At 51.6% G+C, this 57,671-nt stretch carries 52 protein-coding genes and 1 riboswitch (1 of these 53 running past the window's edge); of the genes, 18 read left to right on the top strand and 34 right to left on the bottom strand.

From position 1 onward, the window contains the following. Positions 1-648: 648 nt before the first annotated feature. Positions 649-2,781, top strand: coding sequence for a hypothetical protein (locus tag IAG03_RS07135; RefSeq protein ID WP_249319434.1), 2,133 nt, complete (start codon positions 649-651; stop codon positions 2,779-2,781). Positions 2,782-2,797: 16 nt separating this feature from the next. On the opposite strand, the gene IAG03_RS07140 is transcribed toward IAG03_RS07135, so the two are convergent. The 15 genes from IAG03_RS07140 to IAG03_RS07210 all read right to left on the bottom strand — a co-directional run bounded on the left by IAG03_RS07140 (position 2,798) and on the right by IAG03_RS07210 (position 17,565). After that, entirely contained in the window at positions 2,798-3,766 is a 969-nt protein-coding gene (locus IAG03_RS07140) for a D-2-hydroxyacid dehydrogenase (RefSeq protein ID WP_249319435.1), read from the bottom strand. Between the two features lie 174 nt (positions 3,767-3,940). Next, positions 3,941-4,948, bottom strand: a complete 1,008-nt coding sequence (locus tag IAG03_RS07145; RefSeq protein WP_249319436.1) for a GGGtGRT protein — start codon at positions 4,946-4,948, stop codon at positions 3,941-3,943. Between the two features lie 30 nt (positions 4,949-4,978). Beyond that, positions 4,979-5,671, bottom strand: a complete 693-nt coding sequence (locus IAG03_RS07150) for an iron-sulfur cluster assembly scaffold protein (protein WP_249319437.1) — start codon at positions 5,669-5,671, stop codon at positions 4,979-4,981. A 155-nt stretch (positions 5,672-5,826) separates the two neighbouring features. Beyond that, positions 5,827-6,690, bottom strand: coding sequence for an energy-coupled thiamine transporter ThiT (thiT, locus tag IAG03_RS07155; protein WP_249319438.1), 864 nt, complete (start codon positions 6,688-6,690; stop codon positions 5,827-5,829). A 115-nt stretch (positions 6,691-6,805) separates the two neighbouring features. Then, positions 6,806-6,913: riboswitch (TPP riboswitch) on the bottom strand. A gap of 27 nt (positions 6,914-6,940) precedes the next feature. Then, entirely contained in the window at positions 6,941-7,549 is a 609-nt protein-coding gene (locus IAG03_RS07160) for a TetR/AcrR family transcriptional regulator (protein WP_249319439.1), read from the bottom strand. Between the two features lie 138 nt (positions 7,550-7,687). Next, a complete protein-coding gene (locus IAG03_RS07165) occupies positions 7,688-8,233 on the bottom strand; it encodes a hypothetical protein (protein ID WP_249319440.1) in 546 nt (181 codons plus the stop codon). Between the two features lie 140 nt (positions 8,234-8,373). Beyond that, positions 8,374-9,495: a DHHW family protein gene (locus tag IAG03_RS07170; RefSeq protein WP_249319441.1), complete on the bottom strand. Its 1,122-nt coding sequence runs from the start codon at positions 9,493-9,495 to the stop codon at positions 8,374-8,376. Positions 9,496-9,510: 15 nt separating this feature from the next. Continuing rightward, positions 9,511-10,908, bottom strand: coding sequence for an MBOAT family O-acyltransferase (locus IAG03_RS07175; protein ID WP_249319442.1), 1,398 nt, complete (start codon positions 10,906-10,908; stop codon positions 9,511-9,513). An 80-nt stretch (positions 10,909-10,988) separates the two neighbouring features. Further along, complete coding sequence (locus tag IAG03_RS07180; protein WP_249319443.1) at positions 10,989-11,468, bottom strand: DUF4358 domain-containing protein; 480 nt, start codon at positions 11,466-11,468, stop codon at positions 10,989-10,991. A 5-nt stretch (positions 11,469-11,473) separates the two neighbouring features. After that, a complete protein-coding gene (locus IAG03_RS07185) occupies positions 11,474-12,400 on the bottom strand; it encodes a GDSL-type esterase/lipase family protein (RefSeq protein WP_249319444.1) in 927 nt (308 codons plus the stop codon). Positions 12,401-12,515: 115 nt separating this feature from the next. Next, positions 12,516-13,439, bottom strand: a complete 924-nt coding sequence (locus IAG03_RS07190; protein ID WP_249319445.1) for a DMT family transporter — start codon at positions 13,437-13,439, stop codon at positions 12,516-12,518. A gap of 44 nt (positions 13,440-13,483) precedes the next feature. Beyond that, a complete protein-coding gene (locus IAG03_RS07195; RefSeq protein ID WP_249319446.1) occupies positions 13,484-14,392 on the bottom strand; it encodes a radical SAM protein in 909 nt (302 codons plus the stop codon). 10 nt (positions 14,393-14,402) lie between these two features. Beyond that, positions 14,403-15,752, bottom strand: a complete 1,350-nt coding sequence (locus IAG03_RS07200) for an MATE family efflux transporter (RefSeq protein WP_249319447.1) — start codon at positions 15,750-15,752, stop codon at positions 14,403-14,405. A 17-nt stretch (positions 15,753-15,769) separates the two neighbouring features. Then, positions 15,770-16,714, bottom strand: coding sequence for a M28 family peptidase (locus tag IAG03_RS07205; RefSeq protein WP_249319448.1), 945 nt, complete (start codon positions 16,712-16,714; stop codon positions 15,770-15,772). Further along, positions 16,711-17,565 (bottom strand): AraC family transcriptional regulator, encoded by an 855-nt coding sequence (locus IAG03_RS07210; protein ID WP_249319449.1) that lies wholly within the window; start codon positions 17,563-17,565, stop codon positions 16,711-16,713. Before IAG03_RS07210 ends, IAG03_RS07205 begins: the two co-directional genes overlap by 4 nt. Before the next feature lie 137 nt (positions 17,566-17,702). On the opposite strand from IAG03_RS07210, the gene IAG03_RS07215 reads away from it, so the two are divergent. From IAG03_RS07215 to nrdR, 10 genes are all read left to right on the top strand, one after another. Further along, positions 17,703-19,604, top strand: a complete 1,902-nt coding sequence (locus IAG03_RS07215) for a glycoside hydrolase family 3 C-terminal domain-containing protein (RefSeq protein ID WP_249319450.1) — start codon at positions 17,703-17,705, stop codon at positions 19,602-19,604. A gap of 82 nt (positions 19,605-19,686) precedes the next feature. Beyond that, positions 19,687-20,727: a Gfo/Idh/MocA family protein gene (locus IAG03_RS07220; RefSeq protein WP_249319451.1), complete on the top strand. Its 1,041-nt coding sequence runs from the start codon at positions 19,687-19,689 to the stop codon at positions 20,725-20,727. A 125-nt stretch (positions 20,728-20,852) separates the two neighbouring features. Then, on the top strand, positions 20,853-21,494 hold the full coding sequence (locus IAG03_RS07225) for an HAD family hydrolase (RefSeq protein WP_249319452.1): 642 nt from the start codon (positions 20,853-20,855) through the stop codon (positions 21,492-21,494). Positions 21,495-21,567: 73 nt separating this feature from the next. After that, positions 21,568-22,440 (top strand): NAD(P)-dependent oxidoreductase, encoded by an 873-nt coding sequence (locus tag IAG03_RS07230; protein ID WP_249319453.1) that lies wholly within the window; start codon positions 21,568-21,570, stop codon positions 22,438-22,440. Positions 22,441-22,588: 148 nt separating this feature from the next. After that, on the top strand, positions 22,589-22,978 hold the full coding sequence (locus tag IAG03_RS07235; RefSeq protein WP_249319454.1) for a spore cortex-lytic protein: 390 nt from the start codon (positions 22,589-22,591) through the stop codon (positions 22,976-22,978). Between the two features lie 12 nt (positions 22,979-22,990). Then, complete coding sequence (locus IAG03_RS07240) at positions 22,991-24,379, top strand: peptidoglycan-binding protein (RefSeq protein ID WP_249319455.1); 1,389 nt, start codon at positions 22,991-22,993, stop codon at positions 24,377-24,379. Between the two features lie 11 nt (positions 24,380-24,390). Then, complete coding sequence (locus IAG03_RS07245; RefSeq protein ID WP_249319456.1) at positions 24,391-24,927, top strand: peptidoglycan-binding domain-containing protein; 537 nt, start codon at positions 24,391-24,393, stop codon at positions 24,925-24,927. Between the two features lie 215 nt (positions 24,928-25,142). Then, positions 25,143-28,439, top strand: a complete 3,297-nt coding sequence (locus IAG03_RS07250; protein ID WP_249319457.1) for a Cna B-type domain-containing protein — start codon at positions 25,143-25,145, stop codon at positions 28,437-28,439. Between the two features lie 799 nt (positions 28,440-29,238). After that, the gene (locus IAG03_RS07255; protein WP_249319458.1) at positions 29,239-30,015 is read left to right on the top strand and encodes a sugar phosphate isomerase/epimerase family protein; all 777 of its coding nucleotides are present in this window, start codon (positions 29,239-29,241) and stop codon (positions 30,013-30,015) included. Positions 30,016-30,091: 76 nt separating this feature from the next. Beyond that, positions 30,092-30,547, top strand: a complete 456-nt coding sequence (nrdR, locus tag IAG03_RS07260; RefSeq protein ID WP_249319459.1) for a transcriptional regulator NrdR — start codon at positions 30,092-30,094, stop codon at positions 30,545-30,547. A 279-nt stretch (positions 30,548-30,826) separates the two neighbouring features. Here nrdR and IAG03_RS07265 read toward each other — a convergent pair whose 3' ends face one another. Together IAG03_RS07265 and IAG03_RS07270 are read right to left on the bottom strand one after the other, a co-directional pair. Next, on the bottom strand, positions 30,827-31,207 hold the full coding sequence (locus IAG03_RS07265; protein WP_249319460.1) for a DUF4363 family protein: 381 nt from the start codon (positions 31,205-31,207) through the stop codon (positions 30,827-30,829). Beyond that, positions 31,204-31,881, bottom strand: coding sequence for a DUF421 domain-containing protein (locus IAG03_RS07270; RefSeq protein WP_249319461.1), 678 nt, complete (start codon positions 31,879-31,881; stop codon positions 31,204-31,206). The genes IAG03_RS07265 and IAG03_RS07270 overlap by 4 nt, the downstream gene beginning before the upstream one ends. Positions 31,882-32,048: 167 nt before the next feature. On the opposite strand from IAG03_RS07270, the gene IAG03_RS07275 reads away from it, so the two are divergent. Beyond that, positions 32,049-33,536, top strand: a complete 1,488-nt coding sequence (locus IAG03_RS07275) for a spore germination protein (RefSeq protein ID WP_249319462.1) — start codon at positions 32,049-32,051, stop codon at positions 33,534-33,536. Continuing rightward, positions 33,517-35,709 carry a Ger(x)C family spore germination protein gene (locus IAG03_RS07280; protein WP_249319463.1) on the top strand — a complete coding sequence of 731 codons (2,193 nt, stop codon included), beginning with the start codon at positions 33,517-33,519 and terminating at the stop codon, positions 35,707-35,709. The genes IAG03_RS07275 and IAG03_RS07280 overlap by 20 nt, the downstream gene beginning before the upstream one ends. Here the strand turns inward: IAG03_RS07280 and IAG03_RS07285 are convergent. The 5 genes from IAG03_RS07285 to IAG03_RS07305 all read right to left on the bottom strand — a co-directional run bounded on the left by IAG03_RS07285 (position 35,706) and on the right by IAG03_RS07305 (position 40,836). Then, positions 35,706-36,134 (bottom strand): dUTP diphosphatase, encoded by a 429-nt coding sequence (locus tag IAG03_RS07285; protein WP_249319464.1) that lies wholly within the window; start codon positions 36,132-36,134, stop codon positions 35,706-35,708. The genes IAG03_RS07280 and IAG03_RS07285 overlap by 4 nt on opposite strands. Before the next feature lie 158 nt (positions 36,135-36,292). Continuing rightward, on the bottom strand, positions 36,293-38,806 hold the full coding sequence (locus IAG03_RS07290; protein WP_249319465.1) for an ATP-dependent Clp protease ATP-binding subunit: 2,514 nt from the start codon (positions 38,804-38,806) through the stop codon (positions 36,293-36,295). 13 nt (positions 38,807-38,819) lie between these two features. Next, positions 38,820-39,845, bottom strand: coding sequence for a protein arginine kinase (locus IAG03_RS07295; RefSeq protein ID WP_249319466.1), 1,026 nt, complete (start codon positions 39,843-39,845; stop codon positions 38,820-38,822). Further along, positions 39,838-40,362 carry a UvrB/UvrC motif-containing protein gene (locus IAG03_RS07300; protein WP_249319467.1) on the bottom strand — a complete coding sequence of 175 codons (525 nt, stop codon included), beginning with the start codon at positions 40,360-40,362 and terminating at the stop codon, positions 39,838-39,840. The genes IAG03_RS07295 and IAG03_RS07300 overlap by 8 nt, the downstream gene beginning before the upstream one ends. A gap of 15 nt (positions 40,363-40,377) precedes the next feature. Then, the gene (locus IAG03_RS07305) at positions 40,378-40,836 is read right to left on the bottom strand and encodes a CtsR family transcriptional regulator (protein WP_249319468.1); all 459 of its coding nucleotides are present in this window, start codon (positions 40,834-40,836) and stop codon (positions 40,378-40,380) included. Between the two features lie 288 nt (positions 40,837-41,124). Between IAG03_RS07305 and IAG03_RS07310 the strand changes: the two genes are divergently transcribed. Next, positions 41,125-41,268 carry a hypothetical protein gene (locus IAG03_RS07310; RefSeq protein WP_249319469.1) on the top strand — a complete coding sequence of 48 codons (144 nt, stop codon included), beginning with the start codon at positions 41,125-41,127 and terminating at the stop codon, positions 41,266-41,268. A gap of 69 nt (positions 41,269-41,337) precedes the next feature. Here the strand turns inward: IAG03_RS07310 and IAG03_RS07315 are convergent, their stop codons facing one another. The 7 genes from IAG03_RS07315 to galE form a co-directional block, all read right to left on the bottom strand. Continuing rightward, positions 41,338-42,189 (bottom strand): PHP domain-containing protein, encoded by an 852-nt coding sequence (locus IAG03_RS07315; RefSeq protein ID WP_249319470.1) that lies wholly within the window; start codon positions 42,187-42,189, stop codon positions 41,338-41,340. Between the two features lie 84 nt (positions 42,190-42,273). Continuing rightward, positions 42,274-43,071 (bottom strand): ABC-2 transporter permease, encoded by a 798-nt coding sequence (locus tag IAG03_RS07320; protein WP_249319471.1) that lies wholly within the window; start codon positions 43,069-43,071, stop codon positions 42,274-42,276. Then, positions 43,068-43,970 carry an ABC transporter ATP-binding protein gene (locus IAG03_RS07325; RefSeq protein WP_249319472.1) on the bottom strand — a complete coding sequence of 301 codons (903 nt, stop codon included), beginning with the start codon at positions 43,968-43,970 and terminating at the stop codon, positions 43,068-43,070. The genes IAG03_RS07320 and IAG03_RS07325 overlap by 4 nt, the downstream gene beginning before the upstream one ends. Before the next feature lie 439 nt (positions 43,971-44,409). Further along, a complete protein-coding gene (locus IAG03_RS07330) occupies positions 44,410-44,778 on the bottom strand; it encodes a hypothetical protein (protein WP_249319473.1) in 369 nt (122 codons plus the stop codon). A 169-nt stretch (positions 44,779-44,947) separates the two neighbouring features. Then, on the bottom strand, positions 44,948-45,559 hold the full coding sequence (locus tag IAG03_RS07335; RefSeq protein ID WP_249319474.1) for an HD domain-containing protein: 612 nt from the start codon (positions 45,557-45,559) through the stop codon (positions 44,948-44,950). After that, complete coding sequence (locus IAG03_RS07340) at positions 45,556-46,029, bottom strand: CYTH domain-containing protein (protein WP_249319475.1); 474 nt, start codon at positions 46,027-46,029, stop codon at positions 45,556-45,558. Before IAG03_RS07340 ends, IAG03_RS07335 begins: the two co-directional genes overlap by 4 nt. A gap of 5 nt (positions 46,030-46,034) precedes the next feature. Continuing rightward, a complete protein-coding gene (galE, locus tag IAG03_RS07345; protein ID WP_249319476.1) occupies positions 46,035-47,051 on the bottom strand; it encodes a UDP-glucose 4-epimerase GalE in 1,017 nt (338 codons plus the stop codon). Between the two features lie 104 nt (positions 47,052-47,155). On the opposite strand from galE, the gene IAG03_RS07350 reads away from it, so the two are divergent. After that, a complete protein-coding gene (locus tag IAG03_RS07350) occupies positions 47,156-47,593 on the top strand; it encodes a putative ABC transporter permease (RefSeq protein WP_249319477.1) in 438 nt (145 codons plus the stop codon). Between the two features lie 17 nt (positions 47,594-47,610). Here the strand turns inward: IAG03_RS07350 and IAG03_RS07355 are convergent, their stop codons facing one another. From IAG03_RS07355 to IAG03_RS07375, 5 genes are all read right to left on the bottom strand, one after another. Further along, positions 47,611-48,957 carry an MATE family efflux transporter gene (locus IAG03_RS07355; RefSeq protein ID WP_249319478.1) on the bottom strand — a complete coding sequence of 449 codons (1,347 nt, stop codon included), beginning with the start codon at positions 48,955-48,957 and terminating at the stop codon, positions 47,611-47,613. Between the two features lie 20 nt (positions 48,958-48,977). Beyond that, positions 48,978-49,397, bottom strand: coding sequence for an aspartate carbamoyltransferase regulatory subunit (locus IAG03_RS07360; protein ID WP_249319479.1), 420 nt, complete (start codon positions 49,395-49,397; stop codon positions 48,978-48,980). Continuing rightward, positions 49,391-50,311 carry an aspartate carbamoyltransferase gene (pyrB, locus tag IAG03_RS07365; protein ID WP_249319480.1) on the bottom strand — a complete coding sequence of 307 codons (921 nt, stop codon included), beginning with the start codon at positions 50,309-50,311 and terminating at the stop codon, positions 49,391-49,393. The genes IAG03_RS07360 and pyrB overlap by 7 nt, the downstream gene beginning before the upstream one ends. Before the next feature lie 19 nt (positions 50,312-50,330). Next, positions 50,331-52,712 (bottom strand): ATP-dependent helicase, encoded by a 2,382-nt coding sequence (locus tag IAG03_RS07370; RefSeq protein WP_249319481.1) that lies wholly within the window; start codon positions 52,710-52,712, stop codon positions 50,331-50,333. Positions 52,713-52,850: 138 nt separating this feature from the next. Next, positions 52,851-53,666 (bottom strand): alpha/beta hydrolase, encoded by an 816-nt coding sequence (locus IAG03_RS07375; RefSeq protein WP_249319482.1) that lies wholly within the window; start codon positions 53,664-53,666, stop codon positions 52,851-52,853. Positions 53,667-53,867: 201 nt separating this feature from the next. Between IAG03_RS07375 and IAG03_RS07380 the strand changes: the two genes are divergently transcribed. The 3 genes from IAG03_RS07380 to IAG03_RS07390 form a co-directional block, all read left to right on the top strand. Continuing rightward, complete coding sequence (locus tag IAG03_RS07380; protein ID WP_249319483.1) at positions 53,868-55,562, top strand: asparagine synthetase B family protein; 1,695 nt, start codon at positions 53,868-53,870, stop codon at positions 55,560-55,562. A gap of 131 nt (positions 55,563-55,693) precedes the next feature. Then, positions 55,694-56,914 carry an extracellular solute-binding protein gene (locus IAG03_RS07385; protein ID WP_249319484.1) on the top strand — a complete coding sequence of 407 codons (1,221 nt, stop codon included), beginning with the start codon at positions 55,694-55,696 and terminating at the stop codon, positions 56,912-56,914. A 29-nt stretch (positions 56,915-56,943) separates the two neighbouring features. After that, on the top strand, positions 56,944-57,671 hold the 5' portion of the coding sequence (locus IAG03_RS07390; RefSeq protein ID WP_249319485.1) for a carbohydrate ABC transporter permease. Its footprint extends 580 nt past the window's final position; 728 of the gene's 1,308 nt are visible here — the first part of the coding sequence; its start codon is at positions 56,944-56,946; its stop codon lies beyond the right edge, outside the window.

Below are 57,671 nucleotides of genomic sequence, written 5' to 3' on the forward strand. Positions count from 1 at the left end.
AGGGCCAAAGCCGCCTTGCGACAGCATAGCCGGAAACGGCAGGTGCGAACGCTCTAAGAAGTAGGCGGTGTGCCCAATCCGCAGCCAAGCTCCTAAGTCCCGCAAAAGCGGGATACAAACGTCGTGCGGACGGGGCCGCGCGGGAGAAGGTTCAACGACTTTACGGGGCTTCCGGCGTGCGGCGCCGGTAAGAGAAAGTCTGATCTGCGCTTAATGGCGCAGGCGCCGCGGTCGAGTGTCAAGACACTCTTGGAAGTACCGCGGACTTTGGCATATCAGTTGGCTAATTAAAAACGATAGCCACAATTCAAACAGATAAATGTGTGTTGATTATAAGGATTGCCGCTACCATAATATGGTTTTAAGTAGAAGGAACCGCAAAGCGGGCATTTGGGCAAATGTTGCGGATTTCCTCTTTTCTCTATCCAATCACTATAGTCGATCAGAGGAATATTGCATTTTGGACAAATTTCAATTCTTTTTGGAAAAATATTTCCACATTTTTCACAAGTATTCATTTTTACCTTAATACACTTCACTACAATCACTATCCTTTTATAAAAATTAATGTCAATCCGGTTTTTAACCCCACAAATTTTAAAAACCGGAAAACATATACTGAATGAAGCTCCCGTACAACTGGATAAAATGCGAAACCAGCTTTACTTCAAAGGATTTGAGGTTAGTAATAAGACCGATATCCAAGCAATTAAGGCATACAACAAAGCTCTTTCAGAAGGAATAGATATACAAAGTGCATATGAAGAATGTTTAAATAATACAAGTGATGCAGCACAATACTTTGCCACAAAAAGTGCAGGAAGCGCCGTTAGTCTTGACGGTCTTGGCGCCAAGCTTGTCGGCGCAAAACTCAAAACGGTTGCCATGACCGCGGCGCAATACGCACTCAATGCAGCCATGTCGATGGGGCTTTCCGTTATCGTTGAGCTTGTCGTCAGCGGGCTGACCATGCTGGTCGACAATCTGATCCATGCGGATGAAAAGCTGCTCGAAAGCGCAGAAGCGGGCAACGAAGCGTTTCAGTCCATCAGCGAAACGGCAGGCGGTTACCGCGAGCTCAAGGGTTCCCTTGAGTCCATCGCGCCGCGCTACATCGAGCTCTCCCAAGGCGTCGGGGCGCTCGGCACCAACATCAGCCTAACCGACACGGAATATGCTGAATTTCTTTCTCTCAATAACGAACTGGCCGCGCTGTTTCCGGAACTGGTTACCGGCTACGATTCCAACGGCAACGCCATGCTGAATCTTTCCGGGAACGTGGAAACACTCTCTGCCGCCTTTGATACGCTTTTGGAAAAACAGCGCCAGCTCGCCAACCAGGAAACAGCAGATACTCTGCCCACCGTCTTGGAAGGAGTACAGAGCAATCAGAAACAAAACGATGAAAGGATTAAAGAGCTTGAAGATCAAAAGAAAAGATTAGACTTCTATAATAATTTAGACTATTCAAAAATAAACCAAGACTCGGCTGAAACACTTAACAAATACTTGGCAGATGTAGGAATAACCGTAAACAAGGATAATCTTGAACATCAATTTGACGTGCACTCTGCTACAACCTATTATAACTACACACCTATTTTCAACAGTGAAGAATACAAAACCGCACTTGCCGCAATTGATGCGGAAATTGAAGGAATCAACCAGCAGACCGCCGACCGCTGGAAGCAGATAAACCCTGTTGCAGACGCGATAATGCAGTCCGACTTCCGCTACGGAGAACTCAATGGGGAAATGCAGAAGCTCGCCGCCAACATGGTTTCCGGCCTTGATTTCAGCGCACTCGGCCTCGAAACCGAAGAAGACGTCCAAAACTATATTACCAATCATATTCTGAATCCACTTTATAATGCCGGACCCGAGGTTCAAGAAGCATTTTCAAATCTGACCAATTGGAAAGAACAATTTGCAAAGGGCGAAATGTCCGCAGATGAGTTTAAAGAAAAAGCACAGAAAACATTTAAAAGCCTGTTTGACGGCATGGAACTTGATGATCCATTCCGACAAACCTTTGTAAACGCCTTTCAAAATTTAGGATTTAAAGGCAGAGGTTCTTCTGATATTTTTAATGATATCATAAACGACTGGATTAATGCAAGCGATACGACTGATAATCTTGCATATTCTTATTCCGCTCTCCGCTCGGAACTGGACCTGACACGTCAGGCCATGCAGGAGCAGTCGAAAAATGGGATAATCTCCGAGGAAACCTATCAAAGCCTGATTGCGGCCAACAGCGACTACGCCGCCTTTTTGACGGAAACTGTCGGTGGCTATCAAATGAACACCGAGGCTGTTGAAAAATACAATGATGCACAGCGCGAGCTGCAAAAAATTCAAGCCCAGTATGAACAGGACATGCTGGCTGCGGAATACCAGCGGCTGCAGGAAGAAATCGAACGTACCGGAGACGTGTCGAGCGGCTATGTGCAGTCCTGTATCGAAGAGCAGGAAGCGGTCAGCGAACGAATTGCGGTCTATGACCAGTACATCGAGTCACTTTCCGATGCGGCGCAGGCATATGAGGATTTTCAAAATGCGCAGCAGACGGACGATAACTCCTATCTCAATCCGATACAGAGCGCAGCGGAGAGCATCCGGGAAGGCATCGAAGAAATGCGTACCGGAACAGACGATTACCGGGAAGCGGTCAATTTAATCTTTGGCGAAGACAGCACGCTGGATACCGGCGGAATGCTCGCGGCGCGGAGTTTCCCCGTGTGGAAAACAGCAAAAAAGCCAGCGTTGTTCAGACGCTGACTTTTTTTATACCTTTTTAATACCCGGCCTGCCGGTTGACCACGTGCGACAGGGGGGCGCCGGCGAGATAGCGGCGCAGATTGTCCATGCAAATTTCCCAGATCCAGGCCTGTGTGCCGGTGTTCCGGGCAAAGCTTGGCCCAGCGATGTGCGGTGTCAAAAGGACATTTTTCAGATCCCAAAGCGGAGATGATTCCGGCAAGGGTTCTATCTCTGTGACGTCCAAAATGGCGCCTCGTAAATGGCCGCCTGCCAATACTTCGGCCAGGTCTGCTGTATGGAGAAGACTTCCCCGGCCGACATTGACGAGCAGCGCGTCTGCCTTCATCCGCTGGAGTCTGGCGCGCCCGAGAAGCCCGGCGGTTTCAGGCGTTCCGGGAAGGCATCCGATGAGCAAATCTGCTTCCGGCAGCAGGGAATCCAGTTCGCGGATCGGATGAATCTCGTCAAAAGCATCCGGACATTCCGGCCTTTTTCGGATTCCGACGGTATATGCGCCAAACGCTTTCAGACGCCCGGCGATCGTCCGTCCGAGATCACCGGCCCCCAGAATCAGAGCATTTTTTCCGTAAATGGTCTCGTCTGCATCCTGCTTTTTCCATAAATGCTTTTGCTGGTTTTCCCAGTAAACAGGCAACCCGCGATACAGTGAAAGAATGGCGCCGATGACATATTCGGCGATAATCGTACCGAATGCACCGGAAGCGTTTGTCAGCGTGACACGGTCCGGAAATCCTGTCATTTGCGTGTAGCGGTCTGCACCCGCCCAGGTAAGCTGGAGCCACTGCAGATGTGTGGCATTCGCAAGCTGTGCCTCGTCGGGTTCTCCAATGATAGCGTCTGCCATTTGAAGCTGTTTGATCGTCACGCTGTCAGGCGTTTCCGCGAATTGGAAACAACATTGCTGGCCAAATGCATCCAGCAGTTTTTCTCGGATCTCTGTGCGGCTGTACGCCATTACGAGAATGTTTTTTCTGTTTGTCATGATGGTCCCCTCCGGAAAAGTATGACGGGTTTGTGTGCCATTTCAGCCGATTTCCTCTGACACGAGGCTGTGGCAAAGGCGTTTTTATATCGCGTTTATAGTTGACGGTATTTTTAAAAAATGGCCGCTTCTGTACGAAGCGGCCATAAATGGTTTGCGAAATTTGAAAATCGCTTATTTCAGTGCCTCATAAACTGCAACTGCGCAGGCAACGGTCGCACCAACCATCGGGTTGTTGCCCATGCCGATAAGACCCATCATCTCAACGTGCGCAGGAACAGACGAAGAACCGGCAAACTGTGCGTCGCCGTGCATACGGCCCATAGAGTCGGTCAGACCATAGGAAGCCGGACCAGCCGCCATGTTGTCCGGATGGAGCGTACGGCCTGTGCCGCCGCCGGACGCAACGGAGAAATACTTCTTGCCGTTTTCAAGCGCCCATTTTTTATAGGTGCCTGCAACCAGATGCTGGAAGCGGGTCGGGTTCGTGGAGTTACCCGTGATGGAAACGTCAACGCCCTCATGCTTCATGATGGCAACGCCTTCGAGAACGTCGTTTGCACCATAGCATTTAACCTTTGCGCGCTCACCGTCAGAGAACGGACGCTCCTCGACAACATGGAGTTCATCATTGAAGAAATCGTAATCCGTTTTCACATACGTGAAGCCGTTGATTCTCGAAATGATATAAGCAGCGTCTTTTCCAAGACCGTTGAGGATGATGTGCAGGGGTTCTTTCCGCGCGCGGTTTGCGGTGCGGGCAATTCCGATGGCGCCTTCTGCAGCAGCGAAAGACTCGTGGCCTGCGAGGAATGCAAAGCACTTTGTCTCATCGCGCAGGAGCATCGCGCCGAGATTTCCGTGGCCGAGACCAACTTTACGCTGTTCCGCAACAGAACCGGGAATGCAGAATGCTTCCAGGCCGATACCGATGGCCTCAGCAGCTTCTGCAGCAGACTTTACGCCTTTTTTCATCGCGATTGCGCAGCCGAGGGTATAGGCCCAGCTGGCATTTTCAAATGCGATCGGCTGTACGCCTTTTACGATCTTGTCAACGTCGAAGCCTTTGCTGAGGCAAAGGTCACGCGCTTCTTCCAAACTTGCGATTCCATATTCCGCAAGGCATTTTTCAATTTTGGCAATTCTTCTTTCCTTGCCCTCGAACATTACGTCATTTGCCATTTCGTGTTGCCTCCTTTCGATATCGGTTCCTTATTCTTCACGCGGGTCAATATACTTGGCCGCGCCGTCATAACGGCCGTACTGGCCGATGTTCTTTTTGAACGCTTCGTCCGGGCTTACGCCGTGGCGGATATCTTCGAGCATTTTGCCGAGGCGGACAAACTTGTAGCCGATGACTTCGTCGTTCTCATCCAGTGCAGTGGAGAGGACATAACCTTCTGCCATTTCCATGTAGCGTACGCCCTTTGCAGCGGTGCTGAACATGGTGCCGACCTGAGAACGGAGACCTTTTCCGAGATCCTCAAGGCTTGCGCCGACCGGAAGGCCGCCCTCAGAGAACGCGGTCTGCGTACGGCCATAGGCGAGCTGTTTGAAGATTTCACGCATTGCAACGTTGATGGCGTCGCAGACGAGGTCTGTATTCAGGCACTCGAGCAGCGTCTTGCCGGGCAGGATTTCAGCCGCCATAGCAGCGGAATGCGTCATGCCGGAGCAGCCAATGGTTTCGACCAGTGCCTCCTGGACAATTCCTTCTTTTACGTTGAGCGTCAGCTTACATGCACCCTGCTGCGGTGCGCACCAGCCAATTCCATGGGAAAGACCGCTGATATCTTTGATTTCATAAGATTTTACCCATTTGCCCTCTTCCGGGATCGGAGCGGGTCCATGGTGCGGTCCCTTTTTTACCGTGCACATGTGTTGCACTTCTGCGGAATAGTTCATATCGGTACTCCTTTCGATTTGGTTTTCCGTTTTTTGCTTGTTCTGACTTGTTTCTGTTTGCATCACAACAACACTTCTTATTATAAGCAAAATCAGCCGCTTTCGCAAGAGAAGCGGCTGAAAAATTTTTTGTGGTTCTTAGATCGGTTGTTGTACTATTTGTTGTCTTTTCCTGCGCGAAGGTCGGAAAGAATCTGCACAACCTCGCCAAGGGCGTAAAGCACGATTCCGATAACGGCGGTTACACCGATCACAGCGAGCAGATGGGCGCCTTCCGGCATAGCAATGGTTTCATCGGTGAAGGACGCAAAGAACGTGTAGACAACGCTGGAAATGACATAGAGCAGACCGCCGCAGATGGACAGAATACCTGTAAGTTTTGCCGCAAACGCCGTATTGCTGCGCGGTGTGGCAGAAGAAGCAGCGTCTGTGCTGCGCTGGCGGGTGATATCGCGGCTTCTGAAATCGAGAACGAGCGAAATCAGCGCAGCGCCGACGGCGGTGATAATCGTTTCCGGCACCATGTAGGTCGAATTGTAAGAGAGCGAGTAGAGCCATGCAGGCATGCCTTCCGGAGCCCAGACGCCCCAAATGGTCCAGCCGGTGATGAAGTGGCACAAAAAACGGAGAATGCCGACAACGACAGAGCCCGCAGCCAGCTCGGCCGCCTGATATTTCAGCTTGCCGCGGAAGATGCCGCCAAAGCCCTGGACGCCAAATGCAACCAGATAGTCAAACAGGATAATGCAGACGACAGAAAGGAACGTAGCGCCGTACTTTAAGTTCTGCATGCCGAGCAGCATCTGCAAAAAACCTGCGGTGACGCCCGTCAAAAGGCCCCATTTGGTTCCGTAACGATAGGCGATGATGATAATCGGGAGCATGCTGAATGCGGTAACCGTTCCGCCCATCGGCATTTCCAGCAGCTTGATTTCGCTGAGGACGGTGGCGAAGGCGATCATAATCGCACTTTCCGTCAAACGGAGAATGTTCCCCTGTTTGGTTTTTGAAGCTTCCATGAAAAAATCCCTCCTGAAAATCAGAACGCAAAAGCTGGGGCCAAGACCAATAAAAAAAGCCCCGCAAACTGCGGGGCGCCTTTTCCAATCCTTCCCGACTTTTCCAAAATGAAAAAATCTGAAAGCAAACTGTTTCCCTACGCCGGCATTACCCGGATCAGGTAAAAAAGGTTCGGAGAAATTCTCCATCTCAGCCGATTGCTCAGCACCCTGTTGTTTGATTTTAATTTATCACAGAAGGAAAGCCTTGTCAAGCCTTTGCATGTCCAGAATCTGAAATTGGCCGCAGCGGAGCGCGGATTCCCTGCAAAATCAGGCGTTCCGTCAAGCGCGCAATGGCTTCCGGCGGTTCCTGCATACCGTTTTCCACCCAGACCTGAAACAGGCCGACGCAGCCGGATGCAATGAACTCATAACAATAGGCAAAGTCTTGCGGCTGGATTCCGCTTTCCGCGAGGATCCATTCCCGAAAGCCCGGGCTTTTCACAACATCTTTGAGCTGTTCCAGAAAACGGATATCTCCGTTTTTTCCGATCAGCGCAATGCAAATTTCCGAATTGTCGGCGAAAAAAGAAAAAATTTCGATCAAAAACCGATAGGAATTCCGCTTTTGCGGGTTCTCTGTCCAGGTTCGGACAAGCTGCTGAAATTCTTCCAAAATATCCTGTTCGGTTTGCTCAATGAGATGATAGACGTCCCGATAATGAATATAAAAGGTCCCGCGGTTGATATCCGCCGTATCCGCAAGTTCTTTTACCGTAATTTCCTGGACACTTTTTTGCGCAATCAGTTTGACGAGCGCGGCACGCAGCTGGCGCTTCGTCTTTCGGATTCTCCGGTCAACGGTCTTGGTCTCCATAACAGTTCCTTTCTGCGTGGAATTCTCTTCTGTTATTATACGGGAAAATAAAAAGAAAATCAACACTGCGTTTATTAACGCAAAACTCCCGCCTCCGAAATTCGGAAGCGGGAGAAACAAAGCGGGATACAGATACCATTATTTCTTGTATTCCTGGAACGGTTTGCTGTATTCGTCGTGATGTTCATAATCCTTTTCGCCAATCAAAAGGGCGTTGCCTCTCGTGTAAGCGGTTTTCTTGCCTTCACTGTTGATTTTGTCACATTCTTTCTGGGCTTCTTCGGCTGTGTCGTACGTGACAACCTGGTAGCTGGTCTCATCGTCATATTTTCCATTTTTAACGGTAAATGCTTTTTGACCGTCGCCATAGGTTCCGTCCGTAACGGTAAAGCCTGCATCTTCATAGGCGCCGCGGAGATCGTCCAGTCCAAACACCGTATCGACGATGTCCTCTGCGCCGGATACGACATCGGAGACGACGTCTTCAACACCGGAGACCACATCATCCACACCGGATACGATGTCAGATCCCAGGCTTCCGGAGGACTCCGCCATAGAGGAATCGATTCCGGAACCGCTTTCCATGCCGGAATTCATGCTGGAATTGCCGGCGTTTGAGGAACGGCAGGCGCAGAACGTGACGGCCATCAGAACGGCCAGAAAGAGTACAACTGTTTTTTTCATTTTCAGATAACCTCCAGTTTTGATTTCTGCTACAATACAAATCATTCCCGGAAGCGTTCGGATTATGAATCTGAACTTGCAAATTTGTGTAAAAAACCGGCAGGATGCACACAAAGCGCCATCCTGCCGGTATAGGATGCCTACTGAATCCAGGCGGTATTGGTGTCAGTCGCAAGGTTGTCGACGCCGTAAAGGAAGAGCAGTTCTTCGATGTTGTTTTCCGCTACGAGCGAGGAGAGCGGCTGACGGTAATAGCGCATGTCGACGAGATAAATCTCGCGGTAATGCTGTGCAAGAAAGGTTGTCATACAGTGCGCAAAGGAGTCCTTGACGATCAGGAGACTGCCCTTTGGCGCAGACTGGTTTTCGATTTTGACCAGACCGTGATTCCCATCCAGAAAAACCGGATACTTGTCGTCTTCTTCCAGATGTTCCCGGAAAAAGAGGCTGTCCTGTACAACAGGGTCAACTCCGGCATCCGAGATCGTAACCTGATAAGGGCCGTTTTGGTTGCTCCAAAGTTCGATATCGTCCGGGGCGTTGAACCAGAGACCGCTTCTGGAATAGGTCGTGCCGTAGAATCCGGGGACGATTTCTTTTTCATACTCTGTAACGGGGGCAATTCCCGCTGCCTTGCAAAACTCTGTGTACATGAGATAAGCGCCTTCGGTGGTGAGATGATGATCCGTGCGGTAATAAAGCGGGAGCGTATCCCGGTTTTCCAGAAAAGCCGGACGCAGATCGATCAGAGAGATGGAGCCCAGGTTTTCCTGTGCGGTTTGGAAGATTTCGTCATCATGATAGGGCTCATGTACAGCAGGAAGCTTTTCTTCCAAAATCGATCCGGTCGAGGGAACCAGCAAAAATTTGGCGGGAAGACCGGTATTCTCCGCAAACTGGCGGAACCGCGACACATTGGATGCAACGGTTTCCTCGCTGTACGCGACGGGTGTGCTGATGAGATACCCGTCTTTTCCCTGGTAAATTCCGGAATTTCCGCCTCGGCCGGTATACAGCTCATAATATGCGTTGAGACCGACAAAAAATTTGCGGCCGGGGAAATGATCGGAGAGATACCGCTCAATGCTGCTGCCCAGAGAACCATCCGTCAAGGATGACCAGGAGAATACCGGCGTTTTTTCCAGCACGCGTTTTTCTGCGGAGGAATACGCTTCTTTTGGCAAAACAAAGAAGAGTATCGTCAAAACGCCGACAAACAGCAAAAAGACAAAGGACGGCACGCGTCGTTTTTGATTTTCCATGTTCTTGTGCCCTCCTTAAAAGCGAAAATATAGGAACGGATTGTAGGTTTGCCGGACAAGGGACGCGGTGCAGAGAAATAGAACCGCGGTGCAGACGCCAAGTTCTGCGGCCCAGCACCAGCGCGCATTTTGGATACGGTAGTAAAAACGTTTTCCGAGCGGCAGGCATGCAAAAATTGCGACGGCAAACAGCGGAAGATAAGAAAGAATCAGCGGCAGCGCTTCTGTGCTGATCCAGCCGCTTCGCAGGGAAAACATCCCGTGCAGATAACTGCCCATGGCGGAAAGATCGGTGAAGTCGAACAGAACCCAGCCGAGAACGATGAAGAAGAGCGCGTAAAGGTGCGAGAAAAACGCCGGCAAGCGCTCCAGAACTTTCAGCAGGAAGAATTTTTCGAAAATCAGGAGAAGGCCGAAATATAATCCCCAAAGGACAAAGTTCCAGCTTGCCCCGTGCCAGAGACCGGTTAAAAACCAGACAATCAGCAAATTGAGCAGAAGGCGGGGCTTGCCTTTCCGGTTGCCGCCCAGCGGAATATACACATATTCCCGGAACCAGGTGCCGAGCGAAATATGCCAGCGCCGCCAGAATTCCGTGATGCTTTTGGAAATATAGGGATAGTCAAAGTTCTTCAGGAATTCAAACCCGAACATATTTCCAAGCCCGCGCGCCATGTCGGAATATCCGCTGAAATCGAAATAAATTTGCAGTGCAAACGCAAAAATGCCGACCCAGGAGCCGATGAGTCCGTTTTCTGCACCGGTCGCTTTGAGGGTGCTCCAAAGGCTGCCCATCTGGTTGGCAATCAGAACTTTTTTGGCGAGCCCGACAAGAAAAATCTTGACGCCGCGGTTAAACTGCGCCCAGTTTTCCCGCCGGTTGTCCAGCTGGTCGGCAACATCGACATAGCGGACAATCGGGCCGGCGATCAGCTGCGGAAACAGCGCAACATAGGTGCCGAAAGAGATGAAATTGCGCTGCACCGGAGAGTCGTTGCGGTAAACGTCGATGGTGTACGACATGGTTTGAAAGGTATAAAAGGAGATGCCGATGGGAAGCGGGATCAGCGGCACCGCCAGCGCTGCGGCCGGGAAAATCGCGTTTACCGTTTCCGTGACAAAGCCTGCATATTTAAAGAATCCCAAAAGGCCGAGGTTAATCACAATCGAGGTTACCAGAAGCACTTTGGCAAGGCGCTTCCGATCCCGATAGCGGTTAATCAGCAATCCGTAGCCGTAGTTGACCGCGGTGGAAAAGAGCATGAGCAGAATAAATACCGGTTCTCCATAACCGTAAAACACGAGGTTTGCGACAAATAAAAACGGATTGCGAAACCGTCTCGGCAAAATATAATAAATCAGCAGTACCGCCGCAAGGTACAGAAAAATAAACAACAGACTGGAAAAAACCAAACGGATCTTCCTCCTCTATCTTGATTGTATGAAAAGAAGCGGGCGGACCACTTTGCCCACCCGCTTGGCTCCATTTAATTTTAAGCGAAAAATCCGTCGTAAATGGATTGGATTTCCGCATATTTGGGAGAAAGGAAAAGACAGAGATAGTTGCCGTTTGTTTTCACTTCGCATTTCTGCGCAAGCGCATAATTCTCTGCGTCATAGCTTTGCGACTGATTTTTGACTTCCTTGAGCCGATTTTCCAGCTTTTCCTGAATCCGGCCTGCAGCAGCAGAGTCAACCGCCTCTACCATCAGAACCTCATCGGGGAAGACGCTGCCGAATGTCCCGATAAAGCAGGCCGATTGTTTGACGTCGGCTTCCTGGATGCCGTAAAGATTCAGAAGATCGGAAGTGGCGAGCACAGAAACCAGACCCGGATCGTCTCCGTACAGCTCAGAAGTAATTTTGGTTCGAACTTCTTCCAGATTGACGTCTTTTGCCGATGCGTTGGAAGCACAGGCGGAGAATGAGAACAGCAGCAAAATTGCAAGGAGCAGCGCAGTCAGTTTTTTCATCATAGTCAGATCCTTTCTGTGTCAGGGGATGCAGCGCCGGCTTTTTCAGGCGCTGTGTGGGTATAAAGATAATCCGCCCAGGTCTGGCAGCCGCTATCGGTGAAATGGATGCCCATACCGTCCGGGCCGGGATCGCTGCAATAATCTGCAATCAAAAATCCGTTGTCATCGTGCATGACGGAAGCAACATCCAGATAATACCATCCGTTTTCCTCGCAGACAGCAAGCAGCTTCTCATTGTATTCCGTGATGGTCTGGTTGTTGAGCGTTTCCCACTCGGTTCCTTCTGCCTTCGGCGTAACAGACTGGACATAGATTGTGGCGTCAGGCGTTTTTTCAAGAATTTTTCCAATCAGCGTCTGGAAGGATTCGACCGAAGCGTCCACACCGTAAGCGCCGATGTCGTTCATGCCGAGCATGATATAGACTTTTTTGGCGCCGGTCAGCGGAATGGCGTCCTCAATGCGCATCTTTTCGCCCTGATAGGAAGGATGGACAGATTCCTCACTGACATCCCAGAGCGCATTGTTGCTTCCGAGGCTGCCGGAAGTCAGGAACTTTGCGTTTCCCATCACGCCGGTCGCAACGTTGTAGTATTCCAGTTTTAAGCTGACAGAGTCGCCGACAAAAACCGCGTCGTCGAAATAGCTGGCATCCACACGGGCAGATTCCGCAACCAGCCCCGGTGCAGCATCCGTGCCGGAAGGCGCAGGGTCAGAGGAGCTTTCTGAAGACGGCTCATCCGACGAAACCTCTGAAGAAGCCTCGCTGGAAGACGCGGCAGGATTTTCGGCTTCGCTTGCGGAATCTTCACTGATGGCAGAATAGGCGCTGTCGGAATCAGAATCTTTTCCACAGGCGGAAAAAACAAGCAGAAAGGCACAGAGCAGTGCAAGGGCGGAGAGGACACGGGGGAATTTTTGATGATTCATGCCAATAAACTCCATTCCTTAAAAATTTGGACTTTTTTTGGTCCGTCTTTCCAGCGGACACAACTATATCAAGTATAAATAGAAGAAACAGGGATGTCAAGAAAAACGATCCGATTTAGGAGACTTTTGACGGAACCTGCGGCGTGCGTTTGTCCGGAAGCTGTGCAAGAATAGTTGCGGCAAACATAAGCACACAGCCGATCAGTTCCCGCACGGTAAACGCTTCTTTCAGAATCAGCCAGCTGGAGAGTACCGCAATGACAGATTCCAGGCTCATAATCAGCGCCGCCGTTGTCGCGCTGACATCCTTCTGGCCGATAATCTGCAGCGTATAGGCGACGCCGCTGGAGAGTACGCCGGCATAAAGAATCGGAAGAATTCCGGCTGTAATATCCGGGATGGAAGGCGTTTCGAACAGAAACATGGGAATCGCCGAAAGAATGCCTGCGACAAAGAACTGAATGCAGGACATCCGGACGCCGTCCACCTTGGGCGAAAAATGCTCGACAATCAGAATATGGATTGCAAAGGAAACCGCACAAATCAGCACATACAGGTCGCCGGTTCCGATTTGAAATTCTTCGTTGATGCAGAGCAGATAGAGCCCGCCGACCGCAAGCGCGACGCCGACCCAGACAGACCACGAAACATGCCGCCGGAAAAGAAGACCGAGAATGGGGACGAGGACGATATAAAGCGCGGTAATAAACCCAGCTTTCCCCGCAGTGGTGTAAGAAATACCCAATTGCTGAATGGAACTTGCAATCCCCAGAACAATACCGCAGGCAATTCCGCCGGTCCAAAGCGTTTTTTGCGCTTTGCGGCGCACGGCGGGATCTTCCGCCGGATGCCGGCCGGTCAGTTTGTCAAATAAAAAAATGCAGGGAATCAGAACGATTCCACCGACAATGCTTCGAATTGCATTAAAGGTGAACGGTCCGATGTAGGACATTCCGAGGCTTTGTGCGACAAACGCGGTGCCCCAGATCGTTGCGGTCAAAAGAAGGAGCAGATTGCCCCGCAGTTTTTTGGCAGACATAAGAAAACTCCTTTACCAGTCATCATGAAATATACAACACATCGCTAACGACCCGGTGCGAGAACACCGGTATTGTCAAACGGAGGAATAAAACTTTCTTCTGCGGTGCCGCCCTCCTGAATGAATCCGTTTTCAATTCCGAGGTCGGCGGCATAATCCACAAGCTCGTCATATTCTTCCTGCGAAACAGGCCGGCGCAGTTCGGGCGGAAGATCGGGCCGGGAAACCGGCGTGTACTGGTTCATCAGGCTGTACCAGATCCGGTTGCCGTAAGTTTCAAACAGCGCCTGGATCACCGCTTTGGAATCCGAAAGCTGACCGGGCAGAAGCAGATGGCGGACAATGGTTCCGCGCTGCATGATGCCGTCCTCATCCAGAACAGCGCTGCCGGTTTGGCGCACCATTTCCGCAATGGCCTGTTTTGCGCATTCCGGATAGTCGGCTGCCTGCGAATACCGTGCGGCAAGCGCAGAGGAGGCATATTTAAAGTCCGGCAGATAAATGTCCACCAGACCGTCAAGCAGCTGCAGCGTCTTTGGCAGTTCATAGCCGCCGGTGTTGTAGATAACCGGAATTCCAAGCCCGTTCCGCCGGCTTTCCTGCAGCGCCGCACGGATCTGTGGGACAAAGTGCGTCGGTGTAATGAGATTGATGTTGTGTGCGCCTTGCGCTTTCAGCTCAAAGAAGATTTCGCATAGGCGCTGTGTGGAAATCGGCAATCCCGATTCTCCGCCGGAAATCTGGTCGTTCTGACAGTACACACACCGCAGCGAACAGCCGGAAAAGAAAACGGCGCCGGAGCCGCGCGTGCCGGAAAGACAAGGCTCTTCCCAAAAATGCAGCGCAGCGCGCGCGACCCGCAGCGTATCGTCCATTCCGCAAAATCCGGTTTCTCCGGCAGTGCGGTTGACACGGCAGGCGCGCGGACAAAGGATGCAGCAGGCGATATTCATTCTGATTCTCCTATAGGTCCGAGACGACGTTGTTGATCCACTTTTTCGAATAGACGCGCGGAATTCCGAGAATCGGTTTGGCGATTTTTTCGGTGCTGACACAGAGGAAAACCGCCCAGAGCGGAAAGCCGAGATAGACGCCTAAAAATCCGAGCGGCATGCCGAGCAGCCAGACGGAGAGCGTGTCTAGGAGACAGGCAAACTTGGTGTCGCCGCCGCTTCGGCAGACACCGACAATGACCAGCATATTGATAGAGTCCGGTATGGTGGTCAGACCGTGCAGCAAAAGCAGTTCGTTTGCGAACTGAAGCGTTTCGTCCGAAACGTTATAAATCGAAAGAATGAGCGGACGCAATAAAATGACGGCAACACAGACGACAGAGCCGATCACGAGCATCAGAATCATAAAGCGTTTGCTGTCCGCAAAGGCTTCTTCCTCTTTGCCAGCGCCGATTTTGTTGCCGATCATGATTGCAGCGGCATTTCCGGCTCCGCGGACAAAGACAAGCAGCATCTGTGCAATGGTGTTGGCAATCTGGACGGCGGCGACGGCGTTTGTGCCCAAAAGCCCGAAGGCGACAGAATAAAGCGAGGTGCCGATGGACCAGAGCGTTTCGTTGATGAGAACCGGTGCGGTAGTTTTTACATACCGGCGGACAAACATGCGGTCAAAGCAGAAAAGCTCCCGGAAAGTTGCGGCGCCGGCCATTTTGTGGCGGTAAATGAAGAAAACCAGCACCGCGCACTCGACGGTACGGGCGATAACCGTTGCGATGGCGGCGCCGTTGACGCCGAGCGCCGGCGCACCCAAGAGCCCGAAAATCAGGATGGCGTTTCCCACAATATTGATCATCATGGAGAGCACGCTGGTAAAGGTTGGCAATTTCATGTTTCCGGTAGACCGGCAGACAACGGAAAGCGCAAATCCGATCACGGTCGGAACGTAGCTGATTCCGACGATGGAGAGATAGCCTGCGCCGTAGTCGATGACGGATGCTTCATGGGCATAAAAATTGATGAGCGTTCGGGGCAGAAAAATTGCGCCGACTGTAAAGAGCAGCGCGGCGGTAATGCCCAGAATGTACATCATACCGATGGTTCGCCGTGTGTTCCGGACATCCTTTGCACCCCAAAACTGTGCCAGAAAGACCGATGCGCCGGAAAAAATGCCGAACGAGATGAGGTTGAGAAGAAAGAAAATCTGGTTTGCGGCACCGGCGGCTGCAACCTGTTCGTCGCCAAGCCGGCCGAGCATAATCACGTCGGCAAGATTGACGGCGGAAGCGACCAGAAACTGCATGGAGATCGGAAGCGTCAGCCGCAGCGCTTCGCGCAGGAATGCTTTGTTTTGCTGTTTCATAATAATCCCTCAAACTTTCATGCGCCGGAAGATTCTGAGAGGCGCAAAATAAATCTGCGGAGCAGATCCAGATTGGTTTCGTCAAACACCGTGTCGCGCGGCGTGTGGATCCGGCTCAGATAAAGTCCAAAGAGCCTGGATTTCCGCAATGCGGCGACAACGGCGTACTTTTGAAATCCGATTTGATCGGATGGGTAGAAAATCGAAGCGGACGAACAAACAACCGCTTTTTTTTGCGGATCCGCAGGCAACGCTTCCTGAAATTTCTCAAAGAGCGCCCCGTCTGCTACAAAACGCCGGTTTGCCGCAAACAGCAGCGTATCCCCGTCAGAAACGCAGTCGAAGTTCACGACAGCTGTATTCCGAAGCGTCTTTTTGTGTCGGCGCCGAAAGGCGGAGGAGCCGATCAGGCCGCATTCTTCTCTGTCAAAAAAGACAAAGGCAATTTTTCGGTCGGCCAAAGCTTCCGGAGAGAGACTGAGAATGGCTTCGGTCAGCGCAATGACGCCTGAGGTGTTGTCATTGCTGGTATGGCGGTTGGCCGGACCAAAGAGCAGCAGTGCACAAAAGAGGAGGAGCGCCAGCAGGTAGGCAAAAAAAGAAGCCTCTCCGCTTTTGGTGATCCAAAAGACCATTTGCTGAACGCAGATGCTCAGCGCAACCAGAAGGAGCACCAGAAAAAGCTGGTATAGCACAGAAACGAACAGATTGCGCGGGGCGATGAAATTCGGAAAAGGCAGCACTGCACAGGTGTCATAGTGCGCGGTAAAGAGCAGATCCGCGCGGTCCGCGTCTCCGACGACGACATTGACCGTTCCGCTCGTCAGGCCGTGCCGTTCCTCAAATACCGGGTATCCTGCGGCGGAAAGCTTATCGGTCAGGCGACGGCGAAAAGCGGCCTTTTGCCGGCGGGTTTTGCGTACCTGCCATTTTTCGAGAATTTCCTGAGAAAAGCGGGTCATCGGGACAGGCTCCTTTCTGCTTGTGTGTGGTGAACCTGCGTCCGGTAAGCGCTGGGCGTCAGGTGAAAATATTTCTGAAACAGCCGGTTGAAAGAACGGATGTTGCGAAATCCGGCTTCATAGGCGATATCGATAATCCGGTCAGAGGAGAACGAAAGCGCCGCCGCGGCTTTTTCGAGCCGGTATAGCGCTAAATAATCCATAAAACTCATCGAAGCGGCTTTTTGAAACTGATGTGCGAAATAATATTTGGAGTACCCGCAGCAGGAGGCGATTTGTTCCAGCGTGATTTCCTCGCGGTAATGTGCACTCAGATAGGCGAGAACGGTTTCCAAAAGTGCCGACGCGTTGCGCAGACGGGTGCGCTCCTCCGGCAGAATGGGTGCGCTTTTCAGTTCCCGCAGAAGCAGCAAAAGCAATTTTGCGGTTTCCAGCGCCACTGCGGCCTGATAGCCCGGCTGCCGTTCGGCATCCTCTTTGAGAATTGTGGCGATAATTTCCCGGAGCGCCGGATAAGCGCAGTCTCCGGGAGAAATCCGGCTGCAGCAAAGCCGGCGTTCGGCAAGCGATTTGCAGGACTGCGGAACATAAAGTTTCATGAGCAATTCGCAGTTCTCGGTTTCTGTCCGCATGCTGTGAATTTCGCCGGGCAAAAACAGACAAAAATCACCTTTTTGCAGCAGAAGGGTCTCCGTTTCATTGGAGGCGAGAAGCGAGCCTTCTGTGACAAACAGCAATTCGACTTCCCGGTGGAAATGTGCGGCGTAGGTGATGTTCCGGCTTGCTTTGTTGATAAAGGGATATTCCGCGGTGGCGGGGTTGATATCAGATTCGAAAAGAATCGGCTTCATCGCAGACCACCTCCGATCCCATTCTATCATAAAACCAGGAAAAAGCAACTGAAGTCCATATTTTCGCAAGAAAAGCTTTGACGGAAAGCAATTGCTTTCGTATGATGAAAAAAACAACAGGAGAAAGGAAGAAAACGATGGATTTTAAAGCAGCCGCAAAAGAGCTGGTTTCCAAGATGACCTTTGCAGAAAAAATTGCGCAGATGCAGCACGATGCACCGGCCATCGAGCGCTTGGGCGTTCCCGCATACAGCTGGTGGAACGAATGTCTGCACGGTGTCGCACGCGCCGGCGCTGCAACGGTATTTCCGCAGGCGATCGGAATGGCCGCCAGTTTTAATGTGGATCGGATGTATGAAGTTGCGACGGCAATTTCCGATGAAGCGCGCGGCAAATACAACGAATATAAAAAGCAGTACGGAACGACGCCGATGTATCACGGCTTGAATTTCTGGTCGCCGAACATCAATATTTTCCGGGATCCGCGCTGGGGCCGCGGACATGAGACTTACGGCGAGGATCCGTATCTGACCGGCACCATGGGTACCGCTTTTATTAAGGGCCTTCAGGGCGATGGAAAATACCGCAAGGTGGACGCGACGATCAAGCATTATGCCGTACACAGCGGACCGGAGGCAGACCGCCACAGCTTTAATGCGGCCGTCGGACAGAAGGACCTGTATGAAACCTATCTCTGGGCATTCCGGTACTGCATTGAACACGCGCAGCCTTCTGCGGTTATGGGTGCATACAGCCGGACAAACGGCGAACCTTGCTGTGCAAGCGAGACCCTGCTGAAAAAAATTCTGCGCGGCGAATTTGGGTTTGACGGTTATGTCGTGTCGGACTGCGGCGCAATCTGCGATATCAACCAGTTCCATCATATCACGGCAAACGAGGCAGAAAGCGCGGCGCTTGCGGTGAATAATGGCTGTGATCTCAACTGCGGAACCGCCTACAAGTGGCTCAAAACAGCGGCGGCGCTCGGTCTGGTTACCGAAGAAACCGTAACCGTCTCGGTAGAACGCCTGTTTGAAGCGCGCTTCCGGCTGGGCATGTTCTCCGACGACTGCCCGTATGACGCCATTCCGTATGATGTGGTGGAGTGCAAAGCGCACACGGAGCTGAATCGGAAAATGGCACAGGAAAGCATTGTGCTGCTGAAAAATGATGGACTTCTGCCGCTGCGCGGACAGAAAAAAATTGCCGTAATCGGACCGAATGCAGATAGTAAAGATGTTTTGCTGGGCAATTATAACGGAACACCTTCGTCCTATGTGACGCTGCTGCGCGGTATTCAGGAAGGAACCGACGCACAGGTCCGGTATGCAAGAGGCAGCCATCTGTGGGATCCGATGACCGGCGGCTGGGATCCGCGTGTCGGCGACTGGAATGAGCATCCGCTGCGCGAAGCGGTGCTTGCAGCGCAATGGGCAGATGTCGTCATTCTGTGTATGGGTCTCGACCCGCGGATGGAAGGCGAAGAAGACGCGCACAATCCGAATGCAGCGGACTTGGGAGATAAAGCCAATATCGATCTGCCGGAGGTCCAGCAGGAGCTGTTCCGTGCGATTGCAGCAGTCGGAAAACCGATGGTATTTGTCAATGTCAGCGGAAGCTGTGTTGCGCTTTGTGAGCAGGACGAAAAATGCGGGGCTGTTTTGCAGTGCTTCTATCCCGGCGCGGAGGGCGGCCATGCGCTGGCGGACATTCTGTTCGGAAAAGTAAGCCCGAGCGGACGCCTTCCGGTGACCTTCTACCGCTCCGACGACGACCTGCCGCCGTTCTGTGATTATTCCATGGAAAACCGGACCTATAAGTTCTTTAGGGGCGAGCCGCTCTATCCGTTCGGCCATGGTCTGACGTACAGCGATATTAAAGAAGAATGGACAGACGAAAAGACGGCGCAAGTCACAAACAACGGACCGTATGAGACAGAGTATTCCGTGCTCCGGTACGAATGGATTCCGCACAAGAACCTCTGCGGATACCAGAAAATCAAACTGGCGGTCGGAGAGACAAAAACTGTAAAATTTTAACAGTTTGCTAATTGAATAAAGGTGGCTTTTGTACTATCATTCTTCTTGAGGAGAAGCAGTTTTGAAACAAGGAGGAGATGGTATGAAGCCAATTAAAATGGGGGTCATCGGCGCTGGCGGTACCTGGGGGCAGACGCATGTCAGCATCTATAAAGAGCATCCGCTTGCGTCGGTGACGGCAATTTGTGATCTGAACCGTTCCAGTGCAGAAGCAGCTGCGGCAAAGCTGGGCATTCCGCAGGAAGCCGTGTATACGGATTACCGCGAACTGCTCCGGCACGCGGATGTGGATGCCGTTGCCATTGTCACGCCCGACTTTTTACATGCAGAGCTTGCCGTTGCGTGTGCGAAAGCCAAAAAGCACATGCTGATCGAAAAGCCGCTTGCGACGACGAGAGAAGATGTGGATCGCATGATGGAAGCGATTGCGCAGAATGGCGTGCGCGTGATGGTGGATCTGCACAACCGCTGGAGCCCGCCGTTTAACGCCGCATGGAGTGCCATCCATTCCGGAAAGTACGGGAACCCTTGTACGGCTTATTTCCGTCTGAACGATATCCGATGGGTTGCGACAGATCTGCTCAAATGGTCGGCAAAATCTTCGATCCTCTGGTTTCTCGGCAGTCATTCGCTGGATACGCTGCGCTGGCTAATGGGGAGCGAGCCGTCGGAGATCTATGCAGTGAAACACGAAGGCGTTTTGCGTGCGGAAGGTGTTGACACTGCGGATGCCTATCAGACGACCATCAAGTTCCGCAACGGCGCAATTGCGCAGATGGAAAACGGCTGGATTGATCCGAACGGAAACGGTTGCATCAATGATATCAAGTTTAATATGGTGTTGGAACGCGGGAAAATCGATATCGATACGTCGAGCCATGGTATGATGGAAATTGCGGATGACCGTCAGGCGGTGGTTCCGGATGTGCTGGTCTCGAATTTTGTGTTTGGAAAATGCCGCGGGTTTGCCTATGAGAGTATCAGAAGTTTTATTGATCAGCTTTATACGGGGGAGGAGTTCCACGTTACGCTCAGGGACGCGGCCAATACATCGCTTTCTATTCTGAAAATCATGGAATCTGCCGAGAACGGAAAACCGGTGCTGGTTGACGGGCTTTATTAAAGAAGATGGCCCTTTCCGCGCAACTCCGTTGACAGAACTCCGGAAAAAAGGTATTCTTTTTTTGATACAGCTATTTGGGGAGAAGTTTCACTTTCTGTAGCAGGAAAAGAAGGGAACGCGGAAAAATGAATGTAAGAGCAGTTTTGTTTGATATGGATGGGGTTCTCATCGATTCCGAAGCCGTAATGCTTCGTGCCGCGATGGATGCGTTGCGGGAATTTGGAATCGAAACCGCACCGGCGGATTTTGAACCGTTTGTCGGTGCCGGTGAGGAGCGCTATCTCGGCGGACCGGCAGAAAAATACGGGTTTTCCTATCAGCCGGAATACAAGGCGCGGGCCTATGCGCTCTATGGCGCGTGTGTCCGGACAGATGCAAAGGTACCGGGAGACGTCCTTTCAACGCTGCAGTATTTAAAGAAAAAGGGATACCGCCTTGCAGTAGGGTCCAGCGCCGACCGGATTAAGGTGGAGTACAACCTTGCCGCGTTGGGGCTTCCTGCGGACTTTTTTGATGAGCTGGTAACAGGAAGCGATGTGAAGCGGAAAAAGCCGTTTCCGGACGTTTATCTTTATGCAGCGGAAGCGCTGCAGGTTTCTCCTGCAGACTGCGTTGTGGTAGAAGATGCGCTCAACGGGATCCGTGCAGCACAGAATGCGGGCATGCATACCATTGCGATTGCCTCCACATTTCCGCGAGAGCAGCTTGAAGAAGTCTCTCCGGAGGAAGTGATCGATCATCTCGGAGAACTGAAAAATCTACTCTGATCAAATCAAAAGCGCCGTAGCCGGTTGGCTGCGGCGCTCTGCATGGTTTCGTACAGAGAAAGGGTGTTGCAAATTGAAAACAGTTGGATTTATCGGAATTGGCCTGATGGGAACCTCCATGGCGGAAAATCTCATAAAAGCAGGATTTACGGTATCGGTATATACGAGAACGAAGGCCCGCGCGCAGGCATTTCTCGAGAAAACCGGTGCGGCCTGGTGCGCATCCGCCGGTGCATGCGCATCCGGAAAGGACGCAGTGATTACCATGGTCGGGTATCCGCAGGATGTGGAGGAAGTGTATTTCGGCGAAAATGGAATCCTCGATGCTGCGGCCCCGGGGACATATCTCATTGACATGACGACAACAGACCCCCGCCTTGCAGTTCGAATTGCGGAAGCGGGAAGCGCGCGCGGGCTGCACGTGCTGGATGCACCGGTTTCCGGAGGGGACACCGGCGCCCGGAATGCGACGCTGTCGATTATGGCGGGCGGAGATCCGGCGGATTTCGAAAAATGCCGTCCGCTTTTTGCGGCGATGGGAAAAACGATTGTTTATGAGGGACCGGCCGGTGCAGGTCAGCATACGAAAATGGCAAACCAGATCGCGATTTCCGGCGCGCTTGCCGGTGTTTGCGAGGCACTCTCTTATGCAGAGCACGCAGGACTGGATCCGCACAAAACGTTTGAAAGCATCTGTAAAGGTGCAGCCGGAAGCTGGCAGATGGAAAATCTGATGCCGAAAATGATTGCAGGAGACGATGCGCCGGGATTTTTCCTCAAGCATCTGTTGAAAGATTTGCGTCTTGCCTGTGCGCAGGGAGAGCCGGGCAGCCTTCCGGTATTAGAGCAGGTTTGTAAGGCGTGCGGCGAGTTGGACGCACAGGGGCTTGGCGATTTGGGGTCGCAGGCGCTCATCCGGTATTATCGCGAACATCGCGCAGAATAAAACAGCGGTTGCTTCATCAAGAAAACGTGTACGGCGAAAGCGGTACACGTTTTTTAATTTGCGCGGGAAAGATTCCGGTAGGCGGTATTTTCGTCCGCAGTTTGCGATATATATTAAGGAAAAGATCACAAGAGAGGAGTGAAGCGCGATGCCGGAGCAAGGATATCTGGTTGCAAAGGCAGTAACCTCTAATGCGAGAATTCCGGTAGAAGATGTGACCATTACGGTTACCCAAAGGTTGCCGGACGGCCGGTATGAACTGCTGGCGGTTTGGATTACGGATGAAAGCGGAAAGACGCCTTCCATTGCGATTCCGACGCCGGATTTGAGCATCAGCCAGGCGCCGTCCCAAAAGCGGCCGTTTTCCCTGGTGTACCTGATGGCGGAACATGCGCTTTATGAACGGATTGCGGTGCGGGATGTGCAGATTTTTTCCGGGATCGTGTCCATTCAGGAGCTGCAGCTGATTCCGCTGGATGAATTCCCGGAACTTCAGGATCAAACAGAATTTTTTGAAATTCCGCCGCAGCAGCTGTGAGGAGATGAAACGATGCCAATTGTAACGCCATATGTTCCCGAAACCATTACGGTTCATTTGGGCGCGCCGGCAAGCGGCGCCGCCAATGTTACGGTCGCTTTTTCGGATTACATCAAAAATGTTGCTTCCAGTGAGATTTATCCCACCTGGAATGAAAGCGCGCTCCGGGCAAATATCCTGGCGCAGGTTTCTTATGCGTTAAACCGCGTTTATACCGAATACTACCGAAGCCGCGGCTATAATTTCGATATCACGAATTCCACCGCTTACGATCAGGCATATGTTCATGGACGCAATGTTTTTGAAGATATCAGCCGCCTGGTGGATGAACTGTTCAACGACTATATCCGTCGTCAAGGGTTTGTGGAACCTCTGTTTGCCGCATTCTGCAATGGAACGACAACGACCTGTGACGGGCTCAGTCAATGGGGTTCTGAAGAGCTGGCGCAGCAAGGCTATAACTCTGTGCAAATTCTTAAGACCTATTATGGGGAGGACATCGAACTTGTGACAGACGCGCCGGTTCAGAATGTGGTTCATTCCTACCCGGGATCGCCGCTGCGCGAAGGCGACGTCGGCCCCAATGTCGTCGTCATTCAGAGTTCTCTAAACCGGATTTCGCAAAACTACCCGGCGATCCCGAAAATTTCACCGGTCGACGGTGTTTTCGGTCCCTCGACAACGGACGCGGTGCGCCGCTTCCAGGGTATTTTTTCTCTGGCAGTGGATGGAATTGCCGGAAAAGCAACCTGGTATCAGCTTGTGAAACTCTATGTCGGTGTTCAGCAGCTTACGGAGCTGAATTCCCAGGGGCAGACTTTTACAAACATTTCCTGGGCGTATCCAGATGCCATTACAGAAGGGGATCGGGGCGAAAAAGTGATGCTGCTGCAATATATGTTAGCGGTTCTTGCGGAATTTAATCCGCAGATTGCGCCGCTTTCGGTCAGCAGTGAATTTGACGCCGCAACAAAGAATTCGGTGCTGTCTTTTCAGAAGTGGGCCGGGCTTCCGGAAACGGGAGAGGTCGGTGCTGCGGATTGGGATGCGATTTACAATACCTATGCCGGAACGGCTCTGGCTGTGCAGGAGGTCGGAGAACGGTTTCCCTTTCCGGAACTTGCATCGGCCACGTCCATTTTGGAGCTGCAAAAACAGATTTCCAATTTGGCGGATGTCATTCCCGGCATGACCGACCAGCAGCTGACCGGTCAATATAATCCGGAGACCCGCCAGAATATCCGGCAATTTCAAAAGCAATACGGCCTTCCGGTGAACGGCCAGGTCAACGCGGAGACACGAAGTGCGCTGGCTGGGGCTGCCGGGGAAATGCGGTATGCGGATTCCACGCGATTTACACAGTTTCCGGGCAATACGCTGCGGTACGGCGATACCGATTAGGAGGTGCAGAAATGGCATTTTCAATTCCGATTCATTTTGTTGGCAAACCGGTACGAAGCCTGCAGACCATGCTGCGGATGATTTCCCAGTATGCCGAGGAAATCCCGACGGTGATTCCGGATGGGATCTATGCAGACAGTACGGCAGCCTGTGTAACCGCTCTGCAAAAACGGCACGGGTTGCCGATGACCGGAGAGACCGATTTTCATACCTGGACGGTGATTGCCAAAGAGTACCGGCGGGCAGTGCTGGAAATCGGGCCGGCAGAGTCAATCCATCCGATTTTGCAGCCCAAAGAGGCGATTCGCGCACAGGAGATCAATCAGAACCTGTTCATGATTCACGGGATGCTTTTGGCAATTCGGGAGTATTTTCCCTCTATGCCGCTTGTCCAGTGCAATAACCTGCACGATGCCGCATCGGTTGCGGCAGTTCGATGGCTGCAGGTTCGTGCGGGGCTGCCGGCTACCGGCCAGCTGAATCGGTCGACCTGGAAGTGTTTAGCCCGGCTTTATCGGATGGTGATTGGATCTGGATCTAGAATTTAGTGAGCGTAAAATTAACCAAATATTAAAAAATTATGGATTCTGGAGATTGATATTTTGAGATGGTTATGATATAATTTGCTTGGTTCATCTTGTGGATGGGAATGGACTGCAATAAAGGGAAAGTCGGACGTCAAAATTCGAGCTTTTATGTGTGCCGAAAGTGGTATAGATAATAGCATAGAAACAAGTCCGATTAAAAAGGAGGAAACTCTCGAATGAAAAAGGTATTGTCAATTGCCTTGTGCCTGTTGACCCTCTTAGCGGTAATTCCGTTTGCGGCGCCGGCGGCACAGGCGGCGCAGGCAAGCCAAAAGGGAAATTATTACGCAGCGGATACGACGAGCGGCGCATTTAACAGCGACGCGGCGCCGACGCTTGCAGAAGGCAATACGCAGCTTTCCTATGCGGACGGCTTTGTCAAGGTGAATAAAACACTCAGCGAGACGGGAACAGAAAACCTGTTTGACGTCAACCTGGAAGTGGTCACCAAAGAGCAGATCGAACAGATCAATACGTCTCCGGATGCTGCTGCAGTGCTGCTGATTGACGTTTCCGGCAGCATGGATAGCGGTGGAAAGATCGGCCATGCCAAACGTGCGGCGCAGACGTTTATCAACAGCTTTAAAAGCACGCACTCCGGCGTACAACGGAAAGTCTCGATCGTGGTGTTTAGCGGCAACGACACGAGGGAACGGCGGGATGGTGCAAGGGTCCAGCAGACATGGACGGATGCCAGCGCACTGGCAACGGCAAATAACCAGACCTTGACCTCATCCATTCAGAGCATTTCGGCATACGGCGGCAGCAACCTCGAGGCCGGACTGATTTTGGCGCAGAATATTCTCAAATCCGACGATGTCAAGGATATTTCCAATAAAAATATCGTTTTGCTGTCCGATGGGCTTCCGACATATGGCGTAGACAAGAATAACGCGGCTGCCGATATTACCTCTATGAGCAGAGTTTGCCCGAATGGAAAAGGCATGATCGGAAACGGATATGGAACTTATGATGGTTCGTTCTTGGAGCAGGGAAATTCGTCCCTGCATACAATTCATGAAAATATTGTTCCGTGGATGACTGCTATCCACAATGCAAACATTTCGGCGTATGCGGTATATGTCGGAAACGATACGTTCCAATGCAAACGCGATTGTGAATGGGCTGGAGAATCCGCGGGCTCCTGGCTCAGCGGAGTCGGCTTTACGACGTTCTCCACGACAGACGCAAACAAGCTCGAAGAATACTTCCAGAATATTTCCGAGTGGATCCAGCTTAAAGCAAATGCTTGGACGGTAACGGATCCGATGGGTGCAATGGTCAATTTTGAAGGCTTTAACACGTCCTCGGATATCGTGGATGAGTTCGCTACAGCGGACAACGGCCGTACCGTAAAGTGGGATTTGAAAAAATCCTCTGCAGGCGGACGTTATACGGTAAGAGATCTTTCTGCCGGCGAGAAAGAGTATGTGTACACCCTTTCTTATCAGGTGAAGCTCGATACGCTGAATCCGGCATTTAAAGCACAGGATGCAAGCGGAAATACGCAGTACTATCCGACAAACGGCGTAACCAGCCTGTACTATACGCTGGAAAGCGCAACCGAGCAGCTGACAGCGGACTATGCATATTTCAACATTCCTTCGGTAAACGGATTTACCGGCGACATCAGCCTTTTGAAGAAGGGCTCCTTCGGCGAACTGGTGGAAGGCGCAGTCTTTACGCTGACAACTGCGGATGATCCTGATTTTTCGATGCAGGCAACTTCTACTCTTGATGAAAACGGCAACCTGGTATTGGAAGGAATTCCGTCCGGTCATACCTACACACTGACAGAAACGACAGTTCCGAACGGATATCAGGATAATGGCGTTACCGTGCCGATTACAGTGGCATGGGGTGCTGCAACTGCAGACATCATCAGCGATGCAATTCACAATGAGTCGAAATTGCTTGACAAACTGACGGTTACGAAGATCTGGGACGATGATGGCAACCGTGACGGCGTTCGTCCGTCGAGCATCCGTGTCCAGCTTCTGGCTGACGGAGAGGCTTACGGAAATCCGGCAGAGCTCTCTGCGGATCAGATAGACAATGACGGCAACTGGACGTATACCTGGGAGGGCCTCCCGGCTTATAAGAACGGTGTTCTGGTAACCTATACGGTAGAAGAATTGGATGTCGATGGATATGATTCTTCGTATGATCAGAACAGCCTTGTGATTACCAACACACATGAAATTGCAACCGTAGAGAAAACGGTCACAAAAGTCTGGGACGATGATGGTAACCGTGACGGTGTCCGTCCTGAAACGATTTCCGTGCAGCTTTATGCAGACGGTGAAGCCTATGGTTCCCCGGTAACGCTTTCTGCGGACATGATCGACAACAGCGGTAACTGGACCTATACCTGGAACGATCTCCCGGCCAACAGCAACGGCCAGCCGATTCAGTATACGGTGCAGGAAACGGAAGTTGATCCGAACTATACCAGCACTGTGAACGGTATGACAATTACCAACAAGCATGAAGTGGAAACTGTCGATAAGACGGTTACGAAGATCTGGGACGATGACGACAACCGTGATGGCATCCGTCCGGATCGGATTCTCGTTGTGCTGTTTGCCAACGGCGATCAGGTCAGCGAGCCGGTCGAGCTGCGTGCAGAAACGGGCTGGAGCCATACCTGGGAAGACCTTTTTGCAAACGATAACGGTGAGCCGATCGAGTATACGGTACAGGAAATGGAAGTTCCGCTGCCCTACGTTGTATCGGTAGATGGATTTAACATTACGAACAGCTATAAATCTGCAACGACAGCAAAGACCATTACAAAGGTTTGGGATGACAACAACGACCAGGATCGGATTCGTCCGGAGAGTGTTGCGGTTCAGCTCTATGCGAATGGAAACGCTGTCGGAGAAGCCGTTTCGCTGAGTGCGCAGAGCGATTGGTCTTATACGTGGGAGAACCTGCCGGTGAATGAAAAAGGCAAGGCGATCGAATATACGGTGGAAGAAATCGATGTTCCGGAAGGATATGAGGCTTCCTTCTCTGCTGAGACGTTCACGCTGACCAATACCCATAAACCCGGAACAGTTGCGAAGACGGTCGCGAAGGTTTGGGACGACAACAATAACGCTGACAAAAAACGTCCGGACAGCATTCAGGTTCAGCTTTATGCGAATGGCGATGCGGTCGGCGATCCGGTTGTTTTGAATGCGGATGGCGATTGGAAATACACTTGGGCAAATCTGGATGCGAAGAAAGATGGCCAGGAAGTTTCCTATAGCGTCAAGGAACTGGAAGTCCCGAAGAATTACAAAGCGTCTTACAGCGAGGATGGATTCACCATCACCAACAAGCTGCAGAAAGATCCTGTAAAGCCGGTAACCGGTGATACAATGCATTTGGGACTGTGGCTGATTGGATTTGTTGTGGCAGCGAGCGCTTTGTGCGTAGGAATTCTTCTTAAAAAGAAGACTAGCCGGAAAGCGGCTCGGCATTCCTAAGATCGGAATCCACAATTAGAAGTGCGCATCAAACGGTGCAGAACCCAGCTTGGGTTTCTGCACCGTTTCTTTATGGTATTTTATTCAGAATGCTCTTGCGTTTCTGTCGGCGGAAAAGTTCGGGCACTTTCACATAGAAAAATGAGAATGCGCTGGTTGATAAAAAAAGGCCAGAGAAACGCGTTGTGATAATTACAAGAAAAACAAATTCGGAATCGTACAATATTCTCTGCATTGGCGCGAGGTATTTCGGAATTCCGGGCGATTGAGCATGGAATGGAACGATATTTTTTCTTCCACCTTTTCGCGCGCTTTAGGAAAAGCCTGCGATCCCCCCGCCCTAGGGTTTGTGGAACCCTGCCCTTTGGCGAGAATGAATTATTTAGAAGCAGCAGAATTTGCTTAGCCAGATAAAATAATTGGCACAATGCGTGCAAAGCGCGTGGGAATAACTTTTGAAGTGCAGCTTTTAACGGATCTCAATGAAAATGTTGGACAGGCAAATCTATTCCGTATGCCGCATGAATTGCGGTATTCGGGAAATTTTAAAATCGGAATGCAGTTTCTGCTTGCATTGCCCCGGCGTCCGCTTTGGTTGGTATTTTCGGACGGCAGAAACAAAAGTGGCACGAAATAGGACAGCTTGCAGATACTTTTGTAGACATGCCTTTTGACACGGTTCTAGTCCGCGGCTGCTTATTTTTGGTGTGCTTTGCTTTACAGCATGGATTTTTTTGTGATATACTGGAAATAATGCAGGGTAGATGCACAGAAAATGATGCTGCGGGGAGATGTAGCGGTGAAACTTGGAATTTCGACAGCCTGTCTTTATCCCATGGAGACAGAACGCGCTTTGGAAACACTTGTTCCGATGGGTTTTCAGGCGTATGAGGTGTTTTTTAATACCTTTCGGGAGCTGGAGCCTGATTTTGTGAAGCATCTCCGTTCTTTGGCAAATGGCGGGGAGTTTGTTTCTATTCATCCGTTTACTTCCGGGTTTGAAACCATGCTGCTTTTCAGCAGCTACCGCCGGCGCTTTGAGGATACGCTTGAGAAATATCGGCGATATTTCGACGCTGCAAACCAGCTCGGAGCAAAAATTTTTGTTTTGCATGGAGAACGTGAACCGGAACGCAGCACCATTACGGAAGAGGAATATTTTTCGCGGTATGTGGCCATTTACCGATTGGGCCAGGAATACGGCATTACGGTTGCGCAGGAAAATGTCAATCGCTTTCGAAGCGAATGTCCGCTGTTTATTCAGCGGATGCGCGCTGCATTAGGTGAAGAATGCGCGTTTGTGTTTGATGTTAAGCAAGCGGTGCGTGCAGGAAAAGACCCATATGAAATGCTGTGTGCAATGGGCGAACAGCTTGTGCATGTACACATCAATGACAACACGCCGCAGGAGGACTGCCTGTTGCCCGGACGCGGCATAATGGATTACGAGCGTCTTCGGAAAATGCTGCAATCCTTTTCTTACAACAGCTGTATTCTTTTGGAGGTTTATCAAAAAAACTTTGGAGAATTATCCGAAATTATGGATGCAAAGACCTGCTTAGAGCACTTTTTTTGAGGAATTTCCGGACTTTTTCTTGTATGTTGTTTTTGAGCATGCTATAATTTAAAAAAAGGAAAGGGGGCGGAATGCTTTGAAATGCCCTTTTTGCAATTACGGTGAGAGCAAGGTAATTGATTCCAGACCTACGGATGAGGGGGAGCGGATTCGCAGGCGGCGGGAGTGCCTAAAATGCGGAAAACGCTTTACAACCTATGAAATCATCGAGACACTTCCGATTATTGTCATCAAGAAGGATAAGTCCAGAGAAACATTTGACCGGAACAAATTGATGCGCGGATTGCTGCGTGCTTGTGAAAAACGTCCGGTAACGGTGGATGCCTTGGAAAAAATGGTGGATGACATCGAGTCCACACTGCAGAATTCTTTGGATCGGGAGGTTCCGTCCAGCTTGATTGGAACATACGCGATGGAAAAACTGAAGGATGCGGATGAGGTTGCGTATGTACGGTTTGCTTCCGTGTACCGCCAGTTTAAAGACATCAATACGTTCATGGAAGAGCTCAATAAGATTATCAAAAGCAAATAAGATACACAAATAGAGCGGCCGCCCGATGGGCGGCCGTTTTTTGCTGCGCCAAAACAAATATTTACACGATTAGGAAGAAAAAAATTTGTATTTCAATCGCGAGACGGGGGATTGAAAAGTCGAATCATGGAATACAGCCTTCGCAGAACGTGAATTGTATACAGGCGAAGCACGCAAAAAATGGCGAGTTTGCAATCGGGAGCCTACATGTTTGGCCACCAAGACAGCGCGTTGACTTCAATATGAAACGCGATACATGCTTAAAATTCAATCCTTCTTTTAAAGAATATTTTCAATTGAAATTTCTTCTGTTACAATCAGCTGGCGAATTTGTGCTGCCGCGCGGTCACATTCTGCAGAAAACTGCGCAGTTTCCCCGCCGCGGATAAGCGCCGGCAATGCCGCAAGCGTGTCGTCAACAGCTTCCAGACGGCTGTGCGACATGTACATGCATAAAACGTGATGACTTTCCTCCCACATATCGATCAGCATAAGGCTCATGGAAAGTGCTCGTGCATCGTCGCCTTCCCGGACGGTCTCCTGAATATCTGCAATTGCGGAAAGGATGGGATCCGTACGCGTATGGGAAACCTGTGCGCCTGCGGTACAGATGGCAACCAGCAGGATCAGAATCAAAATTGATGCCCAGATCCGTTTCATGCGTTCTTCTCCTTCTTGATAATCTGAAAATCACCGGCGGTATTGGCGGTCATCAGAAATACGTCTGAAACCTGAAGGTTTTTCCCTTTTAGGACGCCCTCAACCCACGCGCGGGATTTGTTGCACAGTTGAATTGAAAAATCGGAAAATTCTCCGTCGCTGATGACAACCGTCTCAATTCCCTGCTCCGGAACCGCAATTCCCAGCATTCCTGCAGTGGCGGACTCCTGATCGGGCTTTTTAATGACGCTCATTTTTCCATTGGTTTCAATAATAGCATAGGCGACATCCTGTAGACTGAAAACATTGTGCTGCCGAAGCTGCTCGGAGAGGTCTTCGGTGCTCATCCGCAGTGCACGCATGGCGCGCTGATCAATTTTTCCGTCGTCGATCACGACAATCGGTTTTCCGCAAACAAATCGTCGAAAGCGCATATTTTTCAGCATGAAAACAGAGAGGGCAATTTCGCACATCACCAAAACCGCAATGGGAATGACACCGCTGGAAAGCGGTTGTCCGGTATCCTGCATCGGAATTGCCGCAATATCAGAAATCAGCAGCGTGACAACAAGCTCTGAGGTTTGCAATTCGCTGATTTGCCGTTTTCCCATAAGGCGTACAGCGATGAGAATGAGGACATAGAGCAGCAGCGTCCGGACAAATGAAATGGTCATACAATCCCTCCGGTTTCCATTTGCCGATAGTGTTGCTTGTTTTGTCGGATTTATGCGGTAAAGACCTGGATTACAGGTATAATTTTTTGTTTGCAGATCACACTAGTGCTATTGTATTCCGGAATTTTTCTGGGAAAATCCATCTGTAGGAAAACAGGAGGAGCGCTATGGAAGAAAAGCGGTTTACCAAGTCTCTCTGCGAAAATGTTTTGCTTTTTCAACAGGCTTTTGATGAAAGTATGGACTTTGTCCTTCGAGAATTTGAAATTACCGGTACAAAAGCAGCGCTTATCACAATGGATGGGCTCGTCAACAAGCAGACGATTGCACAGAGTATTTTAAATCCCATTTTAAACGCTGCAACGGCAGCATTCAGCGATACGGAGAAATACCGCTATATCCGCGACCATGCGCTTGCGACGGTAGAACAGCTGCAGGTTGTCGATTTTGCCGACGCGCTGGATAAGCTAATGGCCGGATTTGCGCTGCTGCTGCTGGACGGCAGTGCGGATTTGCTCGCATTCGGCGTGCAGGGGTTCGATTTTCGGAGTGTTTCGGAGCCGGAGAATGAAACCACGCAGCGCGGCTCAAAAGAGGGGTTTGTAGAACCGTACCAGGTGAATGCCTCGATGATTCGCCGGCGTCTGCGGACGCCGGATTTGAAATTTGAGCGTATGACGGTTGGAAGTGAAAGCAATACCGCGATTGCACTGTGTTATTTGCGCAGCGCGGTTTCCGACACGCTTCTGCAAAGAATCCGCGCCAACATTCACAAGATTCCGTTAAAAACGGTATTTGCGGCTGGGTATCTTTCTCCGTTTCTGGAGAAGGGCGGCATTTTCAACGATGTTGGCTATACGGAGCGGCCGGATACGGTTTGCGGGAAAATTGCGGAGGGCCGGGTAGCCGTTTTGGTGGACGGGACGCCGAATGTGCTGATTATTCCCTATCTGTTTGTTGAAAATTTTCAAAGCTTTGACGATTACATCAATCCGCCGTATTTTGCAACGTTTGTCCGTTGGCTGAAATATTTTTCCTTTTTTCTCTCGATGTTTTTGCCGGGGCTCTATGTCGCTGCCGTGACGTTTCACCCGGAAGTCATTCCGGATGCACTTTTACGGAAAATCGTCCTGGCGGAGGCCTCCACACCGCTGCCGGTTTTAGCGGAAGCGTTTTTAGTGACCATCCTTTACGAAATCATGCGGGAAGCAGGGCTGCGTGTCCAAAAACCACTCGGACAGGCGGTCAGCATCGTGGGTGGACTGGTAATTGGAGAATCGGCGGTAAATGCTGGAATTGTCGGATCGCTCACTTTGATGATTATCGCACTGGCGACGCTGGCATCCTATGCAACCCCAAAGCTCTATGAAGCGGCCGGCGCGATGCGGATGCTGCTGCTATTGCTCGGCGGTCTGTTTGGTATTTGGGGGATCACACTGGGATTTTGTGCGGTGCTTATCGAAATTTGCGGGCGCAGCGTATACGGTGTTCCGTTTACAGCGCCGCTGTCGCCGTTTCGCCTTTCAGCCATGCGGGATGTGCTGATCCGGGCAAACTGGAAGACGCTTTCCAAACATGCCGCAGTTGTGCAGAACATGCCGGGCGCAGAGGCACCGGCAACGGAGGATCAAAAAAATGACAGAAAAGGAAACTAAAATCGGTGCAGGACAGCTGTGTGCAATCGCGTTTTTAAGCCGGCCCATTATTATGCTGACGCTGAATGCTGCGGTGCTGGGGGGAGATGCCGTGCTCGATAACGCCTTATCCGCCGTGCTGATTCTGATTTTGGGATTGCTGTCTGCGGTGCCGGCCTTTTTGCTTTTTGCGCGCTATCCCGACCTTGACATTTTGAAGCTAAGCCGTGGAATTTGGGGCCGTGCAGGCATTTGGGTTCCCGTATTTTACAGCGCTTATTTTGTGCTCATGGGCTGTTACTATGTCTCCTTTTTTGAGACATTTATCGGGAATGTCATGGATCCGAAAACGCCGGTATGGCTGGTGGGACTCGGGATCATTGCAGTCTCCTGTTACGGCGCAAAGCGTGGGATTGAGGCGATTGCCCGCAGTTCGGGCTTCATCGTGGTCGCAATCTTGCTGGGGATTCTGGTGATTTTTTGGACACTGCTTCCGGAAATCCGTTCTGAAAATTATCGGCCGCTACTTTATAATGGGCAGAAGCAGCTTTGGAATGGGGCGTTTCTTGTTTTGGCACGCGGAATGGCTGTGCCGTTTTTGGCATTTTTACTTCCGCAGACCAAAGGAAAAATCAAAACGGCTTTTGTGGGATGGAGCCTCGTCACTGCGCTAATCTTTGGAGCACTCATCGTCGTTCTTGTCGGCGCGCTCGGCAGTTTTTTAAATACACAGCTGTTTCCCGTGTATACGGCTTCGGCGCTGTCGAAAATTGGACCGATCCAGCGAATGGATGCGATTTTTCTTGCAATCTGGATGTCCGGGCTGGTTGTGGAATTGTCCGCCGCATTTTATCTGCTGTCTGTCTGCGGAAAAGAAATTTCGGAGAACCATGGCGGAAATTGGGCACTGTTTCTCGCAGCGCCAATCGTTTTTGCGGGAGCGCTGTGGGCTGCAAATACGCGCTCTGTACAGCGCGTTCTGTTTGGAAAAGCGCTTCTTTTGACCGTTTCGGCCATAGCAGCGGTGGGAATTCCACTGCTGCTATGGATCTCGGACTCGATCCGAAAACGAGGAAAAGGCACTGCCTTCAAAAAAGTAACGGTTGGAATGCTCGCGGTACTCCTGGTGTTTCTGACCGGGTGTGAGGGGCAAGTCCTAATCAACCGCAGAATGCTGATCCAGGGAATGGGGATCGATTACCGAGACGGCAGCTACCAGGTTTGTGTATATGCAGGCATTTTGGAAGAGGAAGAAGAGAAAACTGTATTATATCGGGGAAGCGGGGAAACACTGCTCCATGCGATGGACGAAATTGTGCAGTATAGCGGCAAAACACCGATGTATTCCCATAATTTGTTTGTGCTTTTGGGGCAAAGCTGCGGCGAAGCCGGACTGCAGAATGTGATTGATTTTTTTGTCCGCTATTATGAATCGCGCGCATCATCCTATCTCTTTTTTTGCAGGACAGAAGCAGAGGACCTATTTGCGCTGCAGGATGCAGACGGGAAGTACCCATTGGCGGAAGAGACGGATATTTTGACAGATGCAGAACAAGTTGCAGGTAGGAGCGTAAACGCAACGGTTGTAGACGTCGTAAACGGGCTGAACGCACCGGGACAGTCTGCCTATTTGTCGGTAATGGAGGCAGACAATCAAAAAATCCGGCTGAACGGAACGGCGTATTTTCGGGATGGCGTCTATGCCGGCATGTTAAGCGAGGCAGAGTCGCGCGGAATGCTATTGCTGAAAAACCGGTTTGTTTATGGTGCGGAGGCTGTTCCTGCGGAGGATACCGGCCCAGTTACGCTGTCACTGCGGGATGCATCTTGTCGCGTGAAGACAGAATGGATCGGCGATGTGCCGCATTTCACCATTACCGTGCATTGTGAAGCGGATATTGCTGAAATTACACACGGACTTGGCCGGCCTATGGGGGCAGGATACTACGAAAAATTTGAGCAAGCGCTGAACGAGACGCTGCAAAAAGAAATCACCGCAGCCATTGAGACGGCTGCGGTGCGAGATCAATGCGATGTATTCGGATTTTCAAACCGACTCCTGCAGCAACAACCGGAAATTTGGCGCGTACACGCCGAATCTTGGCCAGACTTGCTGCAGCAGCTTTCCTATACCGTTTCGGTCGAATCCAATATCGCCAGAATGGAAGAAGAAATTACGCCGATTTTGCATTAGGCTTTTCCGGTGGATCCGAACCCGCCGCGGTTTTTTCCGCCCAGCGTGGAAACTTCTTCGATCGAGAAGTGCGGCATTTTCTTTAAAATCCGGAATTGGCAAATCCGATCGTTTTCGTGGATGACGGTATCCCGCACAGCGAGAACGGGAAACTTCCAGATGTCGTCGTCGCCGCAGTAGGATTCATCTACGACGCCGACGGAATTGGTTTGCAGAATTCCCCACGTCCGGAAGGTCGAACTGCGCGGGGCCACGTGCGCCTCATATCCTTCTGGAAGGCGAATCGAAACGCCGAGGGAAATCAGCCGGGATTCGCCAGCCTTCAGCGTTGCCGTTTCTGCAGCGCGCAGGTCGATCCAGTCGCCGTTTTCACGTTTTTCGAGTTTGTCGATATTGGGATTGTGATATTTTACAAAAAGCTGCATGGGAGTTCCTCCTAAAGGCGGCGCATGTCCGCAGAATACAAATGCGTGCTGCATTCAGCTTACACGCTCCGGACGTGCTTGTCAACCTGCTTGCAAACGGTTGGTGCAAAAAGAGCCAAAAAGGGCGCTCCCTTTCGAGAACGCCCTTCTTTGTTTGCTTATTTTTCGGCTTTTTCGCCGGAATCGTCAGTTGCAACACCGGCAGCAGCGTCGGCCTCCGAGGTGAAGGTGAACGTTTTGCCGTCGTATCCGCAAACAACCGGTACACCAGCTTTGACGGCGCCTTCGAGCATCCGCTCCGAAAGCGGATCTTCGATGTTGGCACGGATGGCCCGGCGCAGCGGACGCGCACCGTACACCGGATCAAATCCCGCTTTGGCAACGGCATCCACCGCAGCGTCTTCAAACCGAATTTTGATGCCCAGCCCTTCGAGACGGCCTTTCAGAGTCGCAAGCATCCGTAGTGCGATTTCGTGAATATCATGATCATTGAGCTTGTTAAACACAATGATATCGTCCACACGGTTGAGGAACTCCGGACGGAATGCTTTTTTCAGCTCGCCCATGACAAGCTCTTTGACCGTTTCGTTGTCATTGTCCTTCTCGTGATTGTCGTCAGTTGCGAAGCCCAGCGATTTCTGCGTATCGGTAATCAAACGTGCGCCAACGTTGGAGGTCATGATGATCACAGTGTTTTTGAAATCCACATGGCGGCCCTGCGAGTCGGTCAGACGGCCATCCTCCAAAATCTGAAGCAGCATGTTAAAGACATCCGGATGCGCTTTTTCGATTTCATCGAACAGCACAACAGAATAGGGCTTGCGGCGAACCGCTTCGGTCAGCTGACCGCCCTCTTCGTAGCCGACATATCCCGGAGGCGAACCGACCAGACGCGAGACGGTGTGTTTCTCCATGTATTCGGACATATCCAGCCGAATCATCGCGTTTTCATCGCCAAACATCGCTTCCGCAAGAGATTTGCAAAGCTCTGTTTTGCCGACGCCTGTCGGACCGAGGAAGATGAAGGAACCAATCGGACGTTTCGGGTCTTTCAAACCCACTCTGCCGCGGCGGATTGCCTTGGCAATTGCCGAAACAGCCTCATCCTGGCCGACAATCCGTTTATGCAGCGTCTCTTCGAGCCGGAGCAACCGCGCGCTTTCCTCTTCGGTCAGCTGCGCAACCGGGATTCCTGTCCACATGGAGACGATATCCGCGATATCCTCCGGAACGACTTCGCCCGCCACATGTGCGCTTGCAGCCTCCCATTCGGATTTTTTGGATTCCAACTCTGCGCGGCGTTCTTTCTCTTCGTCACGGATTTTTGCAGCACGTTCAAAGTCCTGTGCATTGACGGCAGCAGCCTTTTCCTGCTCCAGTTCTTTCAGCTGATCCTCCAGCGCCTTGAGGTCATCCGGCGCAGTGAATGCACGCAGACGTACCCGCGAGGCAGCTTCATCGATGAGATCGATTGCCTTATCCGGCAGGAACCGGTCTGCAATATACCGCGAGGAGAGTTCGACAGCCGCTTTGATGGCTTCATCTGTAATTTTTACTTTGTGGTGCGCCTCATAGCGATCGCGCAGCCCCTGCAGAATCAGGACAGCCTCCTCTTCGCTCGGCTCGCCAACCGTTACCGGCTGGAAACGACGCTCCAGGGCGGCATCCTTTTCGATATATTTGCGATATTCATTGATGGTCGTCGCACCGATGACCTGGAAATCGCCGCGCGCCAGCGCAGGTTTCAAGATGTTCGCCGCATCGGTGGAACCTTCCGCGCTGCCTGCACCGATGATCGTGTGCAGCTCATCGATGAACAGGATGACGTCGCCGGAATTTTTGACTTCGTCCATTGCGGCTTTGATTCGATCCTCAAAATCGCCGCGGTATTTGGTGCCCGCAACCATTCCGGTCAGATCGAGAGAAATGATCCGTTTGCCTTTGAGCAGCTCCGGAACCTCGCCGGAAACAATTTTCAGCGCAAGCCCTTCTGCAACGGCAGTTTTACCGACGCCGGGTTCGCCGATCAGGCAGGGGTTATTTTTGGTGCGGCGGGAAAGAATCTGGATGACCCGTTCGATTTCAGACTGCCGTCCGATGACCGGATCGATTTCGCCGCGCGATGCCATTGCAGTCAGATCGCGGCCGAACTGCTCCAGGGTTTTGGTGTTGCCTTTTCCTTTGGGATTGCCGGAGACGCCGCCGGAAACAGGTTCTGCACCTTCCGGTTCCCCGCTCGAAAGGACATTGCCGATTTCCTCTGCGATGCTGCGCGGCTGTGCGCCGAGTGCGGAGAGGAACCGGACGCCGTAGCTGTCGCCCTCATTCAGGATTGCAATCAGAAGATGTTCGGTGCCGACATAGTTGTGGTGCAGCCGGGCCGCTTCCATAAATGCAATTTGCAGAATGCGTTTGCTGCGCGGCGTCATATCGTCAGCGGTCAGCTGCGTTTCGCTGCCGACGCCGATTTTCGTCCGGATTTCATTCTCCATGGATTCTGCCGTAATACCGAGTTTATTGAGCACGGTTGCGGCAACGCCGCTGCCTTCTTTGAGCAGGCCGAGAATAATGTGTTCGCTGCCGATATACGTGTGTCCCATTTCTTCTGCCGAAGTAATGGCAAGGTTAAGTGCTTCGTTTGCTTTCGCTGTAAATCCTTTAAAGTTGTACATAAAAATGCCTCCTTTATTCCGTTAAGGCTTCGCGCACAAGTTTTGCCCGCAGCGCGTCACGCTGCGCAGAAGAGAGCGCTTTTCCTTCCGGAAGCTGTATGGTTGCGGGCTGCACCCGCACAGTTAATGCATTGACAGTCTCTAATGAAATATGGTCAATCAGGCCGGTGTTTATTCCCAGCCGGACGTTGGAAATGAGTTTCATAAACTCGTCGTTGCTGAGCAGACGTGCGTTGCGCAGCAATCCGACAGAACGGCAGATGGAATCCTGCACTTCCAGATCTTTTTCCAGTTCTGCGCGTGCGCTGCGTTCCTGCTTCATGAGCTGAAGCGCAATGCTTTTCAGGTTGTCGATGGCTTCCTGTTCGCTGAGCCCCAAGGTAACCTGGTTCGAAAGCTGATAAAGTGCGCCAACAGGCTGAGAAGCTTCTCCATAGGTGCCGCGGATTGTCAGGCCAAGCTTTGAGAGATTGGCGGAAATCCGATTAATGGTGCCGGTTTCCTGCAAGGCAGGCAGGTGAAGCATCAGAGAGGCGCGCATGCCGGTTCCGAGGTTCGTCGGGCACTGCGTCAGGTAACCGAGCTTATCGTCAAATGCGAAATTCAGGCTTTCGCCGAGCAAGGTGTCCAGGCGGTCTGCCATTTGCAGCGCGCCTTCGAAGTTAAAGCCCTCGCACATGACCTGAATGCGGAGGTGATCCTCCTCATTCACCATGATCGAAACGCTTTCGTCCTTCATGAGGAGAACAGCGCGTCCTTCCGGATGGGAAATAAATTCCGGACTGACGAGGTGCCGTTCTACGAGAGACACGCGCGTAATCTGGGAAAGGTCTTTCAGACGGTACAGGACAAATTCGTTTGCGATGGGGCTGGTTTCAATGGCTTTTTGAACGGCGGAAATCACGCGTTCCCGATCCTCTGTATTCATACGGGAAGGAAACGGGCAAGTGCGCAGATTTCGCGCCAAACGAATGCGGGTGCTGATGATGACGTCGCCCTCGGCGCCGCTTTTTTCATACCATTTTTTTGTTTCAAGCATGATCCTGTTTTCCCTCCTCCAGCGCTTTGATTTCATCCCGCAAAACGGCGGCCTCTTCAAAACGCTGCTTTTTAATTGCATCCTGTAGTTTTCTGCGCTTGATTTCCAATTCTTCCTGTGGAACTGCCTGGATCGCATGTTCTCCGCGGACAACCATGGCAGCAGAACCCGGACGCTTGCCGCGGTGGGTTGTATTGCCGTGAATCCGCTGGATAGAAGGAATCAGGCGGTCATAAAAAGTATGGTAACATTCTGCACATCCGACTTTGCCGGCCTGTGCGATGTCCTCGAACGAAGCGCCGCAGGAAGGACACCGAACGCTATGGGGGAGTGGTTCCGATTTGCCAAGCGGATTGCCGAGCAGTGCGCCGAAATGAAATCCCCAGTCGCTAAAAAGATCGCCGTAGCCCATCTTTTTGGCGCATTCCGCACACAGTGCGCATTCACTGAGCTCTCCGTTGACAATGGTCTTTACATGTGTGGTAGCCGGATGTTTTCCGCAAGCTTGACATAGCATAGTAATTCCTCCCTTTTATTTCGAATCCAAAATAATCATAAGCATTTCTTTGAAAACCGTCGCACGAAGCGTGTCGCGCATTTCCTGCGGAACGGAAGCGTACGTGCGGTTTGCCGTTGCGGCATGTATGAGGCGCGCTTCTTTTTTATCCAGAATCCCGCTTTGCAGCATATTGGTCAGCATCGCCCGCGCGGTTGCACTGTCAAGCGTCTTTCCGATTGAATTGACGATGTGCATGATGGATTCTTTCGGATCCACCGTAATACGCGTGATACGGATATATCCGCCGCCGCCGCGCCGGCTCTCTACGATATATCCCTGCTCCGGTGTGAAGCGGGAAGTAATGACGTAGTTAATCTGGCTGGGAACGCATCCCAAGATGTTTGCCAACTCATTGCGCTGAATTTCTGCGGAACCGTGATCTGTTTCCAGAAGCTCTAAAATATAGTTCGCAACGCTGTCGCTGATTTTCATAACGCTCACCTTTTGCCTTTGACTTTCTTTGACTTTTGTCTATAGTATAAGGCCTGCGGATTAAAAAGTCAAAGTCAGTTAAAGTCAAAAAATAAACATACAACACGAATAAATTCGCAAAATTCAAAAATATCTCATGATTTCAAACGGAATCTCAAATTTTCGGCTGATTTCATTTGATTTCAATTTTTCAAAAAATAGAAGGGGACGGCTTTGATTAAAAAACTGGAACACCTTTTGGCGGGCTGCAATATACTGTTAATGTAAACCGAAAGGAGGCAATCACCCATGTGTTGTAACAATTTATTTGGTAACGGAAACTGCTCCTGCATCATCCTCATTATCCTCATCCTCTTGTTCTGCTGCAATGGCTGCGGCGGCGGAGAATGCGGCAATAGCAACAACGGCTGCGGCTGTGGCTGTGGCTGCTAACCCGTAAACTCCATGCAAAAAAGGGAGACTGCAAATGCAGTCTCCCTTTTTCATAATGCTTGTTTGATTTTATTTTTGCTTTCGCTGTATTTTACGGAGCTGTTCAAGCGTAAAGTCCGGGGTTCGATAAGAACCGAGCGGCATAGGCTTTCCCCGATACATTCCGTGAAAATCCGTTCCGCCTGTTGCGAGCAGGTGTTTTTTTTGTGCAAGTTCCAGAAAATCCGCTGTATCCTGTTCGTTTGCACTGGCGTGCCAAACCTCGATTCCATCCAGCAGCTTTTGCTCGGTCAATTCCAGCAGAAGGTCGTAGCTGTTATAGTGCGCAGGATGTGCAAGCACCGCAAGGCCGCCGGCGTTATGAATCTGCGTGATAACCTCGTAGACATCCGGATAGCTGATCGGACTATAGGCCAGCCCGCAGCGCGGATGAAAAAGCTTCTGGAAAACCGGCCCGAAAATGGAATCGGCATATCCGGCGTCCATCAGCGCATGCATCATGTGTTGCTTATAAATAGTTGTGCTGCCCTGTGCCCGCCGGAGAACCATCTCGATCGGAATGGGATAGATTCGCTGCAGCTTTTGCAGCATGATATTCGCCGCTTTCCGGCGGCTGTCTCCAATCTGTTTGCAAAGGCCTTCCAAACGATCCGGAAATGTACAGCAATAGCACAAAATGTGTACTTTGCGGTTGCGTGTCCGGTCATAGGCAGAAAATTCGGCGCCCGGAAAGACCTCTACACCCTGCCGTTCTCCCAAAATTTTTGCGCGCGTCGCGCCGGCAAAGGTATCGTGGTCTGTCACGGCAATCGCAGAGAGTTTCTGCTGTTTTGCGAGTAAAATCAGATCCTCAATACTGACAGATCCATCTGAAAGTTTGGTGTGACAGTGTAAATCCGCGTGCCATTGTTCCTGTTCCATTTTGTTCCCTCGGTTCTCTGTTGATCAGCCGCAATGCTGGATTCTATTGTACTCCAAAAACAAATTTGGTGCAAGGCGGCCTTGTTACAGCAGTTTTTCTGCAGTGAACCGGTGGGGCAGAGAAACCAGCAAAACAAAATCCAGACACAGCAAAAAGAGCGAAAGGAACAGCAAAACAATAGGATTCAGCTGATAAAGTCCGGCAAAGGGAAGCGTATACATGAAAACGACCGGAAACATCAAAAACGAAGAAGTGCGGAACGCCTGATCATGACGCTGTTCGTGTCCGGAAAAATACAGGACACACAGCGCGCTTAGCAGAGCAAACAGCGGGGCAAGCAGAAATAGGGTAATCAGCCATTCGGCATTGAGAAAAAACGGAATTTTTAACAGAATGTCCCCGACAGAAGCCGCAACGGTAAAGAGGATAAAAGAAAGTACCGTAACAAGCAGCGAGAGCATCATGCAGCCGGATAATTTAATGCGCGCGAGCCGCTTGGGAGAAAGCGGCGTTAAAAGAAGCGTTTCGATGGTGCCGCGTTCCCGCTCACCGACAAAACAGCTGGAGGTGGTTACCGCAGAGATGATGATGGGGACAGAGAGAAAGAGCATCGGGCAGATCCGATCGGTGACAAGACAGAAGAGACCTTCCCGGATCCCATATTCAAAATCAGAAACCGGAATCAGAGACAAAAGCCGGACGGCGCTTTCCGCTCCGCCAATTGGGATCAGAAGAATAACCAGCAAAAAGATCACAGGCAGGATGACAGAAACCAGCAGCGGCAGAACAATCAAAAGAAGCCGAATTCCGCGTAAACTCCAGATTTCATAGAAGTCTTTTTTGAGCAAGGCGGTATCCGCGCGAGGAAAACGACGGTTCATAAGAGAGCCTCCTTTGGCTGGGTATGTGCAGAAAAGATTTCGGATAGAGACGGCCGGACAATCCGTGCCTCAAAAACCGGCTTCCCGGATTCTAAAAGCTGTTTGATGAGAAGCGGCATTTCCGATTCAGAGGGAATCGGGCGGCTTAGCCATCCGTCCTGCGGCGCTTGACTGTCGGAAGGCTCCGGCACCGTGCGGATTTCTGCGGACAGGGAAAGTCCGGCGGCGCGCCATAAGGCTTCATAGGTGCCCTGGGCTGTCATGGTTCCGCGTTGCAAAATTCCATATGCCGTACAAATGGACTGTGCTTGTCCGAGCATGTTGGCAGAGAGAAAGATCGTCATTCCTTCTTCCCGGTTGAGCGATGCAAGCAAAGCAGTGATGCGCTCGGCGGACTCAATGTCGATGGCATCTGCGGGCTCGTCCCGAAACAGAATTTTAGGACGGTGCAAAACCGCACGGGCCAGTGAGAGGCGTTCCTTCGCACCGGGCGAATAGGCGGAAACGAGGGTGTCCCGAAGATCCCAGAGATCCAGTTCTTTCATGAGATAGGTTGCCCGTTCCCGTGCATCCGCCGGGGAAATCTGGTAAAAGCTGGAGAAAAAGAGCAGGTTGTCCAGTCCGCTCATCTGTCCGTATAGATTGGCGCTTGCAGATGTAACGCCGCAGAGTGTATGAAGCTTTCCGGTTTCCTTTTGCGGGGAAAGCTGCAAAACCGTAGCGCGCCCCTGCGTTGGCGGCAGAAGACCGCACAAAATACGGATGAGCGTGGTTCGGCCAGACTGTTTGGTTCCTAAAAGGCCGAAAATTGCGCCTTCCGGGACAGAAAGGTCGACTGTATGCAGGGCAGTGCGTTTTCCGTATATTTTAGAAAGGTCAATCGTGGTGACAGCGTCCATATGAAATTCTCCCTTTCCGGCTGCATTTTGCGAAGTTGGGGCGCAATAGGCTGTGCGTTCGATCGGGATCCAATTCCTTCCCCAATAGAAAATGGCATCGCGAGATGGCTCACATGTTTTTATGCTTTTTGGAGTATGTTGCCTATGGCAAAATGTTCTCAAGGAAACAAAGCGGAGACTTTGTTTTAAGGCGGAGAAAGCCGCCGGTTATGCGAAAGCATAACGCCCTTGAGGGTTATTATGCCTATGGCAAAATGTTCTCAAGGAAACAAAGCGGAGACTTTGTTTTAAGGCGGCGAAAGCCGCCGGTTATGCGAAAGCATAACGCCCTTGAGGTTATTATAACATGTTTTTTCCCATTCGCACACCAAAAGAAAAATTCTTCCCAGTCTATAAAAAAGCAGGCTGTTTCCCAAAATAGAAACAGCCTGTATAGCGATTATTCGAGATTTAGGTGCCGGGAGAGCATGCGGTGCGTGACCACATAATAAATCACGCCGAGAAGAACGTGATAGAGAATGATTGTGAGCAGGACAAGCTGTGCGGAGAGCAGCCCGCTTTCGTGCAGAAAAGCCTTCCATGTGTCCGGGAAAATCCGATTTGCACCGAACAATGCAACAGAGGCAAGCGCGCTTTCCACAAGACGCAGCCCCAAAAACACGCCGATGCCGAGGAGAATCTTGGATTTTCCGCAGCTTGGTTTCTGCCCGAAGCCCACCCCAGCTTTGTATGCGATATCGGCTAAGGCCGTATTCTTGGCTGATTTCCCTTTGACTTCTGCCTGCCGCCAGCTGTTCCCTGATTTCATCTTTCATGCTTGCCGGATGTCGTTTCATTCCTTTTTCCGGACATAACAACATCCCCCTGATGTAGCTCTGTTTTCCTACATCAGGGAGCTTTTTGCCTATTGTCCGTTTTTACTGGTTCGGTTCATCTCTCCGTGCTTTTTGATGGGACAAAATATGAATATTTGTTTTTTAGCGGTTGTTATTGACCGCGGAGGTTCCCTTTTCGACAAGATAGGTTGCCTCGAGATCCGCAAGATGAAGCTTGACGGCCAGCGGAAAACGCTCATACGCGTGGCTCATGGCAAAACCGCCTCCCCGGACGGAATCGTCGAATCCGCCCATATGCCAACGAATCGCCATGGCTTCTTCGAGTTTTAGCCGCATTTTCCGTTCAATCAGGAATACGGACTTTTCTCCATGGCCATAGGGGAAGGAATCGTCAACGGCGAAAAAGGGTTTCTTTTCCCATTGGCCGGTTTCGTCGTTTTTGACATTGCGTGTGGAAACCTTATAATATTGCGCTTTACACAGATCGTGCAGCAGCGCGCACACCGCAAAGCTTTCCTCGTTGTCAATGCCTTCTTCAAAATACCGTGCCCGCAAAACCTGATAGACGTTTACGCTGTGCATGACCAGTCCGGCGTCACAGGCGCAGTGGAACCGTGTGCTGGCAGGCGCAGTGAAGAAGTCGGTGGAGCTGATCCACTGCAGAAGCTTATCTGCACCGGGCCGGGTAATTTGTGTTTGGAAAATCTGCTCAAATTGTTCTCGGGCGTTTTGCGCCGAAACGGATTCCGTCATTGATGATTCATCCTTTCCCAAATTGCGCGCATGGTAAATGAGGGGTCCTCCGTGACTTCCTGCAGCAGACAGTCCGGCGGAGAAAACACAGCCGCTTCTTCAACGCTCTGAAATTCCACTTCGGCATACCAGAAGACCTGATTCCCGGGCAGAAACACGCAGTTGCATTCCAGCGTATGCCCATCTGGCAGCAAATAGGTGCGAAACGCTTTCCGAAGCAATGGCTTTTTCAGGAGCGCGCAGAGTTCCTGAAAAACCTGTGCCGAAATGGCGAGTTCTGTTTCCTGGCGGACGAGCGTCCCTTCGCCTTTAAAGCAGAGCTTGTAGCTGGCATCGCCTTCGTTTGGCGTCGTTTTCCGGATCCGTACAACCGGATCGACGGCGAGATACCCCTGTTCGAGAATCGCCCGCCGTACTTCCGGAAATTGCTCCGGAAAACCGGAAATTAAAAATTTTCGCTCAATCTCCATGGGCGTCAGGCATCGTAGCCGTGAGGGTTCTGCGTCTGCCAGCGCCAGGAATCCGCGCACATATCGTCGAGTGTTTTTTCTGCTTTCCAGCCGAGTTCTTTCGCGGCTTTGCTGCAGTCTGCGTAACACATGGGGATATCGCCGCCGCGGCGCGGCGCAATCACATAGGGGATCGGTTTGCCGACCGCTTTTTCAAATGCGTGGACAATCTCGAGAACAGAATATCCGGTGCCGGTGCCAAGATTGTAGACGCGCAGTCCGCAGGGGGAATCTCCGAATTGTTTGAGCGCGGCAACATGACCCTTTGCAAGGTCGACGACATGGATATAATCGCGGACACCGGTGCCGTCCGGTGTCGGATAGTCGTCACCAAACACGCTCAGCTTCTCCAGACGTCCGATGGCCACCTGTGTGATATAAGGTACCAGGTTGTTGGGAATCCCGTTCGGATCTTCGCCGATCTTTCCGCTTTCGTGTGCGCCGACAGGATTGAAATACCGCAGAAGAATGGGACTGAATTCGGCATCCGCTTTGGCGCAGTCGGTGAGAATCCGCTCAATCATCAGCTTTGTGGTGCCGTAAGGATTCGTGGCGGAAAGCGGAAAATCTTCCCGGATCGGAACGGATGCGGGGTCTCCGTAGACGGTTGCGGAGGAACTGAATACAATGTTGTGCACGCCGTGTTGTTTCATGCTTTCCAGCAAAACCAGCGTGGACACCAAATTGTTTTCATAGTACCGAAGCGGCAGCTTGACGGATTCACCGACGGCTTTTAATCCGGCAAAATGGATGACGGCATCGATGGATTCTACCTCAAAAATATGATCGACAGTGGCCTTGTCCCGCAGGTCGGTCTCATAAAACGGAACCGTTTTTCCGCTGATTTCTTCCACACGGCGAATTGCCTCTTTTTTACTGTTGCAGAGGTTATCAATGACGGCAATTTCATAGCCTGCTTTGAGCAGTTCCACGCAGGTATGCGTGCCGATATAGCCGGCGCCGCCGGTAACCAGAATTTTCATGAAGATTCATCCTTTCTTTGTATCCATTCATGCGAAAACGCATGTTTAAAACAAATTTGTTTGCAGATACTTTTTTTATTCGAAAACGCAAGGGGGATTGCGAAATGAAGCGAAAAGATTTGCTTTTGCTGATTTCAGGCGGGGTCATTTATCCGACTTTGGAAATGGCCTGGCGCGGATATACACATGTTTCCATGGCGGTGGCAGGCGGCGTGTGCGTCGTTTTGATTGACCGGGTCTGCAATGGCGCGTTGCAGCGCAGCGGCCTTACCGTGCGCTGTTTTGCAGGCGGGACGATTATTACGTCGGTGGAACTGCTGGCAGGAATTGTGGTCAATTTCATTTTGAAGCTGCATGTATGGGATTATTCCCATTTACCGCTCAATATTTTCGGCCAAATTTGCCTGCCGTTTACGGCGTTGTGGATGCTCGCTTCCATTCCGGCGATGGCGCTCGGGCACTTTTTCGGAAAATCCAAGGAACTGAACCGGCCGCTGTTTCGCAGGCACACCGGACAGGCGCTTCCTATCAGACAAGCCTGAATGCGCAGAAACAGGTTTTATCGCGTGACGTTTTTAAGCCAATATTTTTTCCGGTAACGCCAGGTGGTCAGCGGCAGTTTGATGATTTCATCGCACATCAAGATGGCATACACAACGTAGACGTTCCAGTGAAATACAAACGCTGCCAGCGCACCGAGCGGAATCGAGAAAAACCACATGGTTCCGACATCCATTGCGAGGCCGAATTTAGTATCGCCGCCGGATCGGAAAATGCCGACGACCTGTGTGGTGTTATAGGTTTGTGCAACCACGAAGTAGGCCATGACAAACATCATAAAGGAGAGGTAATCCCGGGACTGCCCGGAAAGGTTGAGCGTCGCCATGGAAATCGGGCGCGCAATCAGGACCACTGCGGCGCCGAAAACACCTGATATCAGGGAGATCCAGATAAAGCGTTTACTGTCGCGTTCTGCACGTTCCGACTCGTTGGCGCCGATTGCTTTGCCCAGCATAATCGCCGCTGCGGCCGCAACACCGAAGCCGACGACCTGTGCCAGCTGCCGCGCAACCTGCGCGACAGAATTGGCCGCCACGGCGGCGCTGCCCATGTGTCCGATTACAACCGAGTTCATGGAACTGCCCATGCCCCAAAACAATTCGTTAAGCATGACCGGGACGGAATATTTAAGAAAATCGTGAAAAAGAAGCGGTTCCCGGACAAAAAGGTCGGAAAACCGAACCCGAACGACGTGATTGAACCGAAACGCATAGACCGCGACGATGAGAAATTCGATTACACGGGCAAGTGTCGTTGCGAGTGCGGCCCCCTGAACGCCCATAGCCGGAATGCCAAGCAGCCCGAAAATGAAAATGGCATTGAGACAGATATTGACCACCAGGGAAATGGCGTAGACAACGGTGGAAATAATAACCCGTTCAATACTGCGGATGACATTGAGATAGACCTGCGTGGCGGAAGCAATGATGTAGGAAAGGGAAACCAGACGCAGATATTGCACGCCGGACTCGATGACTTCGGTTTCGTTCGAAAAGATCCGCATGGTCTGATAGGGGAAAAGCTGCACCGCTACGGTGAACAGAAGCGCAGCAAGAATTGCAAAGCGCATCGTAATGCCCATGACTTTTTCAATCGTGCGGGTATCCTTTTTTCCCCAGTACTGCGCGGTCAGGACCACCGCGCCGGAGGTCATGCCGAAAATCAGGAGCATCATGATAAACTGCACCTGTCCGGCAAGAGAAGCGCCGGAGAGTGCCGTCTCGCCGACAAGACCCAGCATCACGACGTCCGCCGCCGAGACGCCAACGTTAATGAGGTTTTGCAGCGCAATCGGGATGATTAGGGCAAAGACCGATTTATAAAACAGTTTGCTTTCCGTTTTCAAGTAAAATCAGGCCTCCTAGATTATTTGTATTTTTGTTCGCAGTAGATACAGCGGTAGCTCCGGTTATCTTCTCCGCACAGGCGGAAAATCTGATCGATACCGGGTTCTGCAGAGGTGATGCAGCGCGGGTTTTTGCAGCGGATCACATTTTTCAGACGTTTTGGCAGCACCAGCTTTTTCTTTTCTGCAATGCGTCCGTTTTGGATGACGTCGACCGTGACATTATGATCCACATAGCCGAGAATGTCAAGATCGAGGTCGATAATGCCATCGATCTTAATGATGTCCTTGCGGCCGTATTTGGTGCTTTTGGCGTTCTGGATGACGGCGACACAGCAGTCAAGCTGGTCAAGGTGCAAAAGTTTATAGATCTGCATGCCGCTGCCGGCTGCGATATGATCGATTACAATCCCGTTTTCCAGGCTGTCGATGTTCAGCATGGTTCCACCTCCAGAAGTTTTAAGATCAGCGCCATCCGGACATAGACGCCGTTTTGGACCTGCTCGAAATATGCGGCGCGCGGATCGTCGTCCACTTCGGGCGCAATTTCGTTGACACGCGGCAGCGGATGCAGGACACACAGGTCAGGCTTTGCGAACGCCATTTTTCGCTTGTCGAGAATGTAGCTGTCCTTTAAGCGGATGTAATCCTCTTCGTTAAAAAAGCGTTCACGCTGCACGCGGGTCATATAGAGAATATCGAGCTGCGGCATAACTTCTTCGATGGTGGCGGCCTCCTGGTAGGGAAGACCCTTCTTGACGATCGCTTCCTGCAGGACATAGCCGGGCAGACGCAGCTCTTTCGGGGAAATCAGCACAAAGCGGATTCCCGTGTAACGGGAAAGCGACATGATCAGCGAGTGGACGGTGCGTCCGAATTTCAGATCGCCGCACAGGCCGACCGTAATTCCGCTGAGACTTCCTTTTTTGGCACGGATGGTCATCAGATCTGTGAGCGTCTGCGTCGGATGCTGATGGCCGCCGTCCCCGGCGTTAATGACCGGGATTTTCGAATAGAGAGAGGCCACGAGCGGCGCGCCTTCCTTCGGGTGGCGCATGGCGCAGATGTCCGCATAACAGGAAATGACGCGGATGGTATCGGCGACGCTTTCACCTTTGGAGGCGCTGCTGGTATCGGCCGAAGCAAACCCGAGGACACTGCCGCCAAGATTCAGCATTGCGGCCTCAAAGCTCAGACGGGTGCGGGTGCTGGGTTCATAAAACAGCGTTGCGAGCTTTTTTCCTACGCAGCAGGATGCATATGCTTTTGGGTTTGCGGCGATATCGTCTGCGCGGTCGAGCAGTGCTTCGGTTTCCTCGACAGAGAAGTCGAGCGGGGTAATCAGATGTCGCATCGGGAGTCCTCCTTGCCGGTTAAGATAATTTTTTCAGTTTTGCGAAATTGGACATCAGCTTTTTCGTTCCGACGCGGTCAAAGCTGATTTCCAAAAGACTGTCGTTGCCCATAGGCGTGATGGAAAGAACCATGCCTTCTCCAAAGACTTTATGGCTGACCCGGTCCCCCGGCGCATAGCTGCCGGTTTCCGAACCGCCGACCGGCCCGAAGGAGCGCGCGGCGCTGATCGAGGCAACGCGCTGTTCATAAGCGGAGCGTGTTGCAAAAACGGTTCCCTCCGACGGCTTTTTCCATTCCCGCGCCTTGGAAAAATGGACGAGCGTTTCCGGGATTTCCTCGATAAAACGCGACGGCCGATTACGGGAAGTCGAACCGAAAATCATTCTCCGTTCAGCGTTGAGCAGATAAAGCTCTTCCCGCGCCCGGGTAATCGCGACATAGGCAAGCCGCCGTTCTTCCTCAATTTCCGGCGGGTTGTAGATTGCCTGCATACCGGGGAAAATGTTCTCTTCCAGTCCGGGCAAAAACACAACCGGGAATTCCAGCCCTTTTGCAGAATGCATCGTCATCATGACAACACTGTCTGCGGAAGCGTCGAAGTTGTCAATGTCCGTCATGAGAGAGATTTCTTCGAGAAATCCGGAGAGCGTCGGCTCTTCCATTTCTTCTTCGTATTTGACGATGTTTGAGGCAAGCTCATTGATGTTGTCAATCCGGTCGTCTGCATCTTCACATTCGGTCTTGAGATAGGTCAGATAATCCGTCTTTTCAAGCATCAGATGGTATAATTCTTCCATGGAGACTTCCGGATCCTGTGCAGCGGTGATGAGCTGCCGCATCATGGAGGCAAACGCAGTCAGTTTGGCGGCGGAGCGCTTGAGCGCTTCAAATTCCTCCGCGCGGGTGATGACTTCGAAGAGAGGAATCCCGAGTTCGGAAGCAATTTGTGCAGCAATGCCGACCGTCCGGTCGCCGATGGAGCGCTTGGGCTTGTTGATGATCCGCGTCAGGCGGACCTCATCCGCCGGGTTGTTGATGACGTTTAGATAGGCGATCATATCCCGGATTTCCATGCGCTCATAGAAGCGAGTTCCGCCGATAATCCGGTATGGAATTCCCGATTTGATGAAATACCGCTCAAGCGCATTCGACTGGGAATTCATCCGATAGAGAATTGCAAAGTCGGAAAACTTCCGGCCGGAAGCAACTTCGTCGGTAATGATTTTGGAGATATAATCCGCCTCGTCCTGCTCACTGTATGCCGTATGGCATTCGATTTTCTTTCCCTCCGGATTGCCGGTCCAGAGCGTTTTTCCTTTGCGCTGGGTGTTGTTGGCAATCACGGCGTTTGCAGCGTTCAGAATGTTCTGCGTGGAGCGGTAATTTTGCTCCAGACGAATCACCTTTGCGTCCGGGAAGGTTTCCTCGAAGCTCATGATGTTTTTGATGGTGGCGCCGCGGAACTTATAGATGCTCTGGTCGTCATCGCCGACGACGCACAGGTTTTGGCTCTTCTGTGCAAGCAGACTGACAAACAGATATTGCGCGTGGTTGGTATCCTGGTACTCGTCCACCATGATGTACCGAAACCGGTTTTGATAGTGCTCCAAAACGTCCGGGCAAGAAACAAAGAGCGAAACGGTATTTGCGATCAGGTCGTCAAAATCCATTGCGTCGGCGTCTTTGAGGCGGGTTTGATAGAGCTTGTAGGCTTTTCCGATCAATTCCAGCCGATAGTCCCCGCCGGTATGCGCCAGAAATTCGTCCGGTGTTGTGAGCGTATCTTTGGAACGGGAAATTTCAGCGAGTGCCGATTTCGGCGGAAGAATTTTTTCCTGAATGTCGAGTTCCCGCAGGCACTGCTTCATCAGACGGCGGGAATCATCCGTGTCATAGATGGTGAAGTGATTCGTATACCCGAGACGTTCACCGTCCCGGCGCAGAATCCGTGCACAGGTGGAATGAAAGGTCGAGGCCCAGACCTCGTTTCCGTCGTCCCCGAGCATCCGGCTCAGGCGTTCTTTGAGCTCTCCGGCGGCCTTATTGGTGAAGGTAATGGCGAGGATTCGCCACGGCTCACAGGCACGGTCGGAGAGACGGAACCGCACGCTCTCAGAGAGCGGTGTGCCCTTTTCCAGATAGGCCCGGCAGTCAGCGAGATCCTGTTCGTCAAGCTGCGGGGAAATCCAGTCGGAATGATAGGCGTTTCCGTTTTGGATGATGTTTGCGATGCGGTTGACGATAACAGTCGTTTTTCCGCTTCCTGCGCCTGCGAGAATTAAAAGCGGGCCGTCAACGCAGAAGACGGCGTCTTTCTGCTTCTGGTTCATCCGGGAAAAATCTTTTTCGAGGATTTGTTTTCGCAGGAGTTTCAGTTCTTGTTTGCTGATTTCGTTCATGTATCCACCGCCATTTTGATTTGGTCAGGGCGCTGCGGCCGTTTTGGGCAGAACGTCCTGGATGATTTTACCGGCTGAAAAAACAGCCGACCGAAAAACCGGCTTGCGAAAAAATTTCCGCAAGCCAATGTTCAGAATCTAAAAAGAAAGCGTTTCCGCTTTGGAAATCGGAAGCCATTTTAGAACGTTTTGAATCTGTTCATCCCAATAGCGCCAGCTGTGGTCGCCCGGGGATTCGGAATACGTAAGAGAAAAACCCTCCTGCAAGAAAATGTCCCGCGCACTGCGATTCGCTTTCAGCAGAAAGTCTTCGGTTCCGCACCAGAGAAAGAGCGGGGGAAGCGGCTTGCCGGATGCTTTCAGACGCCGGGCAAGCGCGAAGAGGTCATTTTCGCTGTCGCTGAGATCCTGTAAAGTGCCAAAAGCGTTTTGAAAAACAGAGACCTCGTGCGGCGAACCGGCGAGCATTTCTGCGCTGAAAACGCGGGTGATATCCGTTGCGCCGGATAAGGAGGCTGCTGCTCCGAAGGTTTCAGGAACCCCGAGCGCAAGCTTTAAGGCGCCGTAGCCGCCCATTGAAAGACCGGCGGCAAACGTTTCTTCCCGCCGGTCCGACATGTTGGGAAAGAAAGACCGGCAGATCTGCGGCAGCTCTTTTGAAAGATAGGTCCAGTAGGGCAGACCGTGTTTCATATCGGTGTACCATCCAAGGTGTGTGCTGGGCATCACAACGGCGATTCCGAGTTCGCTTGCGTACCGCTCGATGGAGGTGCGCCGCATCCAGATGGTATGATCGTCGCTCATGCCGTGCAATAGATAAAGCGTCGGGTATTTCCCATCCTTCCGGATTCCGGAAAGACCGATTTGTTTCGATGTTTTTTGCGGAAGAAGCACATGCATCTGCATGCTCATCCCCAGCACGTCCGAGAAGAAGTCAACCTGTAAAAATGCCATGCGAACCTCCCGTGATCAATCCGAAACGTCAGATGGACTTGTGATGGTCAGAAAACATTCTGTAATAATAATTATACCTGATTGCCGGGGGAATTTCAATCGATCCCAAAGAGATTCCCGGATTCTTTTTGGCGTCAAGACAATGGTCACCCGCATATACTGGATCAGAGGAACGTTGCTGTGGGAAACGGAGGAATACGCATGTGTGGAATTGCAGGGTTTTGTGATTACGTAGAGGAGCTTACCGGGGAATCCTATTTGTGGGGAACGCTTGCAAAGCGGATGGCCGCCCGGCTGAAAACGTGCGGATCCGACAGCGGCCTGACTGTTTCAGCACATACCGCATTTGCGCAGACGCATTTCGCGTCTGAAAAACCGGTGCAGCCGGTTTGCTGTGTGCGGGATCATGTGCGTTACACCATCGTCTGTGACGGCGAACTGTACAATGCGGCACAGCTGCGGCATGAGCTGCGCGGGCTTGGCGCGCGGTTTGAAACGCAGAGAGACGCAGAGGTGATGCTGCAGGCGTACCTTTATTTTGGAGCGCACTGCGCAGAAAAACTCAACGGTGTTTATGCGTTTGCGGTAGAGGATGGACTTCGGAACGAAACCTTTCTTTGCCGAGATCGTTTGGGCGCAAAGCCGCTGTTTTATACCGAGGTCAACGGGCGTCTTGTATTTGCATCCGAAATCAAGGCGCTATTTGAATATCCCGGCGTAAACCCGGCGGTAGACCGGGAAGGACTCTGCAAGCTGCTTTGCCTTGGCGCGGCGCAGGGCGGCCAAAGTGTGTTTTGCGGAATCCGGGAGTTTTTGCCCGGGACATGCGGCTTTTTCGGGCGGGAAGGTCTGCACGTAACGCCGTATGATTTTCCGCAGGATTGCTGGAAGGGTGTTTCTTATCCGGAGCGGGTTTACCGGGTTCGGGTGCTGCTTGAGGACATTGTCGCCAGACAGATGCAGGCGGAAACGGAACCCTGTTTCCTTATGGAAGCGCGCCTGGAGTCCTATATTGCAGCAGCGCTTGCGGCGGAGCAGTGCCGGCAGCGAGGAAAACGGCTTTCGGTCTATTCGTTCGGGCTGTGCGGAGAAAATTCGTGTTTTACGCCGAAAACAGCGTTTTCCGGCGTTTTGGAAGCGGATATTCAAAAAATTGCCTGCAGCAGAGAGGAGTTGGCAGCACTGCTGTATGATGCTGTAACGGTACAGGATCTGCCCGGCACGGCAGAAGCAGATGCGGCGAATCTTTATTATTTTCAGCAGATCCACAGCCAGGTGGCACTATGTGATGTGTGTGCGGTACAGGTTTTAAACGGAAAAACAGAACCGCAACAAATTTTCCCTTGGGTTGCAAAAGAGCCGGCGCCGCTTTTAAAACCGGAACTTGCAGAAGAACTGTGCCTTGCGAATTGTATGCAGGAAATGCAGACCGAAGAGTGTGCGGACAGCCCGGAAACGATGCTTGGCAAATTGCGCTGGAATCTGGCAGAAACCCTGCGGCGGCTTGATCGGTGTGCGGCGGCAAGCGGTGTGAAACTTCGGGCGCCGTATGCGGATTTTCGGTTGGTCGAAACAGCAACCTGCTTTTTGCAGACGCAGAAAGCAGGAAGCGGCGGGCGCTTGCTGCGGGATGTGGCACGCGGACTCTTGCCGGATGCCGTGCTGGATCGTGTCCCCTGTCTGTGTGCAGAGAAGCTGGCGTGCGGAATCATTCCGGCAGAATGGCTCTCCATGGTGCTGCGGGATCCGCAGCAGCCGGTGCATCGCTTGCTCTCGAAAGAGATCGAAAGAATGCTGCTGCAGGGGAATTCCGGTTATGAAAAAACGCGGCTTCCAGCCTTTCTTTTGCAGCTGAATTTTTGGCTCAGACAGTATGATGTTGCGCTTTTGCTGTGATTTTCAAGAAAGCCCGGCTTTGTATATTTAGGACCACCTGTGGAAAACTGTTTGATAGTTGCGGCCCGCAACGGGCCGCAAATGCCGGAAAAAGGAGGAACGGATACGGCAAGCTGTATCCAAAAATCAGGATGAAACGAATCATATGCGGATTGCTTTCTGTGTGGCTGCTGTTTTCTATGGCGGCATGCAGTACACAAAAAACGGAGAGCGGGAGCTCCAGCGAAACGGCAGATGAAGAAATCACGCTCAAGATTTGGGAGTCCACCGAAGGCCCGGACAAGTTCATTCGGGAAGCGGGAGAGGCATTTCAAAAGATCCATCCCAACATCCATGTGGTGTATGAAAACGTAGAACTCGGGGACGCACGCAACCAGATTGCCTTGGACGGCCCGGCTGGAATCGGTGCGGATGTGTTCGCCACGTCGCACGACACGCTCGGAGAGTTGGTTTCCGGCGGGCATATCCTGCCGACGGACGATCCGGAAACCGTATCGGAAAATCTTTTGCCCGCCTGCCTCGATGCGGTAACGTACGGCGGAACGATGTATGGGTACCCGGTTTCGGCCGAAACGTATGCACTGTTTTATAATCGGGCATATTTGCAGGACGACGAGGTGCCGAAAACCTTTGAAGAGGTCCGCACGTTTTCAGAAGCGTTCGAAGAGGCCAATCCCGGAAAATACGGCTTTATGATGAATGTTGCAACCGGCTATTATACGGTTATGTTTCTGACAAACGGCGGCAACCGTCTGTTTGGAGAACGCGGAGAGGACGCGGCATCACCCAATTTGAATACGCCGGAAGCGGTAGCTGGAATGCGGGCATTTCAGTCCTTGCGGCCGATTTTGGATGTTCCGGCAGCAGATATTGCGGACGATTCGATTTGCGCGTCCTCATTTTCAAGCGGAAACGCCGCGATGTATGTGACAGGCCTTTGGAATGTCAATGTGTTTGAAAAGGCGGGCGTCGATTTTGGCGTCACAACCCTTCCGAGCCTTCCGGGCAGTGACGAACCGGCGGTTTCTTTTTCCGGTACGCGTGTGATGCAGGTTTCTGCATACACAGAGCATCCGGAAGAGGCGGCAATGTTTGCGAAATTTCTTCTGACGAATGAAATGCAGAAGCTGCGGTTTACCCTGACCGGTACGCTTCCGGCGACGACCATCTCGGTGGACAGCCCCTATGCGGAAAGTTTCTCCAAACAGCTTTCTTATGCAGTGCCGATGCCGGCGCTGCCGGAGGTTGCCTCCTTTTGGGAGACACTGAAAAGCGCCAGCGCAAACATCTGGAACGGTGCGGACGTGCAGAAGGAATTGGACGCTGCAAATGCGGCGGTTTCTGCGCGATAATGGATTTTTTGAAAAGGAGAGGATGCCCTGTGAAGACCGACGGTTCCTCGCGTGGAAAGGTGCGGGCGGTTTCCATCCTGTTTATGGGTCTTGCGCATCTGCTTTATTTCCGGCAATATCTGAAAGGGCTGCTGTTTGCAGCTGCAGAAATTGTGATGCTGGTGCTGTCTCCGTTTTTTGTGCGGAAGCTGCGGGATCTGATTACACTCGGATCCCCGCAGCCGGAACTTCCGGTGAAACTGCGGGATAATTCTGTATTTATGCTGATTGACGGCGTGATGGTGTGTGCGGTGCTGGCGGTGTTTTTTGCGCTGTATGTCCTTTCGGTCAAAAGTGCGCTTGCATCCTATGAAACGTTCTGTGTGCTCAAAAAACACCCGGGCAAACAGGCAGGCCGGCGGATTTCTGGAAACTCATTTCCGGTGTTCGGGCTTGCACCGACAGTTCTGCTGGTGCTCTTTTTTGTGGTGGTGCCGCTTGTTTTTTCCGCCTGTGCAGCTTTTACAAACTACGCGTCCCCCAATCATATTCCGCCAAACAATACGGTGGACTGGGTTGGGTTTGAAAATTTTTCTGATTTGTTCGGCGGAGAAGCGGCCTGGACTTCGGCGCTTGGACGGGTTGCGCTCTGGACGCTGATTTGGGGGCTTAGCGCGACGCTGACCTGCTATTTCGGCGGGCTTTTCCTTGCGGTGCTTCTGCAGGAAAGCCGGCTGCGGATTGCGCCGGTTTTTCGCGGGATTTTTATCCTGCCTTA

It is taken from the genome of Yeguia hominis (assembly GCF_014384705.1).
Classification (GTDB): Bacteria; Bacillota; Clostridia; order Oscillospirales; family Acutalibacteraceae; genus Yeguia; species Yeguia hominis.

Bases quoted from the DNA above. Each gene is read 5' to 3' on its own strand.
- IAG03_RS07310 (WP_249319469.1), top strand. From the start codon at position 41,125: ATGTGTTGTAACAATTTATTTGGTAACGGAAACTGCTCCTGCATCATC.
- IAG03_RS07385 (WP_249319484.1), top strand. From the start codon at position 55,694: ATGAAACGAATCATATGCGGATTGCTTTCTGTGTGGCTGCTGTTTTCT.
- IAG03_RS07235 (WP_249319454.1), top strand. From the start codon at position 22,589: ATGCCGGAGCAAGGATATCTGGTTGCAAAGGCAGTAACCTCTAATGCG.
- IAG03_RS07185 (WP_249319444.1), bottom strand. From the start codon at position 12,400: ATGAATCATCAAAAATTCCCCCGTGTCCTCTCCGCCCTTGCACTGCTC.
- IAG03_RS07245 (WP_249319456.1), top strand. From the start codon at position 24,391: ATGGCATTTTCAATTCCGATTCATTTTGTTGGCAAACCGGTACGAAGC.
- IAG03_RS07190 (WP_249319445.1), bottom strand. From the start codon at position 13,439: ATGTCTGCCAAAAAACTGCGGGGCAATCTGCTCCTTCTTTTGACCGCA.
- IAG03_RS07205 (WP_249319448.1), bottom strand. From the start codon at position 16,714: ATGACCCGCTTTTCTCAGGAAATTCTCGAAAAATGGCAGGTACGCAAA.
- IAG03_RS07220 (WP_249319451.1), top strand. From the start codon at position 19,687: ATGAAGCCAATTAAAATGGGGGTCATCGGCGCTGGCGGTACCTGGGGG.
- IAG03_RS07145 (WP_249319436.1), bottom strand. From the start codon at position 4,948: ATGGCAAATGACGTAATGTTCGAGGGCAAGGAAAGAAGAATTGCCAAA.
- IAG03_RS07265 (WP_249319460.1), bottom strand. From the start codon at position 31,207: ATGAAACGGATCTGGGCATCAATTTTGATTCTGATCCTGCTGGTTGCC.
- IAG03_RS07150 (WP_249319437.1), bottom strand. From the start codon at position 5,671: ATGAACTATTCCGCAGAAGTGCAACACATGTGCACGGTAAAAAAGGGA.
- IAG03_RS07280 (WP_249319463.1), top strand. From the start codon at position 33,517: ATGACAGAAAAGGAAACTAAAATCGGTGCAGGACAGCTGTGTGCAATC.
- IAG03_RS07315 (WP_249319470.1), bottom strand. From the start codon at position 42,189: ATGGAACAGGAACAATGGCACGCGGATTTACACTGTCACACCAAACTT.
- IAG03_RS07330 (WP_249319473.1), bottom strand. From the start codon at position 44,778: ATGAAATCAGGGAACAGCTGGCGGCAGGCAGAAGTCAAAGGGAAATCA.
- IAG03_RS07200 (WP_249319447.1), bottom strand. From the start codon at position 15,752: ATGAAACAGCAAAACAAAGCATTCCTGCGCGAAGCGCTGCGGCTGACG.
- IAG03_RS07375 (WP_249319482.1), bottom strand. From the start codon at position 53,666: ATGGCATTTTTACAGGTTGACTTCTTCTCGGACGTGCTGGGGATGAGC.
- IAG03_RS07165 (WP_249319440.1), bottom strand. From the start codon at position 8,233: ATGAAAAAAACAGTTGTACTCTTTCTGGCCGTTCTGATGGCCGTCACG.
- IAG03_RS07270 (WP_249319461.1), bottom strand. From the start codon at position 31,881: ATGACCATTTCATTTGTCCGGACGCTGCTGCTCTATGTCCTCATTCTC.
- IAG03_RS07285 (WP_249319464.1), bottom strand. From the start codon at position 36,134: ATGCAGCTTTTTGTAAAATATCACAATCCCAATATCGACAAACTCGAA.
- IAG03_RS07370 (WP_249319481.1), bottom strand. From the start codon at position 52,712: ATGAACGAAATCAGCAAACAAGAACTGAAACTCCTGCGAAAACAAATC.
- IAG03_RS07380 (WP_249319483.1), top strand. From the start codon at position 53,868: ATGTGTGGAATTGCAGGGTTTTGTGATTACGTAGAGGAGCTTACCGGG.
- pyrB (WP_249319480.1), bottom strand. From the start codon at position 50,311: ATGCGACATCTGATTACCCCGCTCGACTTCTCTGTCGAGGAAACCGAA.
- IAG03_RS07360 (WP_249319479.1), bottom strand. From the start codon at position 49,397: ATGCTGAACATCGACAGCCTGGAAAACGGGATTGTAATCGATCATATC.
- IAG03_RS07290 (WP_249319465.1), bottom strand. From the start codon at position 38,806: ATGTACAACTTTAAAGGATTTACAGCGAAAGCAAACGAAGCACTTAAC.
- IAG03_RS07300 (WP_249319467.1), bottom strand. From the start codon at position 40,362: ATGCTATGTCAAGCTTGCGGAAAACATCCGGCTACCACACATGTAAAG.
- IAG03_RS07170 (WP_249319441.1), bottom strand. From the start codon at position 9,495: ATGGAAAATCAAAAACGACGCGTGCCGTCCTTTGTCTTTTTGCTGTTT.
- IAG03_RS07210 (WP_249319449.1), bottom strand. From the start codon at position 17,565: ATGAAGCCGATTCTTTTCGAATCTGATATCAACCCCGCCACCGCGGAA.
- IAG03_RS07180 (WP_249319443.1), bottom strand. From the start codon at position 11,468: ATGAAAAAACTGACTGCGCTGCTCCTTGCAATTTTGCTGCTGTTCTCA.
- IAG03_RS07340 (WP_249319475.1), bottom strand. From the start codon at position 46,029: ATGGAGATTGAGCGAAAATTTTTAATTTCCGGTTTTCCGGAGCAATTT.
- IAG03_RS07325 (WP_249319472.1), bottom strand. From the start codon at position 43,970: ATGGACGCTGTCACCACGATTGACCTTTCTAAAATATACGGAAAACGC.
- IAG03_RS07275 (WP_249319462.1), top strand. From the start codon at position 32,049: ATGGAAGAAAAGCGGTTTACCAAGTCTCTCTGCGAAAATGTTTTGCTT.
- IAG03_RS07335 (WP_249319474.1), bottom strand. From the start codon at position 45,559: ATGACGGAATCCGTTTCGGCGCAAAACGCCCGAGAACAATTTGAGCAG.
- thiT (WP_249319438.1), bottom strand. From the start codon at position 6,690: ATGGAAGCTTCAAAAACCAAACAGGGGAACATTCTCCGTTTGACGGAA.
- IAG03_RS07350 (WP_249319477.1), top strand. From the start codon at position 47,156: ATGAAGCGAAAAGATTTGCTTTTGCTGATTTCAGGCGGGGTCATTTAT.
- IAG03_RS07295 (WP_249319466.1), bottom strand. From the start codon at position 39,845: ATGCTTGAAACAAAAAAATGGTATGAAAAAAGCGGCGCCGAGGGCGAC.
- IAG03_RS07195 (WP_249319446.1), bottom strand. From the start codon at position 14,392: ATGAATATCGCCTGCTGCATCCTTTGTCCGCGCGCCTGCCGTGTCAAC.
- galE (WP_249319476.1), bottom strand. From the start codon at position 47,051: ATGAAAATTCTGGTTACCGGCGGCGCCGGCTATATCGGCACGCATACC.
- IAG03_RS07225 (WP_249319452.1), top strand. From the start codon at position 20,853: ATGAATGTAAGAGCAGTTTTGTTTGATATGGATGGGGTTCTCATCGAT.
- IAG03_RS07240 (WP_249319455.1), top strand. From the start codon at position 22,991: ATGCCAATTGTAACGCCATATGTTCCCGAAACCATTACGGTTCATTTG.
- IAG03_RS07140 (WP_249319435.1), bottom strand. From the start codon at position 3,766: ATGACAAACAGAAAAAACATTCTCGTAATGGCGTACAGCCGCACAGAG.
- IAG03_RS07320 (WP_249319471.1), bottom strand. From the start codon at position 43,071: ATGAACCGTCGTTTTCCTCGCGCGGATACCGCCTTGCTCAAAAAAGAC.
- IAG03_RS07305 (WP_249319468.1), bottom strand. From the start codon at position 40,836: ATGAAAATCAGCGACAGCGTTGCGAACTATATTTTAGAGCTTCTGGAA.
- IAG03_RS07215 (WP_249319450.1), top strand. From the start codon at position 17,703: ATGGATTTTAAAGCAGCCGCAAAAGAGCTGGTTTCCAAGATGACCTTT.
- IAG03_RS07160 (WP_249319439.1), bottom strand. From the start codon at position 7,549: ATGGAGACCAAGACCGTTGACCGGAGAATCCGAAAGACGAAGCGCCAG.
- IAG03_RS07250 (WP_249319457.1), top strand. From the start codon at position 25,143: ATGAAAAAGGTATTGTCAATTGCCTTGTGCCTGTTGACCCTCTTAGCG.
- IAG03_RS07135 (WP_249319434.1), top strand. From the start codon at position 649: ATGCGAAACCAGCTTTACTTCAAAGGATTTGAGGTTAGTAATAAGACC.